The sequence below is a fragment of the uncultured Oscillibacter sp. genome, assembly GCF_910579365.1.
Lineage (GTDB): Bacteria > Bacillota > Clostridia > Oscillospirales > Oscillospiraceae > Oscillibacter.
Genome location: NZ_CAJTUX010000015.1, coordinates 1 through 46680 on the forward strand (window position 1 = coordinate 1; position 46680 = coordinate 46680).

At 54.3% G+C, this 46680-nt stretch carries 54 protein-coding genes and 1 pseudogene; 15 read left to right on the top strand and 40 right to left on the bottom strand.

The features are described 5' to 3' along the window. The 7 genes from QZ329_RS05840 to QZ329_RS05870 form a co-directional block, all read right to left on the bottom strand. Positions 1 to 329 (bottom strand): NUMOD4 domain-containing protein (locus QZ329_RS05840; protein WP_295749515.1); only part of this gene is annotated, 329 nt, incomplete at its 3' end. Continuing rightward, the gene (locus QZ329_RS05845; protein ID WP_295749518.1) at positions 329 to 898 is read right to left on the bottom strand and encodes a DUF2815 family protein; all 570 of its coding nucleotides are present in this window, start codon (positions 896 to 898) and stop codon (positions 329 to 331) included. The genes QZ329_RS05840 and QZ329_RS05845, both read right to left, overlap by 1 nt. A 21-nt stretch (positions 899 to 919) precedes the next feature. Further along, entirely contained in the window at positions 920 to 1450 is a 531-nt protein-coding gene (locus QZ329_RS05850) for a 3D domain-containing protein (protein WP_295749521.1), read from the bottom strand. 2 nt (positions 1451 to 1452) lie between these two features. Beyond that, positions 1453 to 2619, bottom strand: coding sequence for a DUF2800 domain-containing protein (locus QZ329_RS05855; RefSeq protein ID WP_295749523.1), 1167 nt, complete (start codon positions 2617 to 2619; stop codon positions 1453 to 1455). Then, on the bottom strand, positions 2612 to 3073 hold the full coding sequence (locus QZ329_RS05860; protein ID WP_295749526.1) for a hypothetical protein: 462 nt from the start codon (positions 3071 to 3073) through the stop codon (positions 2612 to 2614). Before QZ329_RS05860 ends, QZ329_RS05855 begins: the two co-directional genes overlap by 8 nt. Positions 3074 to 3089: 16 nt before the next feature. Then, complete coding sequence (locus QZ329_RS05865) at positions 3090 to 3449, bottom strand: hypothetical protein (protein WP_295749529.1); 360 nt, start codon at positions 3447 to 3449, stop codon at positions 3090 to 3092. A 160-nt stretch (positions 3450 to 3609) separates the two neighbouring features. Then, entirely contained in the window at positions 3610 to 3825 is a 216-nt protein-coding gene (locus QZ329_RS05870) for a helix-turn-helix transcriptional regulator (RefSeq protein ID WP_295749532.1), read from the bottom strand. Between the two features lie 195 nt (positions 3826 to 4020). On the opposite strand from QZ329_RS05870, the gene lexA reads away from it, so the two are divergent. From lexA to QZ329_RS05885, 3 genes are read left to right on the top strand one after another with little or no spacing between them, the layout of a single operon-like run. After that, a complete protein-coding gene (gene lexA / locus QZ329_RS05875; protein ID WP_295749534.1) occupies positions 4021 to 4644 on the top strand; it encodes a transcriptional repressor LexA in 624 nt (207 codons plus the stop codon). After that, positions 4644 to 5408 (top strand): HNH endonuclease, encoded by a 765-nt coding sequence (locus QZ329_RS05880; RefSeq protein WP_295749537.1) that lies wholly within the window; start codon positions 4644 to 4646, stop codon positions 5406 to 5408. Before lexA ends, QZ329_RS05880 begins: the two co-directional genes overlap by 1 nt. A gap of 4 nt (positions 5409 to 5412) precedes the next feature. After that, entirely contained in the window at positions 5413 to 7005 is a 1593-nt protein-coding gene (locus QZ329_RS05885; RefSeq protein ID WP_295749540.1) for a recombinase family protein, read from the top strand. An 85-nt stretch (positions 7006 to 7090) separates the two neighbouring features. Here QZ329_RS05885 and QZ329_RS05890 read toward each other — a convergent pair whose 3' ends face one another. The 11 genes from QZ329_RS05890 to QZ329_RS05940 all read right to left on the bottom strand — a co-directional run bounded on the left by QZ329_RS05890 (position 7091) and on the right by QZ329_RS05940 (position 12929). Continuing rightward, entirely contained in the window at positions 7091 to 7870 is a 780-nt protein-coding gene (locus QZ329_RS05890) for a hypothetical protein (RefSeq protein ID WP_295749543.1), read from the bottom strand. Between the two features lie 13 nt (positions 7871 to 7883). Beyond that, positions 7884 to 8288 (bottom strand): hypothetical protein, encoded by a 405-nt coding sequence (locus tag QZ329_RS05895; RefSeq protein ID WP_295749546.1) that lies wholly within the window; start codon positions 8286 to 8288, stop codon positions 7884 to 7886. Between the two features lie 77 nt (positions 8289 to 8365). Then, positions 8366 to 9205 carry a hypothetical protein gene (locus QZ329_RS05900; RefSeq protein ID WP_295749548.1) on the bottom strand — a complete coding sequence of 280 codons (840 nt, stop codon included), beginning with the start codon at positions 9203 to 9205 and terminating at the stop codon, positions 8366 to 8368. A gap of 139 nt (positions 9206 to 9344) precedes the next feature. Continuing rightward, positions 9345 to 9578 (bottom strand): hypothetical protein, encoded by a 234-nt coding sequence (locus tag QZ329_RS05905; RefSeq protein WP_295749550.1) that lies wholly within the window; start codon positions 9576 to 9578, stop codon positions 9345 to 9347. Beyond that, complete coding sequence (locus tag QZ329_RS05910; protein ID WP_295749554.1) at positions 9575 to 10060, bottom strand: hypothetical protein; 486 nt, start codon at positions 10058 to 10060, stop codon at positions 9575 to 9577. The genes QZ329_RS05905 and QZ329_RS05910 overlap by 4 nt, the downstream gene beginning before the upstream one ends. A gap of 128 nt (positions 10061 to 10188) precedes the next feature. Next, entirely contained in the window at positions 10189 to 10401 is a 213-nt protein-coding gene (locus QZ329_RS05915) for a hypothetical protein (protein ID WP_295749557.1), read from the bottom strand. A 25-nt stretch (positions 10402 to 10426) separates the two neighbouring features. Then, positions 10427 to 11059 (bottom strand): CHAP domain-containing protein, encoded by a 633-nt coding sequence (locus QZ329_RS05920; protein WP_295749559.1) that lies wholly within the window; start codon positions 11057 to 11059, stop codon positions 10427 to 10429. Continuing rightward, positions 11056 to 11412, bottom strand: a complete 357-nt coding sequence (locus QZ329_RS05925) for a phage holin, LLH family (protein ID WP_295749563.1) — start codon at positions 11410 to 11412, stop codon at positions 11056 to 11058. Before QZ329_RS05925 ends, QZ329_RS05920 begins: the two co-directional genes overlap by 4 nt. Positions 11413 to 11822: 410 nt before the next feature. Then, on the bottom strand, positions 11823 to 12065 hold the full coding sequence (locus tag QZ329_RS05930; protein WP_295749565.1) for a hypothetical protein: 243 nt from the start codon (positions 12063 to 12065) through the stop codon (positions 11823 to 11825). After that, positions 12062 to 12394 (bottom strand): hypothetical protein, encoded by a 333-nt coding sequence (locus QZ329_RS05935; RefSeq protein WP_295749568.1) that lies wholly within the window; start codon positions 12392 to 12394, stop codon positions 12062 to 12064. The genes QZ329_RS05930 and QZ329_RS05935 overlap by 4 nt, the downstream gene beginning before the upstream one ends. Before the next feature lie 322 nt (positions 12395 to 12716). Then, entirely contained in the window at positions 12717 to 12929 is a 213-nt protein-coding gene (locus QZ329_RS05940; protein WP_295749660.1) for a helix-turn-helix domain-containing protein, read from the bottom strand. 426 nt (positions 12930 to 13355) lie between these two features. Between QZ329_RS05940 and QZ329_RS05945 the strand changes: the two genes are divergently transcribed. From QZ329_RS05945 to QZ329_RS05985, 8 genes are all read left to right on the top strand, one after another. Then, entirely contained in the window at positions 13356 to 14372 is a 1017-nt protein-coding gene (locus tag QZ329_RS05945; protein ID WP_295749571.1) for a DUF6076 domain-containing protein, read from the top strand. 57 nt (positions 14373 to 14429) lie between these two features. After that, complete coding sequence (locus tag QZ329_RS05950) at positions 14430 to 14735, top strand: hypothetical protein (RefSeq protein WP_295749574.1); 306 nt, start codon at positions 14430 to 14432, stop codon at positions 14733 to 14735. Continuing rightward, complete coding sequence (locus QZ329_RS15600) at positions 14648 to 15160, top strand: hypothetical protein (protein WP_365351524.1); 513 nt, start codon at positions 14648 to 14650, stop codon at positions 15158 to 15160. Before QZ329_RS05950 ends, QZ329_RS15600 begins: the two co-directional genes overlap by 88 nt. 399 nt (positions 15161 to 15559) lie before the next feature. After that, the gene (locus QZ329_RS05965) at positions 15560 to 15703 is read left to right on the top strand and encodes a hypothetical protein (RefSeq protein WP_295749576.1); all 144 of its coding nucleotides are present in this window, start codon (positions 15560 to 15562) and stop codon (positions 15701 to 15703) included. A 128-nt stretch (positions 15704 to 15831) separates the two neighbouring features. Further along, positions 15832 to 16383 (top strand): hypothetical protein, encoded by a 552-nt coding sequence (locus QZ329_RS05970; RefSeq protein WP_295749579.1) that lies wholly within the window; start codon positions 15832 to 15834, stop codon positions 16381 to 16383. A 35-nt stretch (positions 16384 to 16418) separates the two neighbouring features. Then, on the top strand, positions 16419 to 18674 hold the full coding sequence (locus QZ329_RS05975) for a leucine-rich repeat domain-containing protein (protein ID WP_295749582.1): 2256 nt from the start codon (positions 16419 to 16421) through the stop codon (positions 18672 to 18674). Between the two features lie 187 nt (positions 18675 to 18861). Further along, entirely contained in the window at positions 18862 to 22443 is a 3582-nt protein-coding gene (locus tag QZ329_RS05980; RefSeq protein WP_295749585.1) for a helicase-related protein, read from the top strand. Between the two features lie 3 nt (positions 22444 to 22446). Further along, positions 22447 to 27162, top strand: coding sequence for a hypothetical protein (locus QZ329_RS05985; RefSeq protein WP_295749588.1), 4716 nt, complete (start codon positions 22447 to 22449; stop codon positions 27160 to 27162). Between the two features lie 177 nt (positions 27163 to 27339). On the opposite strand, the gene QZ329_RS05990 is transcribed toward QZ329_RS05985, so the two are convergent. The 6 genes from QZ329_RS05990 to QZ329_RS06015 are packed head-to-tail and all read right to left on the bottom strand — an operon-like array spanning position 27340 to position 33882. Next, positions 27340 to 28491 (bottom strand): hypothetical protein, encoded by a 1152-nt coding sequence (locus QZ329_RS05990; protein ID WP_295749591.1) that lies wholly within the window; start codon positions 28489 to 28491, stop codon positions 27340 to 27342. A gap of 2 nt (positions 28492 to 28493) precedes the next feature. Beyond that, the gene (locus QZ329_RS05995) at positions 28494 to 29015 is read right to left on the bottom strand and encodes a hypothetical protein (protein WP_295749594.1); all 522 of its coding nucleotides are present in this window, start codon (positions 29013 to 29015) and stop codon (positions 28494 to 28496) included. Next, positions 29012 to 29515 (bottom strand): hypothetical protein, encoded by a 504-nt coding sequence (locus QZ329_RS06000; protein WP_295749597.1) that lies wholly within the window; start codon positions 29513 to 29515, stop codon positions 29012 to 29014. Before QZ329_RS06000 ends, QZ329_RS05995 begins: the two co-directional genes overlap by 4 nt. Positions 29516 to 29530: 15 nt before the next feature. Continuing rightward, positions 29531 to 31609, bottom strand: coding sequence for a hypothetical protein (locus QZ329_RS06005; protein WP_295749601.1), 2079 nt, complete (start codon positions 31607 to 31609; stop codon positions 29531 to 29533). Between the two features lie 10 nt (positions 31610 to 31619). Continuing rightward, the gene (locus QZ329_RS06010; RefSeq protein ID WP_295749604.1) at positions 31620 to 32009 is read right to left on the bottom strand and encodes a hypothetical protein; all 390 of its coding nucleotides are present in this window, start codon (positions 32007 to 32009) and stop codon (positions 31620 to 31622) included. A 13-nt stretch (positions 32010 to 32022) separates the two neighbouring features. Then, positions 32023 to 33882: a hypothetical protein gene (locus tag QZ329_RS06015; protein WP_295749607.1), complete on the bottom strand. Its 1860-nt coding sequence runs from the start codon at positions 33880 to 33882 to the stop codon at positions 32023 to 32025. Positions 33883 to 33981: 99 nt separating this feature from the next. Between QZ329_RS06015 and QZ329_RS06020 the strand changes: the two genes are divergently transcribed. Further along, positions 33982 to 34125, top strand: a complete 144-nt coding sequence (locus QZ329_RS06020; RefSeq protein ID WP_295749610.1) for a hypothetical protein — start codon at positions 33982 to 33984, stop codon at positions 34123 to 34125. Between the two features lie 251 nt (positions 34126 to 34376). Here the strand turns inward: QZ329_RS06020 and QZ329_RS06025 are convergent, their stop codons facing one another. From QZ329_RS06025 to QZ329_RS06085, 13 genes are all read right to left on the bottom strand, one after another. Beyond that, the gene (locus tag QZ329_RS06025; RefSeq protein WP_295749613.1) at positions 34377 to 34976 is read right to left on the bottom strand and encodes a Gp15 family bacteriophage protein; all 600 of its coding nucleotides are present in this window, start codon (positions 34974 to 34976) and stop codon (positions 34377 to 34379) included. After that, positions 34973 to 35347, bottom strand: a complete 375-nt coding sequence (locus tag QZ329_RS06030; protein WP_295749616.1) for a hypothetical protein — start codon at positions 35345 to 35347, stop codon at positions 34973 to 34975. The genes QZ329_RS06025 and QZ329_RS06030 overlap by 4 nt, the downstream gene beginning before the upstream one ends. 12 nt (positions 35348 to 35359) lie before the next feature. Further along, entirely contained in the window at positions 35360 to 35872 is a 513-nt protein-coding gene (locus QZ329_RS06035) for a hypothetical protein (RefSeq protein WP_295749618.1), read from the bottom strand. 12 nt (positions 35873 to 35884) lie between these two features. Next, entirely contained in the window at positions 35885 to 36307 is a 423-nt protein-coding gene (locus tag QZ329_RS06040) for a hypothetical protein (RefSeq protein WP_295749621.1), read from the bottom strand. Next, positions 36308 to 36700, bottom strand: coding sequence for a minor capsid protein (locus tag QZ329_RS06045; RefSeq protein ID WP_295749624.1), 393 nt, complete (start codon positions 36698 to 36700; stop codon positions 36308 to 36310). It abuts the gene before it with no gap. Between the two features lies 1 nt (position 36701). Continuing rightward, positions 36702 to 37139 (bottom strand): hypothetical protein, encoded by a 438-nt coding sequence (locus QZ329_RS06050; protein ID WP_295749627.1) that lies wholly within the window; start codon positions 37137 to 37139, stop codon positions 36702 to 36704. Then, the gene (locus QZ329_RS06055; protein WP_295749629.1) at positions 37139 to 37483 is read right to left on the bottom strand and encodes a hypothetical protein; all 345 of its coding nucleotides are present in this window, start codon (positions 37481 to 37483) and stop codon (positions 37139 to 37141) included. Before QZ329_RS06055 ends, QZ329_RS06050 begins: the two co-directional genes overlap by 1 nt. Beyond that, a complete protein-coding gene (locus QZ329_RS06060; RefSeq protein ID WP_295749632.1) occupies positions 37480 to 38403 on the bottom strand; it encodes a hypothetical protein in 924 nt (307 codons plus the stop codon). Before QZ329_RS06060 ends, QZ329_RS06055 begins: the two co-directional genes overlap by 4 nt. Before the next feature lie 2 nt (positions 38404 to 38405). Further along, positions 38406 to 39026 carry a phage scaffolding protein gene (locus QZ329_RS06065; protein ID WP_295749635.1) on the bottom strand — a complete coding sequence of 207 codons (621 nt, stop codon included), beginning with the start codon at positions 39024 to 39026 and terminating at the stop codon, positions 38406 to 38408. 334 nt (positions 39027 to 39360) lie between these two features. After that, complete coding sequence (locus QZ329_RS06070; protein WP_295749638.1) at positions 39361 to 39531, bottom strand: hypothetical protein; 171 nt, start codon at positions 39529 to 39531, stop codon at positions 39361 to 39363. Next, positions 39503 to 41233: a phage minor capsid protein gene (locus QZ329_RS06075; protein ID WP_295749640.1), complete on the bottom strand. Its 1731-nt coding sequence runs from the start codon at positions 41231 to 41233 to the stop codon at positions 39503 to 39505. The genes QZ329_RS06070 and QZ329_RS06075 overlap by 29 nt, the downstream gene beginning before the upstream one ends. A 64-nt stretch (positions 41234 to 41297) precedes the next feature. Further along, positions 41298 to 42074, bottom strand: coding sequence for a phage antirepressor KilAC domain-containing protein (locus QZ329_RS06080; RefSeq protein WP_295749642.1), 777 nt, complete (start codon positions 42072 to 42074; stop codon positions 41298 to 41300). A 1-nt stretch (position 42075) separates the two neighbouring features. After that, complete coding sequence (locus tag QZ329_RS06085; RefSeq protein ID WP_295749646.1) at positions 42076 to 42282, bottom strand: hypothetical protein; 207 nt, start codon at positions 42280 to 42282, stop codon at positions 42076 to 42078. A 389-nt stretch (positions 42283 to 42671) separates the two neighbouring features. On the opposite strand from QZ329_RS06085, the gene QZ329_RS06090 reads away from it, so the two are divergent. Continuing rightward, positions 42672 to 42866 (top strand): hypothetical protein, encoded by a 195-nt coding sequence (locus QZ329_RS06090; protein ID WP_295749648.1) that lies wholly within the window; start codon positions 42672 to 42674, stop codon positions 42864 to 42866. A gap of 2 nt (positions 42867 to 42868) precedes the next feature. Further along, positions 42869 to 43018 (top strand): hypothetical protein, encoded by a 150-nt coding sequence (locus QZ329_RS06095; protein ID WP_295749651.1) that lies wholly within the window; start codon positions 42869 to 42871, stop codon positions 43016 to 43018. Between the two features lie 82 nt (positions 43019 to 43100). On the opposite strand, the gene QZ329_RS06100 is transcribed toward QZ329_RS06095, so the two are convergent. From QZ329_RS06100 to QZ329_RS06110, 3 genes and pseudogenes are all read right to left on the bottom strand, one after another. Further along, positions 43101 to 44492 carry a hypothetical protein gene (locus tag QZ329_RS06100; protein ID WP_295749654.1) on the bottom strand — a complete coding sequence of 464 codons (1392 nt, stop codon included), beginning with the start codon at positions 44490 to 44492 and terminating at the stop codon, positions 43101 to 43103. A gap of 4 nt (positions 44493 to 44496) precedes the next feature. Continuing rightward, entirely contained in the window at positions 44497 to 44847 is a 351-nt protein-coding gene (locus QZ329_RS06105) for a hypothetical protein (RefSeq protein ID WP_295749657.1), read from the bottom strand. A gap of 298 nt (positions 44848 to 45145) precedes the next feature. Next, a pseudogene (locus QZ329_RS06110) lies at positions 45146 to 45708 on the bottom strand (IS5 family transposase); the annotation flags it as partial. 782 nt (positions 45709 to 46490) lie between these two features. On the opposite strand from QZ329_RS06110, the gene QZ329_RS06115 reads away from it, so the two are divergent. Then, on the top strand, positions 46491 to 46680 hold a 190-nt coding region (locus tag QZ329_RS06115), incomplete at its 3' end, for a response regulator (protein WP_365351534.1).

The window sequence follows — 46680 nt, forward strand, 5'->3', positions numbered from 1 at the left end:
GGGGGGGGGGGGGGGGGGGGGAATAGCCCGAGGGCGTGCGCCCGGCGCGTGTTCTCCGCAATCGTACACCACTCGAGCTGGCTGGCGCGGTTATCATGCTTATCGCCCCGTTTATGGTCCACAACAGGATAGCCGTGCGGGTTCGGCACGAACATTTTGGCGACGAGTAAATGCACTTTCACATTGCGGCCATTCAAGCTGACTCGCAGATAACCGCGCCGATCGTCGAATGGCTTTAGCACACGCCCGGAGTCTTTACGCCGGATTTGCCCCAAGCGGTTGATCTCATACTCGGGAAACTCCGGGATCGTGTGCCAGACGATTTTCATCAGCCCAGGAGATCGTCGTCGCCGTCTTCGTCTTCCCAGTCGTCGTCCCAGTCGGAGTCGGTGACCACGCCACCGGCCAGAGGCTCGCCGTCCTCCAGCTTCATGATCCCATTGAGGCCCGCGGAGATACCCTTGTTGCCGTTGGTGTCGTAAACGTAGAAGTTGATGATCGCGCGGCCGTAGCAGCCGGAGTAGAGCTCGGAGGGCTCGGTGATCGGGGTCTTATCGGCGTAGACCAGGACGGGCTTGTTGTTGGAGCTGACGGTGATGACGTAGCAGCCCTTGCACTCGGGGCCGAACTCGCCGCCGTTGGGGCGCTCACCGTCGCCGTCGTGCAGCGTGCTCTTGAGGCTGGAAGGCAGCTTCTTCCCGGAGTGCTTCTGCATGTAGGCGGCCTTCGCGGCCTCCATAGCGGCCTTGATCTTCTTGACGGTGGCCTTGTCGGTCTTGGGGATCAGCAGCGTCGTGCTATACTTCTCCTGGGCGCCCTCCTGAGCGGCGCGCGGAGTGAAGAGGTTGTTGTAGCTGAAACGGACCTTTCCGGTAGTAATCTGAGTAGCAGCAGCCATTTTTACATTCTCCTTTTTCAGTTATTGATTGATGAATACCTCGGCGTACTGGACGCCGAACTCCAACGCCTCTTGGTGCGTATTGAAGTAAATATCAATGCGGTTTTCCTTGATCGCGCCGCCTACGTCTTCGGCGATATAGGTATGGCCGTTGATAACGACCTCGGACCCAATAGGGATAACGTCAGGATCGACCGCGATCGTGCGTCCGGCCGTTACCTGATAGCCATAGGCCGTAATCCCATAGTAAGGATCGCCTGGGGCTTTGTCGCAGCACTTTTCACAAGCGCAATATGCTGTCAGCTTGAACTCTCCCAGGGAGATAAGCGAGGGCGTCGGCTCGGGAGAAGCAGTCTCCGCTTGCGGCACAGGAACCGCCTGCTGGAGCGCCGGCGTCGGCGCAGGGGAAGCAATCTCTTTCGGAGCGAACGGGCGGAACATCAGGGAAACGGCCAGGGCAAGAAGCAGAACCAGGATCACGAACCACTGTATGCGAATCACTCTGGCCTGACGATTGTACCTCGCGCGGAAAACGCCGGCGACCTGCTCCATAACTACGCCCCCTCGTCAAACGCGGCGAGCACCTGCTCCTCAAACTGATAAGCCGGTCGCTTGTCTTTTTCAGGGGCAAGCGTAGGCGCGCCCTGGGGCTTAACGATCAGGTCTTTTAAGACCTCGGCGATTGCCTTCTTGCCAAAGTCCTTCTCCATCTTCGTGAGGGTAATGAGCTTGCGCTCATAGAGAAGAGCCTCGTCGTACCCTGCGGCCTTCATAGCCGCAACGACCTGATCCTCGTCGGTGAACCTGCGATTGCTGCGGCCCTCAACCATTTTCCAGCCGGTCACTTCCTCGCCGGCGGTCAGGGCTTTAGAAACGAGCTCCTTCAGGTCCTTCAGCCAGCCCTCAATATCGTCGGCCTTCGCCAGGATCGCGCCCGCTTCTTCGGCGGTGATGGTCAGCGGATCGGGACTTTCGTCGAAAAGCGCCAGGTTCTTATCGGTCCTTGCTTTACACTGCGCTCTGGCGCGGCAGAAGCGACAGGTCTCCTCGCTGGGCGCGAACTCGCCTTCGCCCTTATCCGCGAGCTTTGCCCGCGGCTTGACGGTCTTGGTCCCCCAGGACTTGAGCTCCTTAACCGAAAGCTCGGCAGAGTCGCAAACGCCGGAGAGGCGAGGCTGGAAGATCGTCATTCGGACCGTCTGAATGTCGTACAGCGGCTCGTACTCTGCGAGCGCCCCCAGGCCATAGAGCTTCATCTGCGGATTGCCTTCGGCCTCGACGCGGTGGCCCTTTCCATACTTATAGTCGATCACGTCCAGTACAGGCTCGGCGATAATCAGACAGTCGCCGGTGCCGAAGCCTTCGGGCACGTACTTGGAGAAGTCCAGCCGGCTTTCCAGGATTACCACGGGATCGGCGCAGACCTTCTTGGCCTCTGTCAGACGTTCCATGATAAACTTGGCGTAGGACTCAGCGTGCTCCAGCATTTCATCAGTGAAGTAAGAGCTCTTGCTGAGCTCAGCCAGCTTGTCCTCGTAGGTGTTCTCGTCGATCTCGCCGAGGTAGAAGCGCGTCGTCAGCTCGGCGACCGAGTGGGCCAGCGTACCCTCCTCAGCATAAGCGCTCGTGGACTTGGGAAATTGCAGCTCAAACCGGGCGCTCGGCGTACAGGCAAGCCAGCGATGGGCGCCGCTGGCAGACAGGATCGCATGGTCAGCCATTCGCAGCCATCAGCCTTTCCATCAGGGCTGGGTAGTCCTCCTCCTTGATGTCGGACAGCTTCTTGCCGCCGAACTCGGCGAAGATAGCGGACAGCTCCTCGCGCTTGCCGGCCTTAGAGAGGGCCGTCGCGACGGCCCGCACGTCGGTCTTGGAGACCTTCTTGGACTCAGGCCCAGGCTCAGAAGGGAACGCACCGGGCTTGCCATCCGCAGTCTCGCTCGCAGCCGTGCCCTCGTTCTTGGCAGGGGCAGAGGTCTCGCCGGTGCCGGCAAACGTAGGGCCCTCGGTCTCGGTCTTGCCCGGCGCCTTGCCCAGCCGGGCGAGGGCCTCCCGAGTGACCGCCTCGCCCAAAGCGTCGGGGTCGATTGCGGCCTTGGGAACGAGCGAGCTGACAACCTGCTCCAGGGTCTCGGTGCTGGGGTCATAGGTGATCTCGATTTTGATTTGCGCCATTGTTCTTTTCCTCCTTTTAATTTGTAACATCGCACATTTGCAGGATGTTCTCAATGTTCACGCCGCGCGCGCCAAGCTCTGCCAACATAGCTTGGAAAAGCGGCGTGCCTTTAACATAAGAAACCAGCTCCTCACTGGACAAACTGGTAACATTTTGTAAGGACTGCCGACGGTCACACTGGTTATACGCGGTCCACACAACTTCCGAAAAGGCCGTGCTCTCAATGTCCGAAATCAAGATGGACAATACTCGATCCGGTTTTTGAACCAACATTTTTGCGGTATTAAGCAAGTGCGTTGTTTCCATAGCGCGAATAGGGACCGCTATTCCGCAAGCTGGCAGCCAAGTGTCGGGATAATCAAATCTGGTTTTCATTACCAACTTCTTCCTCCTTAGATTTTTTCCAGGCCTGAAAGGCCTTAAGGTTGACGGGGTCCTGGTAGAAGGTTTTCGCGAAGTCGAGGATCAGGGAGCACGCCAGCTCCTCGCTCTGTTGAATCGTTGCCCCTTCCATTCCGGCGCTTGTTCGTTTCCTTTAGGAAACTTCCCGCGCAAAAAAAATCTTGTTGCGGGTGTCCATCGAAAGATTCAGTCTTTCCTCGCAGCTCATGACTTCGCCGAGAGTAAACTGAACCTTGCCACGCATACGCCGGTTGAGCGCGGACGGACTGATCTTGCAGACCTGAGCGAGCTCTTTCATCGAGCAGTCCGCGTCGATCATTGCGTGCCGAAGGGCTTTCGCGTTAAGCATAGGCGGCCTCCTTTCTCCTAAAATGTTTCCTTAAGGCTACTTAATCATAACACGTCTCATTTGATTTGTAAATAGCCTAAACGAAACTTTTTTATTTTTTCTGAAAAAAGCGTTTCCTTTTTGACCCACTCGCGTTATAATGACGTTAGGCTGTCTCATAAGACCTAAGCAGGTCACTAAAAGGAGGTAATTCGCATGACTATGGGCGATCGTATTCATATACTTCGTAAGGACAAAGGCTTGACCCTTGAAGATATAGGCCGCGCGGCGGGTGTTGCTAAGAGCACGGTGCGCAAATGGGAGAGCGGAAGTATTACCAGCATAAGGACTGATAAAGTCCAGAAGGTCGCTGCGGCCCTGGGCACTACTCTGGAATACCTTTTGAATGGGGTGGAGGACAGCGGAACTCTTTATAAAAATATGGAGCCTCTTCCGCAGACCAGACCTGTGCCCGTGATTGGAAATATCGCTTGCGGTACGCCGATTTTAGCCGAGGAAAATGTAGAGGACTATGCGGAGCTCGATATTAGGGTCAAGGCCGACTTCGCGCTTCGCTGTCACGGCGACAGCATGGTCAACGCCCATATCTTCGATGGTGATCTTGTGTTCATCCGCAAACAACCCGACGTGGAAAACGGAGAAATTGCTGCGGTGGTGATCGACGGAGAGGCTACCCTCAAGCGAGTCTACAAATATCCGAACCGTATCGAGCTACGCCCCGAAAATCCCTTGTTTCCCGTTATGCAGTACGAAGACGCCGAGCTTGAGACAATCAGGATCATCGGCAAGGCCGTTTCATTCCTCGGCCAGGTACGCTAATGGGGAAGGGCAAACCGTGGACCAGGGAGGACGTCATTATTGCATACGCGCTTTATTGCGTGATACCTTTCTCAAAGGTCAATAACAGCAATCAGACGATCAAGGACGCCGCAGCTATTATGGAACGGTCGCTCGCGTCGCTCAAAATGCGGATATGCAATCTTGCCGCGCTGGACCCTGACTTTTTAGCCACCGGCCGCGCTGGACTTACCAGCGTCGCGAACTTAGATCGAGAGGTTTACGCCGAATTTTCAAGCGACTGGCAGCGTTTGAGCTCGACCGCTGAGGAACTGCTTGGACTTCCCATCTTTGACATTGCCGAGCCAATCTATAATGGCCCGGATAAGCGCCGCAGAAAGACCTACGCAGAAATATCCGATAAACAGGCAAGGCGGTTTTTCCGCAAGTCTGTCATTGCCGCGTATGAAGGCCGGTGCTGCATATCCGGCATGGCTATCCCGCAAATGCTGATCGCCAGCCATATCAAACCTTACGCCGTCAGCGACATTCAAACCGAGCGAGCCAATCCCGCAAACGGTCTCCTGCTTAATGCTTTTTACGACCGAGCCTTTGACCAAGGTCTTATGACCGTCTTGCCAGACCTCACGATCCTTATTTCCGACCAAGTAAAAGAGGTCTATACAGACGAGCGAACTCAGGAATGGCTGTACTCGATCGAGGGCACAAAGATCAAACGCCCCGCGAGATTTGCGCCAAATAGGGACTTGCTTGCGTACCATAACGAATACGTCTTTTTGAGGTAGCGCCATGAAGAATGCGGTAATTTATGCCAGATATAGCGCAGGTCCGAACCAGACCGAGCAGTCGATCGAGGGCCAGTTGCGGGTTTGTACCGAGTACGCCGAAAAGAACGACCTGCGGATCGTGGGCACGTACATTGACCGGAAAATATCGGGCAAGACAGACAACCGCCGAGAATTTCAAAGAATGATCGACGACAGCGGCAAGAAAATCTTTGAGGTCGTCGTCATGTACCAGACCGACCGCTTTGCCCGTAATCGGTATGACAGCGCCGTTTATAAGCACGCCTTGCGGAAAAACGGCGTCGAGATTAAGTACGCAGTCACGAGCATTCCAGACGGCCCAGAGGGAATCATCCTTGAAAGTCTTATGGAGGGCCTTGCAGAATACTACTCGGCAGAACTGAGCCAGAAGATCAAACGAGGTATGCGAGAGAGTGCGCTCAAATGTCACAGCACCGGAGCCGGGCACTCGCTGGGGTATCGGACCGCGCCTGATAAGTCCATCGTGATCGAGCCAGACGGTGCGAAGGCCGTCCAAATTGTTTTCGACATGTATATTAAGGGCCGGAGTCAAGTGGAGATTTGCGACTATTTGAATGACCTCGGCTTTCGCACTGCACAGGGCAAGCCGTTCGGCAAGAACAGTGTCAACAAGATCATCAAGAACAAGCGTTATATTGGGGTCTACACCTATGACGATATTGTGATCGAGGACGGTATACCTGCCATTATCTCGAAGGACGTTTTTCAGCTTGCTCAGCAAGAAATGGAACGCCGGAGAACTCGCAAGCGGCCTAAATCGCCGAAAGCTGAATACCTGCTGAGCGGCAAAGCGTTTTGCGGACACTGCCAAAAGCCGTTGACTGGGGTGAGCGGAACCGGCAAAACCGGAAATAAATGGTACTACTACTATTGCCCCGACTCTCGATCCAAAAAGGGGTGTCACAAAAAGCCGGTGCGCCGGGAGTGGCTGGAGGAGCTGGTCGTCCAGAAGACCGCCACCGCAGTCTTGCAGCCGGACGTCATTCGGCATATTAGCGAGAAGTGCTTTGAAATGCAGCTGAAATACCGCGAGGACAATAGCGACATCCTCTTTTATGAGAACAAGCTGGCCGAGGTCAAGAAGGCCATCAAGAACACCCTCAAGGCGATCGAGTCCGGCGTCGTAACGAAAACGCTTCCCGCGCGCCTGCAAGAGCTTGAGCAAGAGCAGGAGTCCATCGAGGCGGAGCTGACGATCGCTAAGGCGACCGACGTCGTTATCACCCCCGAGCAGATTGAGTATTTACTCTGGCAATTTTCCAAACCGCAAGAGGGAGAATCCGCAGACGAGTACAGGCGCAGGATCATCAAATGCTTTGTCCATAAGGTTTTCCTGTTTGACGACAAGCTGCTGATCTACTACAATGTGAGCCGCGACGGTCGGACCCGCGAGCAATCCACAGTGGAGCTCCTGAAGGAGGCCCTTTCTGCGGGGTTCGACCAACGCTTCTCTGGGTCCACCAAACACGGAAGCCTTGCGTATCAAGGCTTCCGCTTTTTCATCTACTGCCGCAATGCTTCTGGGTTTTTAAATCGCCATAGCCGTAGCGGTTAATATTTAGTTCGTAGCACTTTCTCGATTAAAAATGCACACGGATTTACACACGAAAAAAAGGAAGGGCTTTCGCCCTTCCTCGTTCTCATTTCACCACGTACTCGTAATATCTGGCCAGCTTCTCCCCGCCCTGGTTCCGGGCGTCCTTGTCCTCCAGGAACGCCTTGGCCATGTAGACGTAGAAGTCCATGCTGTTGGCGTTGACCTTCTCCGCTACCTTGGCGTAGTCGGAGTAGATCATATTCATCGCCACCCAGAATTCCAGGGAATCGCAGTTAATCCCCCTTTGCGCCCGGGCCTCCTCGGTTTTCTCCATAGTCCAGTGCGGGCCGGTGGTGCCGTCTGCGTTTTTCATCCGCTGGACCCACTCTTGGGCCATCTCCCGATCAAAGGGCCGGCCGCCGCTGCCGGAGCCGTGGCCACTCATCCGCTCCCCGCCCCGGTAGGCCATCTCATCCATCCCCCGGTGTCCAGCGTCGGTCCGGTACTCCCGGCCAAACTCCGGGGGGAGCTGGTCCATATCGCCGGACATACGGAAGCCAATCCTGTTCATGGGGTGCTGCCCTCCTCTCTCGCCGCCGTAGTCCTGATATACAGGCGGGACATAGGGCGTGGTCATGGGATAGCGGCTTTCCGGACCTCGATACGCCTCCCGGTCGTCCCAGTAGCGACTTTCTACCCACGACCCGTCGTCATTTTGCGGCGCAAAGCGCCCGTTGTCGTAGTGCTCCCGGCCACGGCGGTCCCGGAAGCGGGAATCAGGGCCGTCACCGTATTCGGACCGGGGATAGTCCCGGCGTTCGTAGTCCTGGCGGCTTCTGTCCCGGCCGGAGGTCATGAGGATCATTCTTCCAATTCGGTTCATGATTTCCCTCCTCTCAGGTCGTGGGCGCGGGCGGTGCGGCAGGGGCCGTGCCGTCAATGCTGGCAAGGGAATTGTCCGGGCAGGGGCAAGTCTTGCCCAGCAGACGGAACGCGCCGCCCGTGGCACTGGTGGAGACCACGGCGGAATACCGGGTCCGGGTGCGGATGCCGCACGCCGTCACCTGGGCGCAGCAGCGGTTAGTCAAGGGGTACTGCTCCGTTCCGGTCCCAATGGTGACGACCACCGGGGCGTTAATGGTGGCCGCCGCGGGAATTGCCTGGGCAATCACAATGCAGTACTTGCACCCGTTGCGGTAGCTTCCGGCGGGCAGATTCACCACCACGTTCCCGCCGGCAAAAGTGACGGCCTGGGAAATCACCAGGCGGTCGCAGAGTTTACAGCTCGTTTTGCAAGCCATTTTAAAACCTCCTAAAAAGTCAGGGGCGGCAGGAATCCCCGCCGCCCCGAAATGGTCACGGCAAAAGCCGGAAAGAATCAGCAGCAGCGATTGCCGCCGCAGTCACAGCCGTTATTCCAGCCGCTGAACTGCCCGCAGCCGTTGGTGGGGAAGTTCACGGGGGTGGGAGGCTGGACAATATAGGCCGCAGAGGGGCAGTCATGTCCAGAACGCCGCAGAATTTCCGCAGTGTTCGCGTCCAGCATTGCGCTGAACGTGGCGTTCTGCCGGTAGGCCTGAATTTCCGCAGCCTGTTCCGCGATTTTCTGATCCTTGCGGGAAGATTCAATCGCGTCCAGCCTCGCCAGAACCCGATCAGTGTCATTGTGGGCGTTCTGGATGATGTTGGCAGCGTTGGTAGCTGCAGCGTAAGCGGCGTCGCAGGAGGTCCGCTCAATCAGCCGCTGAGTCTCGCAGCAGCACTGCTGATTCTGGAAGCTCTGATTGTACAGCTGCTGCATCAGCGCGGCCTGCTGCTGGCAGCGGGCCAGCTCCGCCTGAGAAGCGGTCTGCATGATGGTAGTCCCCAGGCCGTTGATAGCGTTGCTCTGGGCGTAGAAGCCGTCGCACAGGCCCTGGGTGTTGCCGTCCAGCTTGCTGATGATCGTCTGGGTATCAAGGGCCCTCTGGAGTACCGCCTCCGTGGGATAGCCGCCGTAGCAGCTGGGGGCGGGATAAGGAACGACTGTCACATTATCACCTCCGTTGCCGCCGCCGTTTCGGCTTCCGAAGCCGTTCCCGTTGTTGCCCCAGCCGAAGATAATCGCCAGGATGATGACGGCCCACAGGCCTTCATTGCCAAAGAAGCCGCCGCCGTTGTTTCCGCTGTTGTTGTCGGACTGGCCGGCAAGAAAGCCGGTCAAAAGCTCGTTGCCCATAAAAAAACTCCTTTTCAAATATTGCAAGCTGGGGCCGTACGCTCCCCGGACGATGCCGAATGGGAGCGGTTTTGGTCAAGACCGCAAACTGAAAAGAAGTGAAGATTTGACTTCTTATTTGATTTTCTGTCTCAGAAACTTAAAAGTGGATACCCAGGCCGGAGAGAATTTCATCCGGGGTGGTCCCAGCCTCCCGCGCCAGATTCCGTGCTGTCTGCTCCAGCTCTGCCGGGGACTTCCCTTGAATCATCCGACGGGCCTGGACAGCCTTTGGGTCCTGGCCATTCTGTTCGCCAAGGAACTGGGAAATCAGATTCATAGGGTTTCCGCCACCTGCGGCCATCTGAATGATGCTCTGAATCATATCGTTCATGATTTATTTCCTTTCCCGGCGGGCTTTTCAGCAACCGCCGCCTCTTTGACCGGAGGCCGGAGGGTATCCAGCTCCTGCCTCAGCTTTTCTACCTCGCACCGTAGGCACTCCACCGTCTCCAGGGGCGCATAGGTCCCCTCCGGTATGGGCACAGGGGCCGCCGTGGTCGCCTGGGGCGGCTCATAGCGGTAAGAGCGGAAGATGGGGCTGCCGTCGTCCCCCAGGGCCTTAGCGTAGATATAGCCGTGGGCCCAGTCCGGCATGATGGTCAGCGCGCCGGAAAAGTCCGTGGGCACCGCTTTAGCCTCATCCAGGGACGCCACCTGGCGGAAAATCACGCCGGGCTGTTCCTGCCGGGCAGGAGGCTGAGGCGGAGGTGTGGGCGGGGTCTGAGGGACGCCGCTGAGCCATGTGCGGCTGCTGGCAGGTCGCGCCTGGGGAAGCGGCTGGCCGGTGTAGGGGTCGAAACGATATTGTTCCATGTAATTCGCTCCTTCCGTTTTTTCGCTTTCCATCATACACCAAATTTCGGAGGAAAAACTATCAATTTCCTATCAAAAAACTATCAATTTCCTATCAAAAAACTATCACGGCAAAAAGGAGCCGGGGATTAACGCCCCGACTCCTTCACCTTATTCACCTTTTCATAGATGCCGCGAAGCCGTCGGTCTGTCGTGGCAATGGATATCGCCAGGGACGCGGCGATCTTGACCCGGGACATTCCCTTCACCCGCAAATCAAAAACCGCTCTCTCATCGTCCGTGAAGTTGCAGCCGTGACGGAAGTTTTCGCACTCTGCCTCCGTTAGATTGTGCAAGAGCATTGGTGCGAACTCGCAGCCTCCTTGTTTAGATTTTGCCGGTCTTCTTGGCGAAGCGGTACAGCATCGAGCAAAGCTGCTGCCGGGTCACAGGCTGGCTGAGCTTCAGGTCTCCAGAGCTGTCCCCGGTGAGGATGCTGTTTTTCTTGGCCCAATCAACGCCCTCTTTGTGGGCGGGGCTGGGGGTATTGTCCATACGCTTGTCCTCCTTTTGATAGTTCGGGCGCACAACGCCCACGATCTGACTGTAAGGCCGGGTCTTCCGGCAGACCATGCCGCCGTTGGACTGGCTGCCGGCCTCGCTGGTGTTGCCCTCGATCGCCACCACGCCGGTGAGCGTCACTTTCTCAATAATTCCCGTGTGGTCCGTAGCCGCGCCGCCGGGGAAATCGTAGATGACCACGTCGCCGGGGCGGTAATCCTTTGTCACCCAGCAGCCCGCCGCCTTCGCCGCCCGCATCAAATCGCCGCAGGAAGCCGTCCGCTTGGGCAGGAGCTTGAGGGCTACCACCTGGCTGAAGCACCACATGACGAACATCATACACCAGGCGTAACCATCCAGGCCGAACCACTTGCCGTACTTGGTCCGATTGCTGCCGGCGGGGCTCTCCGTATTGCCCAGTTCTCCCCGGGCGACGGCCAGCACCTTCTCCGCCGTCATTCCGCGCCCCCGGAGACAATCTCCCTGGTCTTCACCAGGGCTTTCCGGTTTTCCGTGTTGATCTCCCAGACGGCCCCCTCAATCATGTTAATGACGGCCTCAGTGACTACCACGCCCATGGCCCGCAGCTGCTCCTGGACAAACTGCTGCCGCTTCTCTCCGGAGGGGTCCTGGTCGTGGTACAGCTGCTCCGCCGCCCGGGCGAAGGACTGCACCAGCCGCCGGATGTTCTCCTGGGTGGCGGCGTCGGTATTGGCCTGGATCCATGCTCGGGCTTTGGGGACCAGATAGGCCAGAAGGCCCACGGCGAACGCCGCCAGAAGATTGCCGATGATTTCATACAAATTTTCCATTACGATTCCTTTCCGAGCGGCCCAAAGCCGCCCTGTCGCACTTGACAAAGCGGCTTTGTTTGGTATAATGAATATAGAAGGGCGCTGCCACACGGCGGTCAGCCCTTATCTGATCAGCTTAGAAAGTTGACCGTTCGGGTGCCTGCCGGACGGTCAACACGCTTTTATGGTAAGTATGTAAGCCCAAAAAGCTAAACACACCAGAAACCGGAGCACAAAGTACAACCGTCTTCTCCACATCCGCGTCACCTCCCTTCGATGCAATCTCCGGGAAATGAACCACCCCCTTTCGCAAGGGAATGGGCTGGCCGCCTATTATGTAACAGCGTCCTTCCGGGCTCATCATACCATGCCCCGTCACGCTTTGTCAATTCTCGCCGCCCTTCCGGGCGGCTTTCCTATGCCCTCAGCTAAGGAACTTCTTCATCGTCCTCGCCTCCTTTTCCGGCTCTCACCTTCGAAATCTTAATCCCCGCCAGCAGCAGGGCCTCCACGCCTCCCGCGCCCAGGGTGTACTGGATCAGCGTATCCGGAACCGCGCCCTTGACACAGAAAATGGCGGTCATGGCCACGATGAAGCTAAAGGCGAACAGACCCAGGGCCAGCAGGATGACGTTGGAGGTCTTTGGCCCCCTACTCCGTTTCCCGCTCACAGCCCCACCCTCCCAAGAAGGAAGGCGATTACGGCGGCGCACACGGCCCACAGAGACTTTTCCACCAACCCCTCCCACCGTTTCCCCGGCTTGGACTCCAGCTCCCGGAGCTTCCGGTTCAATTCGTCGTGGCTTTCTTTGAGATTGTCCAGCTTCTCCATAATGTTCTTGTATTGCTCCCCCTGGATTCCCTCCAGGCGCTCCAGTTCCCGAAGCCGGTCAAAGACCTCCCGATGCGTGCTTGCATGCTGTTCATTGGCCCGCTCCAGCGCCTCCACCCGGGGACCCAGCGGGCAGTCCCGCGGATTGTTCTGGCATTTTTCGTTCATGGGGATTCCTCCTAATCTGTGGTTTTGGTGTACTTTACGGTCAAATTCACCGGGGCATTCCGCCAGTCGGCATGCGTAAGAGTCATGAGTTTCTTAGCTATCAGACTGTCCAGATACTTTTTCACTGTGCTTGTCGTCATGTGGACACCTGTTGCGATTACTTCTGGTGTGAGTGTACCAGAAGGACGGTGATAGCAGAGGTAAGAAAAAATCACGAACTCAGCAGGTCTGAGGTGATAGTCCCACACCGCGTTGGGTATAGCGAATCGGTAGTGTCTTGGGTCACGGCGAGGCCAGCCGATGGGAGTGGATCGTCGTATCATCAGTTACCACCTCCGGTCGTGTTCTGCTCCACCCACTGAATAAACTTCTCCTTGGGTACGACCATCCTGTTTCCGATTTTCAGAACCGGGAAGCCCGGTTCGTGCATCAGTTCGTAGCCGCTGGAGGGCGACACGCCAAGTACCTTTGCTACCAACTCCGCATTGAGAAACAGCGGCAGCTCACTGTAGTCTTTGAATTGAGATACTTTCATCTTGTTTCCTTTCTTCTGCTTTTGATTTTGGCCACGCACCGTACACCTTCCTGCCCCTCGTCGTCGCAAGCTTCATATCCTTCGCTTCCGCCTTGCGGCGGAAGCTCACTCATTGCGCTGCTCCTCCTTTCCCCACAAAGCTACAGCTTTGTGGGGGTCCCTTTGAACTGCGGCGTTTTCACTCTGTTGGCACGCTCACTCCGTCTATGGAGGTTCTGGCGCTGCTTCTCCCAGGGAGTATGAACTCCGGTGGTAGGTATTCAGTTGTCGAGGTACAGCTCGCGAAAATTGATTTTGTTCTTCTATATTAAATTCTCTATTCTGCGTTTCCACCTTAACATCCCGCTTGACATTCGTCAATAGGTTTTGTATCATATAAGCAGATACACTATTTCGTGAGTTACATTATCGATTGGAGGCAGAGCCATGGGCGTTTTGGGAAAAGACCTGTTTGACATAGACCGACCACGCACACACGTGAAAGTACAGTTCGGACAGAATGCCTACTGGGTGGAGCATGACCCAACGCCCCATCCATACGGCGAGGTCTTGACTGAGCTGCTGAACTACGATGTCGCACCGTATGAGCACACGCTTTGTGTTTTGGAACAGGCCATAGAGGAGAAGGACGACCAGACAGCACCGCAGGCATTTATGGATGCGATAAAGGGGCTGTCTTCCCTTCCCTATTTTCGCCTGTTCCTGTCTGATCTGCGCCAGCTCAACGATGGTGGGGAAAAGGATGCTGCCTATATGCGGGAGCAGGTCAGCGCCATCTGCTTCATCCGGGAGAGGTACTCCTGGTTTTTAACGGAAGCATTCCAGCGGAGGGCCTTTGAAAAAAAGAAGGGCCAGAGGAAGGTTCCTCTGGCCCAGCAGATCTATGAAAACTGTTTGGACGCTTTTGTAAGCGGTGTGAGCTTGGGAAAGTCGCCGGATGTGGACGCGCCCCAGGTGAACATTCAGTACGCCGTGTTAGAGATCAACGAGGAGCACCATGAGCTGGTGGAGAAGTTGTACTTCGACCGGCTGGAAGATTTCGCCTATGTGGAGTTGATGCGAGGCCTGCAGCGAGGTTTTGTCCCCAAGCGATGTGCCAACTGCGGCAGGTGGTTTTTGCAAACGCCGGGGGCCAGCTACAACTACTGCGACCAGCCCGCACCCAACAGCGAGGAGGGCAAGACCTGCCGGGAGGTGGGCTCCAGCAAAAGCTTCCGGGCCAAGGTGCTCAACAATGAGATCTGGGCTATCCACCAGCGGGCATATAAAAAATACTTTGCCCGCACAAAAAAGGGCACCATGACCAAGCCGGACTTTTTGACATGGGAGATGGAGTCCGAGCGGCTCCGGGACGAGGCGCTGTCAGAGTATAACCGAGCAAAAACAGAGGACGAGAAGGCCGCTATTGCGGAACGGCTGCGTGAGGAACTGAACCGCCAATGAGCGCGGCCCTATCTTTGGAGACACTGGTGCAGCTTATTTGGACAAGGAGGAAGCGATATGTCTATTCTTGGCGCAGTGATCGTCCCTCACCCGCCGCTGATTATTCCCACAGTAGGACGCGGGCGGGAGCAGGAAGTCCAGTCTACCATCGATGCATACCGGACTGCCGCAAAGCAGGTGGCCGACTGGAAACCGGAAGTGCTGATCATTACCTCACCCCACCAGGTGATGTACGCCGATTACTTCCACATCTGTACTTTTTGCGATAGGCCGGAGTGGACTGCCCCATCCTCCGCATCGGCCTATCCGGGTTTTCTCCCCTGGACCACTACCAGCTGGGACAGTGCATCGCTCGGGCTGTGAAGAACCTGGGCCGTCGGGCAGTGTTCGTCGCCAGTGGCGACCTGCCCCACAAGCTGAGGGACGACGGCCCCTACGGCTTCGCCCCGGAGGGGCCGGAGTTCGACCGGCAGATCACCGAGGCTATGGCAGAGGGGGACTTCCGACACTTTTTGACCATGGACCCGGCCCTCTGTGACCGGGCGGCGGAGCAGTGTCATGTGGAGGTGACTACCCTCCTGATTCCCGGTGAGAATGACAGCGAGGAGGAGATCAGGAGCTTGACCCGTTGGCTGGCGTCGGTGGACCGGGATATCCCGCTGCACCTGTCCCGGTTCTTCCCTCGTTATCGGATGATGGACAGGCCTCCCACGTCAGTGGAGCGGGTGTACCGATTGGCCGATGTGGCAAGAGGGTGCTTGTCCTTTGTCTGTACAGGGAATTGCTGATGCAGAAATGTTTGGGGCTTGCCTCTTATTTGCAGGTTGTAAAGCAGCGCAAACTCAAAAATTTCCAAGGGACAAAGGCTGCGCTCGGAGCCCGTTTGAGGTCAGCGTAAAAAATACCCAGCGTGGTTTGTGTAATTTATCTGTTCATATGTGAGCTCCGAACCAAATGGGCAGTTGCATTTACGCAAAAAAATTTTTGTGATAAAATAAGTTTATTCTTATTGTGCCGGTAAGCAGGCAGCAAAACGACAGGAGGAAAAAAATTATGCAAGGTATGTTTGAAGGCGGTTCCCAGGGGGGAAACCGTCATCCGTGCCCCGGCGGACAGTTGTGCGGAGCGGTACGCCAGGGAGAACAACATCAAGTTTCAGCCGCTGTAAAGAAGAGAGGGGCCTGTGTATGAGCGAAGAAGAGCTGCGTGAGCTGCTGCTGGCTGAGGTGTACGCCGGGGCGTTCTCCGGGCTGGGCGCGATGCTTCTGGACGAGGACCGGATTCGGAACGCCGGGGCGGAGGAGCTGGAGGAGCTTGCACGGGATTTATAAAGGTGATATGCTGTATTATACTTACAATAAAATCCCTCATGCCAGCGGACGCATGAGGAAATCTGAATTGCAGCGAAAAAATTATTGATGAAAGATATAGGGAAAACCAGGAAAAGGAGAACTGCCATATGGACAACAGGAAAGAGACTGCGGCTGCCCCGATTTCGCAAATCGATTATAGCGATCTGGCCAAGGACATTGCCGGTGTACTGAGCGCCGCCCCCATGACTGCGGCTGAGATCAACGCCGCTCTGGGGACGGACTATACGCCTCTGCAGATCTCAAACGCAATACAGCGCATCTCCGGCGCGTCCGCCGGGCGGGAGGTTCGCATGACTGTGGGCGCGAACGGGCTGCGGCGGGAAAAGGAGTACGCAGTCTATACCCTATGCGGGACAGGGGCAGTGACCCGGCCTTCCACCGGGGCAAAGCGGGAGAAAAAACCGCTCCAGGCAGCGGAGAAGCAGGCGCGGGTCCAGGCCATCGCGAAGGTTCTGGGAACGGAACCCATGACAGTGCGGGAGATCAACGCCGCGCTGGGCACGGACTACGAGGCGCTGCAGGTGGCCAACGCGGTGAAGTACATCCCTGGGGCTGAATCATGCAAGGTTTGGCGTATGGTGGCCAACCGCAGGGGCGAGAAAGTGGAGCGGGAATATACCGCCTATTTTTTGAAGTAACCGCTTTGGGCTGAAAAAATTTTAAGGAGTGATTTATGGTGGAAAGCAAGCAGGATTTTGTCATTGCAAAGGGTGTTTTGACCAAGTACAACGGTCCCGGCGGGGATGTGATCATCCCGGCGGGCGTGAAGAAAATCGGGGACGGTGCGTTCAAAGGCTGCGCGGCCCTGACCGGCGTGACGATCCCAGATGGCGTAACGTCCATCGGCGAGAGGGCCTTTTACGGCTGTACGGAGCTTCAAAGCGCGGTCATTCCGGAGGGCGTGAAAGAAATTTCCGGCTTTCTGTTTCGCGGCTGCGCGAAATTGCAGAGCGTGACCATCCCGGAGAGCGTGCAGGCGATCGGCAAATACGCGTTTTGCGACTGCAGGAGCCTGCAAAGCGTGACCACCCCGAGGTCCGTGAAGAAAATCGAAAAAAAAGCTTTCAGCGGCTGCCATCGGCGCATGGCGCTGATTGCACCGTATTTTCCTATTTCGGACATTGAAAAGGATGACAAGCTCAAAGCCTGCTGCGGCTTTGCCAGGGCGTATCTGGAAAACGCGGCGCCGGACGGGGAAATCAACGCGGGCTATCTCCGCTACATCAAGAGCCAGAGAAAGAATCTTTACATTGACGCCATTGGGGATGGCGCGCTGCTCCACCTCCTTTTCGCGGCCAAACTGATTCAGCCGAAGGACATAGAGGACCTGATGGGGTATAAGGCGTACTTCCGCAAGGACACAGAGGCTTTGATCCAGGAGTACCGGGTCCGCTATCTGGGGCCGGCGGACCCCGTAAAGGAGGCGGAGCAAAAAAAGAAGGCCGCGGAGAAGTCCGCGAAGAGCATGAAGGAATTTGAGGCCACCGGCGTGATGACGCTGGCAGAGGCGGAAAAGCTGTATACCCTCAAACGGGAAAAAGGCAGTGTCATCATCACCAGGTATAAAGACTATACAAGCCCGGACGCCGATGTGGTGATCCCCCGGATCATCGGCAAGTCCCCGGTGACGGGGATCAACAAAGGCGCCTTCAGCGGCAATGAAAATATCCGAAGCGTGACCATCCCGGAGGGCGTAAAGACAATTGACCAGTACGCTTTTAGCGTGTGCTCCAATCTCCAGAGCGTGACGCTCCCGAAGAGCCTGCGGGAAATGGGCCTGTGCGCCTTTGCGGGCTGCGAGCGGCTGGAGAGCGTGACCATCCCGGGCAGCTTGAAATATATCCCGTCCCAATGCTTTTTCCGCTGTTCGAGCCTGACCAGCGTCACCATCGAAAAGGGCGTGAAGGCCATTGACGAGCTAGCCTTTTCTGAGTGTAATATTGAAAGTCTGACTATCCCGGAAGGCGTCACCGAGATTGGGCAGAATGCCTTTGGGGACTGCAGAATGCTGCGGGAGGTGACCATCCCGAAAAGCGTCACAGAGATCGGCCCCCAAGCCTTTCGAAACTGCGTAAACCTCCAAAGCGTGACCATTCCGAAGCGCGTCAAAGAAATCGGATGGCAGGTTTTTGAGTACTGTGAAAGCCTGCAAAGCGTGACCATACCGGAAAGCGTCACGGAAATTGGCGGCCGTGCCTTCCAGGGATGCGGCAAGCTTCAAAGCGTGACCATACCGGAAAGCGTCACAGAAATTGGCGGCGGTGCCTTCCGGGGATGCGGCAAGCTTCAAAGCGTGACCATACCGGAGAGCATCAAAAAAATCGGCAGCGACGCCTTTAAAGACACGCCGTGGCGCCAGAGTCTGGGTGCGCTGGTCGTGATCAATCACTGCCTGCTGAACTATCTGGGGGAGGAAAAGGACGTGATCCTTCCGGAGGGCCTGGAGGAGATCGGAGACAGCACCTTTCAGGACTGCGCCGGCATCCAAAGCGTAACGATTCCAGACAGCGTCGTCAAAATCGGGAGCTGTGCTTTTTCCAAATGCGAAAACCTTCGGTCCATTACCATTCCAGAGAATGTCACTCGGTTGGGTATGTCCGCTTTTTATGGCTGTAAAAGCTTGCAGAGCGTAACGATCCCGGGGGGTATTAAAGAAATCTACTATGGCGTCTTTGGCGGCTGCGAGAAGCTCCAAAACGTCGCCATCTCGGAGGGTGTCGCCAGTATCGGATATGAAGCTTTCCATGACTGCGTTAATCTGACCGATGTGACAATCCCGGCCAGCGTCAAGAAAATCGATCGAAGCGCTTTCACGCATGGTCCTCAGATTGATATGCTTATCATAGAGGGCCTCACCATCCACGCCCCCGCCGGGAGCTACGCGGAGCAGTACGCCAGGGAGAACGACATCAAATTTCAGCCGCTGTGAAGGTCCCGGCATCATCAAGGCAAGGTGTGTTTGCGGATGGTCTGGCCAACGTAGCTTCCTCCGCTTTGCGGCAGCTTTGCCGGAGGCGGCGGGAGATGCTGTTTTCGCGTTTAATGAGAGACAGGTATTGATATTATTTCGCAAATAGAATATAATATTGCCGAAATAGGCAGTAGGGAGATAGAGTATGGATCGTACAACTATTGTCAGCGATATCAATGCTTTGTTACATATCACAGCTGGCTATCTTGCGAATTGGCTGGACGAGATTTTACCCAGAGTGACGGATTCCTGGTGGGAGGATTGTGTTCTGTCCAGTCTCAGTTATTCGCAGCGGGAGGTTGCTGAAAATAGAAATTTCTCCAAGCTGTCAGATTTCGACCTGGCGGCCCTGCTTCGCATTGCAAATAAATCCTGGTACGATATGCGTACTGTTGCGTATTTACCAACGAGCGAACGGGAGTGCGTCCGCAATATGATAAGCGTCCGCAACAACTGGGCGCATTGCAGCGCGGAACTCCCCGATAAGGATACGATATTGCGCGATTTGAAAATCATCCTCAAATTTGCGCAGCAGGTCAACTGCGAGCATGTGGTATACTCAAAGATCAGCGAATTGACTGCCTTTATCGAGAAGCCAGGCAGCATTGCCTTTACGCCGCAAAGAGCGGAGGATTTATCAAAACCCACAGCGGCCTTACCCGCCGGGAGCAGCGCAATCACGCAGAACTCCATGGTCTGTCTTGTCAGCGATCCCCAGAAGCGCGGCTTTGTCGTTGGCATTGCCGAGCTTGGCGGAACAACAAAGTACAGTGTTTTTATTGATAACGCAATTCACACTTACTATACCGGACAGATCGCTCCCGTTGTAGAAACGGCGGATTATCAATGGATTGATGTGAACCGGTTCCGCAACTTGATGACCGCTTATCAAATCAACAATCCGTCGGGGCAAAATTTGTATTCCTTAAATTCTGCCCGCATTGACTTTGTTCCCTATCAATTCAGGCCCGCACTCAAAATCATTCATGCCGATGAGCCAAGGATTTTGATTGCAGACAGCGTAGGCGTCGGAAAAACGATTGAAGCCGGACTGATTATTAAAGAATTAGCCGCCCGGCAGGAGTTGGAGAAAATCCTGATTATCTGCCCTCGCCCCCTTGTGGCTGAACGCAAGTGGGAATTGGAAATGAAACGCTTTGATGAGGACTTTATTCCGCTGGACGGGGCAACCCTGCGGCAGGCAATCTCGGATACAGATCGTGACGGTGAATGGCCGCAGCGGTATCATAAAGCGATTATTCCGTACTCTATTTTGGATGGTCGTGCATACAGCGGTGAAAGTTCCAATAGAGCGAAAAATTTTGGCCTGTCAGACCTTGAACCAGCTCCACATTTTGATCTTGTTATCGTTGATGAGGCACATCATATTCGAAACGGCAGTGTGGACAAGGAAAAGGCGTTCGCCTATAAATGTACAAAATTTTTCTGCGATCATGCTGACGCGGTTGTTATGCTAACGGCGACCCCGCTTCAGACCGGCGATGATGATCTATTCACGCTGCTTAATATATTGCGCCCGGATATTGTCATAGACCAGAAAACATTCCATATGATGTCCAAGCCCAACGAATACATTTCAAAGTGCGTTCGCACAATCCGAAGTGCGGACGGGAGCTGGCAAACCAGGGCGGCGCAAGAGCTGCTTCAGGTCAGAAAAACGCAGTGGGGGGACAGCGTTATTGCAGGCAACCCGCTGTATGACGACATCCTGACGCGGCTTGAGCGAGAGGACATATCACGTGAGGATCGTGTTCGCTTAATTTCAGATGTCGAGTCATTGCACAGCTTCAGCACCATGATTAACCGAACCCGCAGACGTGATATTCAAGATTTTTGCGTCAGACGCAGCATAACGATTGAAACGGAATTTACGCCTGAGCAGAGGCAGCTTCATGATGAATTGCTGCGGTTTGAGGCCAGCTCACTGGCGGCGCTGCATGGCGCAAGGGCTGTTCCATTCATGATCAGTACGATTCGGCGGCAGGCGGCGAGTTGTATTTTTGGACTTGCTCCCCATATTCGCGATATGATTGAGCATCGCTTTCAGAGCATGAACGATGATCCGGAACTTGATTTTGAAGATTACGACTTGGATTCCGATAGTTCCGAGACGCTGGTTCGCTTGGCAAAGAATGTGCTTTCGCTGGCAGAAGCCCTGCCGGATCGCGATCCGAAGATTGAAAAAGTGTACGAGATCATTCAGCAGAAGCAAGCTGACGGCAACAACAAAATCATGCTGTTCAGCACATTCCGGCACACGTTGGCCTATCTCAAAAAGAAACTTCAATCCAAAGGGCAGCGCGTTGAGCAGGTGGATGGAAGCGTGAAGGATGAACAGCGCTACGAGCTGAAGCGCCGCTTTGAGCTGGAAAGAGAAAATCCGGACGCTATTGATATTCTTCTGTTTACAGAGGTCGGCTCAGAAGGCCTTGACTATCAATTCTGCGACACCATGATCAACTACGACCTGCCCTGGAATCCAATGCGTATCGAGCAGCGTATCGGCCGAATTGATCGCAGAGGCCAAAGAAGCGAAGCCGTAAGCATCTATAATGTCATTACCAAAGGAACGGTAGATGCTGATATTTATGAACGCTGTTTGATGCGTATCGGTGTTTTCGAGAACAGCATTGGCGAGTGCGAAGAAATCCTTGGAGGCATCGCCGCACAAATCGAAAGGATTGTCCTTGACTCCGGGCTTTCCGACAGTGAGCGCAAGAAAAAACTTGAACAGATGGCCGACAACGAGGTTCGTAAAATCATGGAAATGAACCGCCTGGAAGAGGAAGAAAAAGAACTGTTTGGGTTTGACCTTTCCGAATTTACAACCACACAGGAGATTCGCAGAGCGGAAAATCCGTGGCTGACGCAGCAAACGATTCAGCTGCTTGTTACGAACTACCTCAACGAGAAAATCGGCTCCGGAATGTATATTCTGGGCGATAGCGCAAATAAAACCTTGCGCCTATCCGCTGGCGCAAGGGCCGCCATTCTGGCAGACCTGCGGAATCTGCAAGGAGTTAGAAGTGCGGTAAGACGGACATGGGAAAACTATTTAAGCGGCAAAAAGGCGACAATTTCCATTACGTTTGACGCTGAATCCGCATCCAAAAATCGAGACAGTCTGTTCATTACCGCGCTGCATCCGTTCGCAAGGCAGGCGGCTAAGTACTTTACGGCTGAACATACTTCATATCTGAAGATTAAGCATCGGTCCGATACGCTTCCTGTCGGAGTCTATCCCTTCTCCATCTATGCGTGGAGATATACCGGCTCCAATCCTTATTCCCGCCTTGTGACCATATGCGAGAACGCCACGATTTCACGTGAGCTGCCCGACATCCTTGAGAGCAGCCCTGTGGAACTGACGGGTCAAGTGGAGCAAGACCCGTCTTGGGACGCCCTGGAATTGCTCCATGCGCAGGAGTGGAAGGCCGCAAAGGAGAAGTATCTTTCTGATGCGGCGAACACAGCCATGTTTCGGCTCGAAAGTCTTGAAAATACGCATCGAAACAGAGTCAGAGCGTTGGAGCAGCAAATTAGCGATGCTTTTGATGACCAGATAAAGCGAATGAAAATGGGCGAATTGGAGACAGTTCAAGCTGATTTTGACAAAAGAGCAGCAAGTATTCAAGCGGATCAAACACGTTCCGATATTCATACTGCCCTCTTGGCGAACGGCATCATTGTTGTAGAGGAGATGTAATATATGGCCCTACTGGATCGGCTTTTTCAGAAATTCGGAGCTATGCAGCGGGCAGATATCACATTACAGCAATTAGAGGAATTGCGGGACGGGTTAAAGTCGGTGGAAGCGGTGGAAATCGCTTCGCTGACGAATGCGCAGGATTTCTTGTCGTTGCTGAGGAAATTCCGTGAAGGTGTTGCGGAAGCGGACAAGCTCCACGGTGATAACTATCCTCAACTGCTCAATTCTTTGCTGTCGGTCGGGGAGGATGGCCTGTATTCGAATAACCTCCGCTTCATCTTTGAGTTAATTCAAAATGTAGATGACTGTGAATTTGCTAATACTGAGGACCATTCTCTGGACATTCATTTTGACTTTAACCACAACAAGATCGTGCTTCGCTACAACGAGGAAGGTTTTACTCCATTCAACGTATTTGCCATTACCGGCATCGCCGAGGCTGCGAAGAATGTATCTGCCGGGAAAAATGAGATCGGTGAAAAGGGCATTGGCTTTAAGTCTGTTTTTGGCGTTACGAATACCGTTTTGATTCGCAGCGGCTGGTTCTCCTTTGAATTACATAAAGAAAACTTTACAATACCGATTGCAAGCTGCCAAACGCACGAGTATTGTCCTGGAACGGAGATGACATTGTTTGTTCCAGGAGGGAAAGCCCGCAGTATTTATAGTGAAATAAAGGAGCAATATTGCAATAAGGATGCTTTATTTAGCAGAAATCCCCTTCTCTTTCTCAATAAGCTGACTTCTCTCAGGATGTACTATGATGAATTCCGAACAATGGAATTCCGAGTCAGCAGGCCGGGCAGCCTCGCCTCATCAAAATTCTATAAGGATGAGGACGTACATATTTCGGTCGATCTCCATGATTATGAACTGGGCTTAGAGAGAAATGTCGTAGAAGAAATTTACTGCACCCGTTATACATCTTCTGTCGTCTTTGGTGAAGCCGCCTGCAAATCACGATATGGTGCGAAAACAAAGGTGGGCAGTAACGGCGGCAAACCAATGACCTTACAGGTTGTATTTCCTTACCCGGAGTATTTGGACATGGTTGGAAATGGAGCGCTGTATTCTTTCCTGCCAACCCAGCTTCGTTTCAATGTACCTGTGGTCTGCCATGTTCCATTTAAGCTGGACGCATCCAGAGAATTTGTTGATCCTCAGGAGAATAACATTTGGTTCCGGGACGCCATCCGATACTTATCTGAACTGTTGGACTATGCGTATCAGGATTGGGCGAGAATCATTAAGAATGACATTATAGCATATTTGCCAAGCGTGAACCGAAGCTTGTTTGCAGATAACAACGGAAAAGAAAAGTGTCTTAGTTCCCAGAAATCATTCAAAGGAGGGCATTTTTCCAAACTGCCGATTTTCTTTACCAGCAGCGAACACTTTGTTGACATTGATAAAGTATTCTGCTTTGACAGCGCGGAGGAAATCTACGAGCCCGAGGAGGCATATTTTTTACTTCCTCTTTCAAAAGAACTTTTTACGTTTCCGAAACAGAAATCATTTGCCAACATTGGAATTCAGAGCGAGCGGAATATTTATCAGCGGTTGTTTTCGATCGCGCTCAAAGATCCGGCAAAGACAGGGCGGATCTTGCAATATCTGAATGCGGCTGAGTTTCATCCTATGGAGTCCAATATCCCGTCAGAGACATTTGAATTGACGCAGGAGCAGGTTGGCCTTTTCATGCGATATGAGGACATTGCAAAGCTTTTTGGCGAATATGCAAAAAAATGTCTGCAAGCGGGAAGGCGGCCCGTGTATCGGATCCTGTCCGCGATGCAAACGCCGATTCAAGACGCCTTGTATCAGGATTTTAAGCTAAGCGAAACTCCAAAAGCCGTTGAGAGATATTTGAGATGGTGTCAAGAAAAGTGTGTGCTGATCGATATTGGGGAAGATCAGTATTTTCCGTGCTATAACGCGCTTGTGCTGTCTGTAAGGAACCCGTTGACCTCCTTCTCCGCATTTTGCTATGCGGTGGATAGTAAAGATACTTTTTCCATCAGAATGAAGCACAAGGAAATATCCGATCGCTTGAATCGGCTCTCGGAGTCCGACGAAGGCAGTGCCGAAGATTATCTTCGTGAATTACGGAATAACCGCCAGCTTGGCAGAGATGCCATCGGAAAACAGCAATATCAAGATTATATTGACCTGATATTGCGCTCAGGCATCAGCCCTGTGCGCTTTATTCAAGAACTGCTCCAAAATGCTGATGATTGTGAATATGGAGAGGGCATCGTTCCGGAATTTTCCTTACACCAGGACCAATCGAGGATCGTCACAGAGTATAATGAGGTTGGTTTTACCCGGGGAAATATTCGGTCGATCACCGCAATTGGTGAATCTACAAAAACCCATCTCATGAATCAGGATGCCGCCAAAATTGGCGAAAAGGGTGTAGGTTTCAAAACAATTTTTTCGATCGCCTCTGAGGTGCGGATTCATAGCGGAATGTATCATTTTTCTTTGCTTGCAAAAGCGCCGACGATCCCGGAAAGCTTAAAGGATCAGCATGATAATACTCTCGGAACACGGATGGAGATTGTTTTGAAACAGGGGATCCGGTTGTCCAACTACAGCGAAAAGGACATGCTGGAGTTCTGCCTGTGTCTCAGAAAACTCCGTAAAATCAGGATCAACAATACCTTCATTACCATTGAGGATTCCGACAATATCCGGACGGTTACCATTAACAAACGGCAGCACACCTTCAGGCGTTTCATTCATCATTTTTCGATGAGTGATGAAGCCTTAAGGGAAAGAGAAAATGGATTGCGCAGTATTTCCAGCGGCCAAAGCATTGTCTGCTATATCCCGGATAAGGGCGCGGCGAAGGACTATCCTCTGTATTGCGGTCTGCCTACAAGGCACAGGATCAAGATTCCGCTTGTGGTTGACGCCCCGTTTATGCTGACCACCTCAAGAGAAGAAATCGAGCTTGGAAGCCGCCTGTGGAATGATCGTGTCAGGGCAGAGGTATACGCATCATTGCTTTCCATTATGGATGAAACAAAGCGCAATGACCGGCATAAGGTTTTGCGCTTGGTCAGATTTGTTCCTCGCCGCCAGGGGACACAAACGGTATATACGAATGATTTTTCTGACTGTGAGTATCTGAACCAATACGACTTTTTATCGGAAATCAGGGCAGCAAACCTGCTGCCGACTTTTGAAAGAAGCGTATTTGTTTCGGTCAAGAGCAGCGCTGCGTACCGTTTCCCCGAAGCAGCGAATTATTTGTTTGAGGCCGGCCGCTTTGGCGCGATCCCCGCCGCGAGAGCATTGGATATTCCAAAAGACGAATCCTTCGATTCCACGCTGAATGCAATGGGCTGTGCAGAGGCGCCATCCGCGCAGGTGATCCCTCTGTTGAAGAAATATGCAGGCAGCTATATTGAAAATGATATTTTCCGGGACAGTTTTTATGCCTATTTGCAAAGCGTTCCGGAAGAATATCTGCTATCCTTGAAGGAAACTCCCATCATTCCGGTATTCAGCATTCAGGGGGATCAGACGCAATACATTCCATGGAAAGACGATGTGATCTTTGTCAAGAAAAACTGCACAAAGTCAGAGCATAATTACTATGTTTTGAATGAGCGTATCCTGTCTAAATCGACCTGTGAGAAGATATTTGGCGTAAACATCAATGAGATGAACGCCGAATGGGAACGCAGCCGCTATAATGACGGGCTGCGAGATATCATCCGCGGAAACGATACTGCTGAAATCTATCAATACCTGATGGAAGAATTTTTTAAGGGTTCTTTTGTACGATATCGATCACAAGAGATCTTGATGGGTATGAGAGAATTTATTCCCCTCAGGAACCAGCTTGGAAACATTATCGATACAGGAGTATTTATCTGCAACCAACCGATGGGATATTTCCGGTCCAGCATTGTGCTGTCGATCGCCGTGCATGACGAGTGCAGGCAATTGGCGGAATACTTAAAATATCCTCTATTGTCGAAGATTCATTATCAGGATATATTGTATGTTGAGGATTTGACAGAAGATGATATTGAAGACTTTACCGATGATTACTTTGAAAACGGAGAAGAAATTCTTAGAAATTTTCACCGCAGCGGTCAACTGTCCGATGACCTGATTGATGAATATGGCCTTGAGTACATTACAATGCAATCCGGCCAAGATGACGATGATCTCGAATTCCCAGAGAATCCGGTGGCAAACATGGAAAGGCTGAGAAAGCACATTCAGACACTGCTGAAAAATCCAATCAAAATCGTGGCACGAAAAGTCGAGCGCACCGTCCTTAAGGTGAGAGACTCATCGGGCAGGGAGGTTGGACTTGATGACAGAGCTGTTCGCGAACAGACGCTGAAAAAATACACCCCTGACGGTGTCTATGGACGCTGCTTTTGTCAAATGTGCCGCAAGGTAAAGCCTTACGAGTTGATGGAAGTAAACAATATCATTGCCGCCCCTCGATACTTTTTCCCTCAAACAAGAGTTGCGTTGTGTCTTGAATGCAGCAAAAAGTTTGAAGCAATACGATTTGCCAATGCGCCAAAAGGTAAACGTGGTCGTGAAGATCCCTTTGCTGCGGCTCTCAAGGCGGCGAGGATTGTCGGCGGCTGCGTTGATGTAGCAATCGGGAAGGAAAGCATCCGCTTTACTGCTACGCACCTTGCGGAAATTCAAGAAATCTTGCGCTCTATGCCTGATAAATAATTTTTTTATCATGATAAGCAGGTAAATGGAACCCAAATTTCTAATTTAGTAAAGGTATTGGGATATGATAACTTAAATATGCTGACCTGCAGGAGCAATCTATACCGAAGTATTACTTTTTCACAGCTATTACCTACCGAACAAATTTGATGAATCGTGCAATACTTACGATCAAAGTCACTTCTCATTGTAGACGGAGGTGCAATTCATCGCTTGATACCTCCCCAGAGTTGACAGTCGGTTTAAGACAGCCTGATTCAAATTTGACCACTTTCTTGGCCTGGGACAATATTGCTTCAGGACTGGAACTCCAAGCGCCGCAAGGGTTTCTGACCACATAATCAGCCACAGACAGACGTGGAATATACGGAAACCCTGTTTGTAAAGAGTGTCGGAAAGCAAATGAAAAAGAGCAAAAATGGCTATAAACAAGCGGAAAATATGTAAAAAATATTGCCATGGCAGTTGGGCGTCATAGGTAGGCGGTGTATTCACTGTTACCTCAACTACATAGCTGTAACTGTCATCCACAAAACTGTATTGAACGATTACCTTCCATGTAATCTTCCCATCTTCAAACCAGTCTTCCTGTCCAGCTTGTGGAATCGCAACAACAGGTTCGATATTATCGCCCGAATTAGTACGATAAAGCACAGACGACTTGATTACCGTTCCAGCCTCCGTATTTTTCGGAATGAGAACCTTTTCAACTTTGATAGTTGCCCCTGCGGTCCTTCCATCCACATACTCCTTGGTGGCGGCGTCGTCCGGGATGGAGGGAGCGGCAAGGTTGCCAATCTTTGTTTTCGTTTTAACCGATGTGAAAACAAGGTCTGAATAGTTTGGTTGGCCAATAAGACTTATAACCCCATCATCGCCAAACGCAAACGAGCCAAGCTGGGTATAACTCGCGCCCGGATAGCTCCCCCCAGGCTGGATATACCTCGCGTCCGCCTCCGCCTGGGTCATGCCGCCGGAAGGCGCTTTCTGCGCCACGGCCTTGCCGCTTTCGTCAAACCCCACCACCTGCCCGGCGGCGCCCGTCAGCTTGTCCTGCTTGGCCGCCAGGGCCTCCGGGAGTCCGGCAATCTGTTCGGCGGAGTAGTCCCCCGCCTCCGGCGTGACGTCCCCCGCGCGGCCATTGAAGCTTGTCACCGAGCCTCCGCCCCCGTTCCCATCCGTGATGAGGTAGAGGACGTCCGCCGCTTTCTCCTCCTCGCTCAGGGCCTCGTATTCCGCCTGGGTCAGCGCCCGCTTGGTGGGGATGCCTACCAGGGCTTTTATCTTGGCCCAGAGCCGGGTCAGGCCCGCGTTATCCAGAAAGCCCATCCTCACGCCTCCCCGGTGATGGCGTCGATCTCCTCGTTTGTAATGGCCTGGATTTCAAAGGAGGCCCCCAGGGCGTCCCATTTCTCCCCGTCCCAGGCGTAGTTCATACCCGTGTCCTCCACGTTCCACACGTCGCCCACCTGGTTGCCGCTCTCTGGCAGAGCGGCGTAATTGACCTTACTGCCCTTGTACTTATAAAGCCCGGTGATGTCGCTTTTCAGCGCCAGGTCCGGTTTATTCTGGATGTTGGACCAATCCACACTGTCCGCCGTACCGCCGCCGGTGGCAGAGAGAAGCCCATCCACGACGTTCAGCCCGGCCCCCACCTTCACACCGCCCAGGGTCTCCGCCGTGGCGGCGGGCAGAGTATAGTTCTCCAGGCCCTCCAGTTTGGTTTTCTCCGCCGAGGTGAAGTCGTTGCTGGAAAGGCCCTTGCCCTCCACCTTGTCCACCTTGCCGGCCGCCAAGCTCTTGATCTTGGCCCACAGATACAGGACACCGTTGCTGTCTAACCATTTACTCATTTTAAAAGCTCCTCCAAATCTTCATTTGTCAGCGGCTCCACCGGGGCAGGGATGCGCCGGAGCTCTTCCGCCAAACCTTCAATCGCCTCCATAGGGTGCTGCCCCTCCGCGTCCCGGTGCGTCAGCTGCCGGTGGTCCGTTACGCCGCCCGGGGACGGGACGGGCTCCGGCGGCGCTTCTCCGCTCACAACGGAGTCGGAGACGAACAGAAACCCCATATCGGACTTCTTGACAACCCCGGCTTCCGCCCGGATATTCACCGTCACTTCCCCGGGAATGGACAGGTAGGCCCCCGGGAGCTCCGCCCAGAGCTTCCCCTCCTCCCAGGTCAGGGGGAGGGCAGCGAAGGTCCCGTCGCTGTACTCCATGTCGAGGTAGTAAAGCCACTCCGGCCCCGTGTCTGTCTCGATTTCCAGCCGGGAGGACAGGTTTTCCCCCTCGTAGCCCAGGGACCGCTCACAGGGTGGAATCTCCAGCCTCCAGTTTTTCAATGTAATCATAGGCATGTCCCTTTCTCATTCCACAACCGTCTTGACGCCGTAGTACAAGATGATACAGCCCGCGGCCCCGTTGCCGCCCTGGCTGCCCGCGCCTCCCGCGCCGGCGGCTCCGCCGTAAACCGTGATACGCCCTCCATTCATAGCGGCCGCGAGGGTTCCCCCTCCGCCGCCTCCGCCGCCTCCGCCGTTTCCGCCGTTTCCGCCGGACCCGGCCCGGGAGGGTGTCCCGGGCTTGGTGCCTGCCGCGCCCTTTCCGCCAGCGCCAGCACGGGTACCGGTGCCTGTCCCGCCAGCGCCGCCGGGGGCGCTGTAGGCCGCTCCGGCTCCGCCGCCGCCGCCAGTTCCTGTGGCGTATTGGCTCCCGGACCCGGTTGTGCTTCCTTTTCCTCCGGTTCCTCCATTATTGGGTCCGGCGGAAGAACCGTTTTCACCCGTCACACCCTCCGATGTCGTGGGGGCGCCGCCGGCGCCGCCGCCGGAACCGTCTTGTCCTTCCTCGCCTTGAGTTCCGTAGATGGTTCCCGCCACAAGGTCCTGATACCCAGACGCGCTGGGAGACCCCGAGGCGCTGGAGTATGTGGCCCCGTTGACCTTCAGTGTCGTGTCCCCTCCGGCGCTTCCCGCGCCGCCGTTGGACGCCCCGCCGGAACCGCCGGCCCCGATGGAGGCCGTAATGGTCTTGATGGAAGAGCCCGTGATGTCGAAGACGGCGATTTTCCCGCCGGAACCGCCGGAGCCCTTTTTGCCTCCGGCCCCGCCACGTCCAGGTGCGCCCTTGGTGATGGTTGGGTTATAGGAGCCGGATGAGCTGGAGGCGGATGTGTTGGAGCCCGCTCCTCCGTTCTCTCCGTTGGCGCCCCCGGTTCCTCCCGTCCCTCCGCCGATCAGGATTGCACGGACCTGGGTCACGCCGTCCGGCAAGGTGACGGTTCCAGAGGAGGTTATCAGCAGGTGCTTGTCCAGGAGAATGGTGTTTTGGGGCCGGGTATAGCCCACCAGGGCCTTCACGTCTCCCCGGAGGATGCCGGAGGCCGCTATGTCGATGCTCTCCACACACGCCTTGACAGTATTTTTGTTGTACGGGTGATAGATGTTCAGCATATTCCCGGCGGTCTGTGTTCCCAGGAAAACGCCGCACTGGATGGTCTCCAGGCAGCGGTAATACGCCGCCGCGCGGTCCGCCGCCGAACCGGAGTTCACCACGGAAACCAACGTGGCGTCGGAAATGGACTTCATGTTCTCCGCCGCCCCGGCGGCGACGGTCCGGGTGACCTGCCGGGTGTTGTGGATATACTTCCGCCCCGTCAGGACCCCGGTTCCGCCGGAGAGCTTCGCGTAATTGGCGTTGCTCTCCTGGATGGTGAAGCCTGTGGCTTTCAGGCCGTACACGGGTTCGGAGAAGGTGATGATATCCCCGGCGGAAGCCGTCCCTTCAAACAGTTTGGTTTCTTCCCCGCCCTGCATGTATTGGTGTTCCGTCACCACGACGGAGGACACGGGGGCCCCGTATTTGACGCTGGCCCCGCTGAAAATAGAGCCGCTTCCGATGCTGCCCGCCACGGTGTTGGAAAGAGGTTCTATAATGAGGCCCCCATTCGCGTTGCTCCGGACGGAGCAGCCCAGGGCAAAGAGCGCCTGGCAAAGGTTGTCCCGGGCGGACCGCTCCGGCGGCTTGGCGTAGGGAAGCCAGCCGTACAGGGGCACGGTCTTGAAGCTGGCTTTTAAGGTAAAGGAAATGTTTCCCACAATCTCCCGAATCACCGTCTCCGCCGTCTGCCCGGTGTAGATGCCGCCCTTGTGGAGCCGGTCCATCAAAAGCCCAATGGCGGAGGTCCCCGTCAGGCGGTATTTGTTCGGTCCCTCCCGTTCCACGGACTGGATATAGGCCAGGAACCGCTGCACGTCCCGGTGGTAGTACCGGAGCGGCGTGTTTTTCGTGAAACTGGTGATAGTCCGGTCCGTGGTCTTCACCACCGCCGTGAAGGTGTCGGCCTCCAGCAGATTAGAAAGCGGGCTCGACGCCGTATGTATGGAGATGGACGCAATAGCGTCGTGGTTAAAAGTCCACTTGGAGTATACAATTTTATTCCGCATTGCCGTCTCCTTACGGTGCCGCCCGCTGAGGCTTCTTGGCCCGGATGGTCAGGCTCAGGTTCCCCCACCACGTCCCGTCGTCCATGGGAATCAGTTCATCCTTTCCGGACTGGATCATAGCCGTGAAGCTGAGGGTCCCCGCGCCATAGGGCATTTCCACCGTGTGACTGTTCACCGGAGCGGAGAGGGTTTCAAAAAGGGCGTCGTATTCGTTTTCCAGGAGGTCGGAGACCGAAAGCACAAGGTCATAGTCGTAATAGGTGCCTATCAGGTCTCGTTCGTGGTCTCCGGACAGCATGTCATCCGCAAGGGGCCCGTCCGGTATCCGGAAAGACCGATGGAGCTCTTCTACTCCTACGCCGGAATACTCCTTGCCGTCGATTTTAAACAGGGAAGGCATGAAATCACTCCTTTCAAACGCCGTGGCCAAGCCTGTGTTCGTCGTCTTTGACAATGGGGTTCAGGACCCGGCCCAGCTGAGCTATATCTCCTTGAAATTGCATTGTCCAGTTAGGGCGAAGAATAATGGGCGCTTGCCGGTTTCCGGCATCGCCGCCTCCGCCGGAAACGGGAGGAGGAGCGGAGTATCCCGCAGCCGGGGCCATGGATGCGTTTGCCAGGGCGACCCGGCTTTCTACGTTGGGGATTGCGCTCTCCAGGGCCCGGATGGTTGCCGCGCGGGAGAAGGTTCCCGCGGTAATGCTGGCCCCTTCGCCGTTGTTTCCGTCGGTTTCGTTGTCTGTAAATGCTGCCATGCGGGCGCGGGGGCGGGGTGCGCCGCCGGAGGGGTTCCCACCAGATGGGATTTCAATATCTCCAACAGAAGAACTGACCCCAAACAGTTTCCCAAACCATTCTATAAGGGAACTTATTTTTTCAATTAGCCACTGGATTCCCTCGCCGATTGCGTCAAAAAGCGCTGACATTGCGTTTCTGAAATCTTCGCTTGCGAGAGTGAGGGAAACGATCGCCGCAATAACGGTAGCAATAACCGTGGCAATCAAGACAAACGGATTTGCGTTCATAACTGCGTTTAGAGCGGCCTGCGCAATCGTCTGCCCTTCGGTAGCCGCAGTAAGCATTTGGATAACCTTTGCCACCGCGCTTGCCGCCTGATAGGCCATTGTGGCAGTTTTTAGCGTAACAAACGCCACCGCAGCAGCAGTTACAACGGAATCAAGGTTTTCAAATAAGCCGGATAAGAATGGAATTTTTTCTGCAAGGGCTTGTCCTATGGAATCTATTGACTGATGTACTGCGTCCATAACGACATCCAGCAAATCCGGCAACGCAGTTGCAAGCCCCTGAATGAGAAGCCCTGCTGCTTGAATGAGGGGAGGGAGAAGTGCTTCCATCATCCCAGGCAACTTTTCGGCGATAACAGGCGCAAGTTTTGTAACCAGTTCCCCTATCCCTGACAATATGACTTCTAGTCTGGGAATCAGGTTGTTTAACGCAGTTTCGACGCTGCTGACAAAATTCTCTATCAGAACATCTGTGTTTGCGTTTTCGTCCCCCATACCAGTTATGAGGTTTTCCCAGGCGCTCTTCATGGCGTTTACGCTGCCCTGGATGGTCTCGCTTGCTTCCTGGGCGGTGGTGCCTGTGATACCAATCCGCTCCTGGACAACGTGGATAGCCTCGATAATCTTGTCAAAGGAGACTTGATTTACCGTTTGAGCGGTGACCTGCATGGTATCGCCCAGGACGCCGCTATCGTTGATGAGCCGGGCCATTTCCGCCTGGGTACCGCCGTAGCCAAGTTTGAGATTGTCAAGCGTCGTATAGTTTTGCTTGGCAAACCCTTGATAGGCATATTGGATGGACGCCATATCGGTGCCCATTTTGTTGGCGTTGTCCGCCATGTCGACGATGGCCTTGTCCGCGATTTGAGCCGCCGCCTCCGTGTCTCCGCCCAAGCCCTGCAAAAGGCTGGCAGAAAAGCTGGTGACGGTGTCCATGTACTCATTTGCAGACAGCCCAGCGGTTTTGTAGGCGTTGTTGGCGTACTCCATCACCGTGGCGCTGGAGGTTTTGAACAGCGTTTCAACGCCGCCCACCAGCTGCTCATAGTCGGAGTAAGCCGAAATGGCGGATTGCGCCAGCTTGCCTACCGCAACGGTTCCGGCAGTTGCCGCAGCGGTCGCCGCGCCAAAAGCCGCCGTTGCTCCGGTAAGCCCCGCTTTTGCAACGCTGCTCAGCTTAGAAAGCCCGGATTTAAACTCCTTTTCATCAATTTCCGCGCCGATCTTTACGGTGCCGTCATTTGCCACGCGCTCACCTCCTGCATCTGAAAATATCGAAAAAATCTCTTGACATAGTGCATTACCTATGCTATAATGAGTTTATCCTAAAGAAAGGGGGCCGACCACATGCCAAGCGAAACCGAGATTAAACGTATGGATTTGGCAATGCTCTATGAACTCCGGTTGATTTTTACAGAGGGTGAAAAAGAAAATTACACCAAAACCGAGATTGTGGAGCTGTTGGACCAAATCGCTATCAGCAAGAAGTAGCCGGGGAAGGGGCCGGGGATCCGGCCCCCTTTTCCAAAAGGAGGGAATCACTATAGCAGAGAAAAAGGAAACGCCGCAGGAACGTTATCATAAAGCGCACACGACAAGCGTTACTATTCGCTTTATGAATAACACGGAGGCCGATTTGCTGAAAAAGCTCGGAAGCGTCCCCAATAAAGCGGGTTATATCAAGGCTCTAATAAGAGCTGATATAGGGAAATGAGAATCTCGGATATCTCAATATGATGGTTTCAAGGTTTTTTCTCACGCGCCTCCGCCGCCTGGCGCTCCGCCTCAGCGAAACGCCGCTTGACATAATCGCGCATATCCTTCTCTGTCCGGTACACCGCCTTTTCTCCCAGGCTGTACCGGGCTTTCTGTTCCTGATAAAACCGTTTCTGACTTTTCGGCACGTCCTTCAAGTCAATGGTCCTATACCGCATGATCCGGCAAAACTCGCAATCCTCCGGCAGGGCCTTGAACAGCGCCTTGAAGGTCCACCAGTGGAGGCGGGCCGTGGTCAGGTCGATGTCATAGGCCCCCATGAAGGCGGCGAAAATGTATTCGCTGTCCTTCTCGAAGTCGAATGCGGCGGGCCGGTTCTTCTGCCCGGCCACGGCCTTCTCCGTGGAAGCCGCCGTGTAGAAGTTCAGCATAGCCTCCAGGGCTTCCTCCCCCGGCGGGAGGCCCATTTGCTCCATAAAGGCGCACAGGCGCTCCGCCTTTTCACCGTCCGTCCCCTTTTCCGTCATGGCGGCTTGAAACTGCACCCACGCCCGGAAATCCGTGTCAATGGGGTATTCCAGGCCGCCGACGGTCAGGGATTCCGGCGGGGCATGATAGAGGCTCACTTCTTATAGGCGGCAGAGAGGGCGGGAATTGCCGCGAACAGCTTTTGAACCTCGGGACGGTTCAAGACCTCCCGCAGTTCCACCATCTGCGCGTCGTTCTTGGCTTTTCGGGCCGGGGTGGCGTAGGCCGCGATGATGTCCGTACAGGCGGCAGTCAGCTCGTTGGTGTCGGCCTCCTCCAGGGAGGGGAACGCGCCGGGGGCAAAGTCCTCCACAAAGGCGTGCATACGCTCCACCACTTCGCGGCGGGTCATGCGTTTGGCCTTGTATTCTGCGTCCAGGCTTCCAACTTCCTCGATTTGTTCATCCACCGCCAGCGTCCGGGCGGGCAGGTCGTAGGACTTGCCCAGGATATTCACCTTGTAATTCATGGTCGCTCCTCCTTAAACTCCGGCGCTGCTGCCGTTGTAGGTGTATTCGGTGGGCTTGGTGCCCACGCTCCGCAGATCAATGGAAATGGCGGAGTTTTCCCCGGCGTTGCCGCCGCCGTCGCTGTTGACGATAATGGAGGCGGTGCCCTTTTCCCCCTTGCCGGTCAAAACGGAAAAATAGACGTAGGGGACGATCACTTTCTGACCAACGCCGAAAGCAATGCCCAAGCTAAAACAGTGGTCCTGGAACGCGTCGCCGATGTAACGGTCGCCGGAAATGGCAAACGTCCGCTGGGTGCCGGTCTTGGTGGTGCTGGTTCCGGTGCGGATGTACTGCTTGTCCTGGGTCACGGGGTTCATCTGCGGGTCAAGGCCCGCAATGCCCATTTGGACGACGGTGTAGTCCGCTTCCGTGGCCCCGTCTTCCAAGTTGATGCCCACGGCAAGAACCCAATCGTCGTTGGTGGCGAACCCCTCAAAGGTGTTAGAGGGCGTGTAGCCCGCCATAAGTTCAGAAACTTTCATCTTTTCACTCCTTTACTCGTAATACCTCACCCGGCATTGAAACATATATTTCGCCACGTTTCCGGCGGCGCTTACCCCCGCCAGGTTCGGCATGTTCTGTAGATTCTCAATGGAGAGGACCTTGCAGCCCTCGAAGTCCGGGAAGTTCCGGGCTTTCCGCTGCTGGTCAATCCACTCCATAAACTTCTGGGCCTCCTGCATCTGCTCCGCGTTGACGGAGCTGGTGCCGGGGTCCTGGGGGACCATGGAAACCACCGCGAAGTCATACCGCTTAATGCCGTGGCCCCCTATATAGCGCTTTTCCCACTCGCTGCTGTACACCGTCTGCACGCTGACGTTCCCCAGCTTATCCGTTACGGAGTTGAAGCGGAGGAACGCGTCCAGGCCGGGGTACTTGGCAAGATAGTCCAGCATAGCTTGGTGCTTGTTGTCCATTTACTTTTTCCTCAGATAGTCCGTGATGTCCTTGCACAGCTCATCGCTTTTTGCCGCCATCGCAGCCTGCTCCCAATGGGCAGTTGCGAGAGGGTGCTTGTCCTTGCTGTAATTTAGGTCTTTGCTGGTTGCGTGCTTGGATTCGCTCCGGCGGGCGTAGGTGCTGCCACGATCGTCCACAAAAACCTTTCCTTCCCATTGGAAATGGCTGTAAGGTGATTTGTAATGGTCGTACTCCGGCTTGATGTCCACCGTCTGGTCCATCATGCCGCTGTCCATAGGGACATATGGAGACATATAAGCGTGGAGCCGGGTATGGATATAGGTCATAGTCTCGTCGTCGAAAATCCGGTTTAAAATCTCTTTGGGAGCTTTGTTCCACTTGATTTCCATGCTATTTCCCCTCAAGCCGGTAATGGTCCAGATACCCGGACCCGGTGTTGTCCCGGAACAACCGGACCTCAAAGGCGTCGGGGCGGTGCTGGCTGACCACGCTCTGCACAGTCTCCGCCGTGACCTCCTCGGTGATTTCGCCTTTGATGATGTAATCCCCAGGAGAGAAGGTAAAGCCCTCCATATCCTCTTTCCAAGCGCTGTAGGGCCGGTATTCCTCAGAGGGCGGAACCCGGACAAGATATTCAGCCCCCTCGCTTATCTCCGTATCATCGCTGACCCGCCCGGACTGCGACCGGGTTTCCGTCTGCTTCCAGGCACATTTCTGGAGCACAGTTTTCTTCCAGGTGTCCAAGTGGTCAGGGCTGTCCAGCCCATCCCGTTTGTTTAGGACGGTGACGGTATGCTTGAAGGTAGGAAGCTGTTTCACATCGAACATCAGCGAATCACCACACTTACAAGTTCAATGGGGAGAATTTCCACAACCTGGTCATATACGGAGGACATAATTTCAGATTCCGTCCTCACCGGCTTGCTCAGGCTGACCGAAACGCCGTCGTTGCTGAAGCTGGAGGCAGTCCCAGCCTGATTCTCTTGAACTTCCGCCAGGGCATCCACAATCAGCGTCATGCAAAGTTGAACGTCGCAGTCGGCGTTTTGAATGCGGTTCTGAGTCCAGTAGTCCAGCTTCTTCCGCGCCAGACGTTCCAGCCGGGGGAAAGCGGAAATCTCCGCTTTTCCCCCATTGGCCTGATACTGATTGAACGTGAGGTACTGGATCATACCGACGCCTTACGGGCCGCGCGGGCGGTTTCAGCCCCGGATCCGCTGCCGAATTTCACAACAGCGATACCGTCAAGGTACTCCGCCCACAGCTTCATACCCATCAGCACATGCGTTTCGCCCATGACACGGCCATAGTTCGGCTCAGCGTGGACGCCGATCAGGTTGGTCTCTCCGTAGGTGGTGTACTGGAGGCCAAGCTGCTGGAAATCGCCGTCAGAGGGGTCAATGTAATACAGATCGATGTTATCGGTGGGCGTGGTAATGACGGTTCCCTGGGGGATCTCAGAGGAGAGAATCATGGAGGAAGCGCCCAGGAAATCCTTTAAGTACTGGATACCGTTTTGGTTCTGGACACTGATGGCGGCGGCGCCCAGGTAGTGGTACACGTCCAGGGTGTTGACGAAGGTCACAAGGCCCGTCATGCCCTTGCGCATTTCCTTGAATTTGTTGGTCACAAGACCCAGGCTCATGGCAACGGACATCTGGAAATCCGCCTCCGTGGAGGTCAGAGAGCCGGTCTGGAGGAAGGTGTAGAAGCGATCCATGACATTGCCCTGGAGCTCGTGAAGCAGGGCCTCGTCGGTCTTCTGGACCGCCAGCGCCGCGCCGAATTTCTCCACCGCCTCGGCGGTCACCGCCCGGCGGAACTTCTCCAGCGTCAGGTCCTCGTAGGCGACGGGGGTAAGGGTTGCCTTGGACAGCGGAACCTCTTCGCCCTCGGGGATGTTGCCGTCTTTGAGGTCGACAGTGGCCTTGACGGATACCAGCTTAGTGCCGGGGGTCTTGCGGATAGGCCGCATGATGCCCAGAATCTCCCGCAGCGCGTCCCAGGTATTATTGAAACGGGAAATGAAATCAATCTCCCGGGCCTGGAGCTTGATATCCGTGGTCATAGTGGTGTTTTCAATAACTGCCATAATCATTCATCCTTTCTGAATAGGTTGATATTGGCGGCAATAGCCTTTTGCCGTTCCACCGCGTCGGTGATTTTGAAAATGTCTTCCTTGCTCATAGGGGGTCCGGCGTGCTTGTCCACGCCAGGGAGCTTCAGCGGCTCCAGCTGGGGGTTGCGGAAAATGTTGTCCAGCTCCTTCGTCATTTCCTCAAAGAGCTTGGCAGCACGCTTTCCCTTGTTGGCGGGGTCTGCAATGGCCTTTTTCAGCTCCGCGACAAAATGATTCCGGGTGAACTCGTTGACGAATTCCTTGCCGTCCAGGGCCTGCTCCGCCGCCTCGGTGAGGATGCGGTCGGTTTCGGCCTCCTTTTCGGCCTTCTTCCGGTCAGCCTCTTCCTGCTTGTAGCGCTCCAGCTCCTTCCGAGTGGCCTCGGCGTCACCGCTGGCCTCTTCCAGCCTCTTGATGGTTTCGTCACGCTGGGAAAGGTCATTTTTCAGCCGCTCCATCTCGTCGGAGAGGTCTTTTGCCTTGCCCTTAGCCACGTACTCGCCGCCGGAGAGGTCCGCCAGCTTCATGCCTTTGGTTTTCTCGTTGAACTGCTCCAGAGTCAGGGATTCGCCGTTAAAAATGCTTTTGAAGTCCATGAGGTTCCTTTCTGCCCCGAGATGGTTTTGATTTGTAAAGCCGCTGCACCACAGCGCGGGGGCGGGCGCTCTTTAAGCCTCCGCGCCGGGAGGAAAGTTGTATAAAAACCGCCTGAGCGGGTTTTACCAAACAAAAAGAGCCAACCGCCGGGAGATACCCGTCAGCTGGCTCCTATTGCCCTTGCCCCGCGCCAATTCGCGGGGCGCTGTATTGGATTGTCTTTTTTACTTCCAGGACAATGATTCCGTCCCCTTTTCGCCGGACCTCTGCGTCGTGGCCCCGCTTTAATATGGCCTCTATGGCCTCTATGGCCGCAATACTTGCTTTGTCCATTTACCGAAGCCGCCCTTCCAGCGCCATTTTCGCAAGAGTTGCCATTGCGCGGCTGTGGTCGCGCTCTCCATCCAGAACGTCCCAAATTGGGTCGTCTTCCGGATATGGTTCTGCCTTTTTAAGGATTTCCTCAAAAAAAGCTTTATCTTCCGGAGATAAAACGTACGCCATAGTTGCCAACCCCTTCCAAAAAACGGTTTATTATTTCAGCGAATTCTTCTGGTGTTTTTGCCGAGTCTAATTTTCCCATTTCAGACAAAAACGCTTTGGACAACCCAACAGGGTTATACTCTTCGGTTTTTTGCAGTATGTACACGGTCCCATTGTGCCCAACCGCCGTCAAAATTTTCATATCAAAGCGTTTCCCGAAGCCCTCTATGTCTGCCGGTGAAAATGTAAGCCCATCCGGATGGTTATGTATCAAGATATGTTCCCCAGAATAGCGCGGCATGCGGATTTCTTGAACCCTTCCCATTCTCCGCTCCAGCAGCTTCATATCCAGTGAGTATATTGCCCCAGCCTCTATGCCAACCGGCTGACCCTCCACAAACCGGAGTAAATCCTTGTGAGCTTCCTGCAAAAGGACGGCTTTCCCGGCGCTCCAACCGGACGGCGTTATCAGAGGCACCCGGCTGATTGCTTCCTCCGTAACGGGAATCCCTTGCACCCCTGTGCTTTTTAGTATACCATTTCCACCCGGATTTGCAAGTCCTCCAGTGGTGGCCCCTTTCATGGACCGCGTCCTTTCCGGCCTGGGCGTCAGGCCCGTTTTTTCGCAGAAGGCTTTGTATTCCCGCCCAAGGGCGGCGGACTTCTTCCGGGCCTGGGCGGCTCCCAGCTTGTCCCCCGCCTCCGTCATAGCGTCCCGTTCATCCTTGGCATACCGGATGGCCGTTTCCAGCTGACGCTGCTTCTGACTCGCATCATAGCGGGTCATTTCCCAGCCCTTCCACTCCACCGTCTCACTGCTCCGGCGGTTGATCTCCGACAGCTCCTTTTTGCTGTACACCGGACGGGAGACGCCGTAGATAATCGGCGTTGCGTAGTGGTGGCAGTTTAAGGTCCCGATAGGCCGTTTGAGGCCGCTGTTGATGCGGTCCCACTCCGCCTTGCGGTACTGTCGCCCTTGGATGTCAATGTGGTCTGGGGCGCACAAGGCATGAGCGGAGATTTCCACGCCGTCGGCCCCGAAGCGACGCCCGGTCTCCTCCATCATCTCCCCATTCAGCCGCCGCACGCCCTCCAGGATATTCATTCGGGCTTGGCTGTCCAGGCGGCGGGAGTATCCGGAATCGAACGTCACCCGCCGGAGGCCGCTTTTCGCCATGTCCTTGACGGTGGAGCGGACGGCGGTGTGGTAGTCCACTGTTCCTATTTTCAAAAAGGTAATGGCCCGGTCAATGGCGGATATGTAGTACTCTCGGAGAGGAAGCACAGTCCGGCCCCGCTTGAAACCGATCATGTACGTGTTGCTGATGTTGGTGACGCCGTCCATGGCCTGAGCCTTTGCCGCCCGGACGAAGGATTCCAGCGCGGCCACCTGGGCATAGTTTTGGATAGGGTCCATATCCCTGGCAACAAAGTAGACGCTGGCAAAGTCCAGGTTTTCAGCCGCCACCTCCTCAAACAGAGCGTCGATGTCTTTGACGTTCTGTTTGGTGATCCGGGCAATCTCCGCCTCAATGGCTCGTAGGTCCCCGGCGGCGTACTCCACGGCGCTTTTCAGCCTGTGCGCGTCCGCCGCGCCGATATCGCCGATCTTGCGTAGCCGCTCACAGATTCGCAGCACCACATAGCGGTTCAGCGCCTCCAGGTTTTCCACAATGGGGTCCGGCAGGCCCTCTATCCAGGATTCATTTAACAGGCGGCTCACGGTGTGTCTCCTTCCGCATAAAGAATCCCCGCTACCTCATATCGAGATAGCGGGGGTGGGCCGGTCATGCGTCGTCGCCCAGGAACATGTTGACAAAATACTGCTGGCCTTTCCCGGTCACTTTCGGGGTCTTGTTGACGCTGGTGTGTCCGTCGGCGTGGTTGATGACGGTTTCCTTGATCTCGAACAGGCCCATTTCCATGGCTTTCTGAGTAGGCATATTATAGTCGTTCCCTTTGCGCCTGATGAGGAAGCCCTTTTCCCGCAGCGTCTCAAAGAGCCGGTTCTGCCCTGTCTCAATACCATTCTGTTTCAGCAGCTTCGCCATTTCGCCCACAAGGATGGAGCTCTTGGAGGCAGTAACAGAATCCGCAAACAGGACTTTGGGACGGTCGGCCTCCGCCTGGACTTCCAGGGCCTTGCGCTTCTCTTGTTCGTCCTTCAAGGCAGTCAACAGCTTAATGCCAAACTCGGGTGAGGTAATCATCCTGTCCAGCGTATCAGGGGTCATGTAGGCTCCGTGCCTGCGGATGGAGGGGATCACTTCATCCGCAATCTTGGCCTGAAATGCTTCCGCAACAGCGTTCTTTGCCTTCATGGCAAGGCGGTAGAAAATGTTTTCGGAGATGTAATCGGGGAGCTTATCACCGTCGCAACTTGTTGCGATGCCAAAATCTGACAGGTATTTTCGCACTGTACGCCAACGAACACATTCATTTCCGCTTGCGGCGGTTTCGGTAAACCCCAGCCCACGGGCACAAGTTTCGAGGTTCAGGTAGGCCACGCCGTCCTTCTCATAGCACTCGATACCCTTGATGTTCATAATTTCCAGTTCATTCATGCTAAATAGCCTCCTTTTTAATCGGCTGTGCGGCAAGCACCAGTTCAAAAACGCCCTCCTTCTCGGCGCGGACGTTATCAACAAGGTAACTGCCCCACACTTCCACTTCAATGCTGTTGCGGAAGTTGAAGTAAACAAGGTCTCCGTTCCAGCTGATATTGACCTCGTTTACTCCTCCAAGCATCGCAATCATTTCTTTTACGGTCATGGTGAAAATCCTCCTTGCATTTCATCCCACGCCCATGCTATACTGGTGGTGGGAGGCTTTCTATTTGGGAGGGGCCGGTTTCCCGGCCCCATGGCCTTACTTGGGCCAATTGGCTACTAGGGCTTCGTGGAGACTCTTATAAGTCTTGCCCTTATAGTACCACACGCCGTGGTAATGTCTCATGCCTTGCCTCCCTTCTTCTCTCCGGTCTCGTACACCGGAGAGATTTTATTTGTCTTGGGGTTTCCCCCCTTGACAATACCTATTATAGCATAATGACATCAATATGCAATCGACATTTTACATAAAGATATCAATATGCAATTGTTTGGTTTGCATATTGATATCACGGCGTGACAGGTATATAATAAGTATTGGGGGGTGAAAGGATGGGCGGGAAAAATAGCTATGAAAGCATCAAACGATACCAGGATAAAGCGTATGATGCAATCCCATTACGCGTCCATAAAGGGAAAAAGGATACCATCAAAGCCCACGCCGCCGCTCAGGGTGAATCCGTCAACGCTTTTATCAACCGAGCTATTGACCATGAAATGGAGCGGGACAAGGAAGGAGGTGACTAGGAATGACGGAGAAAGAACGTAAAGACACAAAGATGGCCACGATCTACGAATTGCGGTTACTTTTTACCAACGGGGAAAAGCAAACCTACACCGTCGAGGAAATTGCCGAGCTTCTGGACAAGATCGCAGCCGCGAAAGACCAGGAAACCTGATTTCAGAGAGCCGGGGAGTAATCCCCGGTTTTCTTTTCCGCTATCTCGATATGAGGCTGTCAAGGTGCAATGTTGATAAGTGTCAGTCGGAGGGCGAGCCAGCGGCTTCCTCCATGTACTCCGCTCCGCTCTCCTCGGCGATTTGTTTTACCCGTTCTTTTGCGGCCTCGTAGTCCTGGTCCATGGTGTAAGATCGAACTTCTGCTGTATCAACAGCGCCTAACCCGTGGGCAAGTACAAGCTGATTGAATCGTTCGTTCAGCTGCTCAATATAAGCCGTAGACCAATCATACTGAACGTTCCACGGGCCAATTGGGGAAAGGTTGTTCCGGTTTGCGATGGCCTCCACCGCGTCCAGCAGGTCATTGGTGCCCTTCTCCAACTGGCGGCGGAATTTTGTGATTACCGAAAAGGTGTTGCTCAGCGCCGCCCGCATTTCCGTGGCCGTGGCGTAGGAGGTCGTCGGCGGCGTCAGGATGCCCTGGGAGAGGCCCGCCAGCAGCTCCACCATGCGGTTGTTGACCTCGATGCCCTTCTCCAGGTCGGCGGAGCGGATGTCCGGAGTGTGTTCCTGGAGAAGGTCATCCTTATTCCCCACACCCTTCATCAGCATAAACATGTTTTTCTTTCCGTCGGGGTATATGGGATTTCCCTTCCCATCCTTGTCCACCAAGGTCTTGCTGATAAATGTCAACTTCTCACCGCTGGCATACTCCCGGTTAAATCGGTTGTATGCCTCCACAGCCTGGGACATAACGCCGTCCAGACCGTTTGTAATCTTCACGCCGCCCACTCCGTTGACATCGGCCCGGTTTACGGCTGGGCTCTTGTATCGGCCAAACAGAGGTTTCTGAACGCCTGGAATGATTTCTTCTGCCGGGATGTCCGCCCAGGCGGGAACCTCCGTCAGAGGGATTTCCTTTCCGTTTCGAAAAGCCATGTTGCGGATGATCAGAGCGTCCACGATCTTTCCATCGACGGTCTCTGACTGGCGCACCATCTGAAGTTGGAACCGCTCATACGCAGGGCCTTGGTTTTCCTTGATTTCCCCAAGCTTCATGATGCAGGACAGGATATCGTTGCCTATGGACTCGCAAACAACAAAGTCGCTGTTTTTGATGATGTCCACGCCCAGCCTTTTCCCGTCGGTGTAGGGTAAAATGATGCAGTCCCCGGTCCCGAGGGCTACCTCAGCGGCTATATCCATTTGGCTGCCAAGGTAGTAATCTAGGAACGATTGCATAAAGCGGGCGCGGGCGCTGACACCCTCTATCGCGATATCGCTGTCCTGCAAAGAAAGCGTCGCCAGCTTCCCGGCAATGACCGCCGTCAGGGATATGTTGGTCACATTGCCCCTTTTGTCAATCGCGTCCCCGGCGCGGAGGGTGTAATCGTCCAAAGACAGCGGCTTATCCTGGAGCTGGAGCCCAAACCGCTCCGCGATCTTTACGATGATGCTTTGGAACAGGTTCAAAGGCTCACCCCCAATTTAACCAGTCGAATTCATTTCGCAAAATCGTGTGGCAAAAGTAGCGTGTTTCGTCCATGGCGTGGTCGTTCTCCTTGACCACTTCTTCTTTTAAAACGTCGTCGTTATCGGCAGCCCAGGCATAGAGGCCGAATTCCGAAATGCAGTTTGTACAGGCGGACCCGATTTTGAGCCGCCCAGCCGACAGCAGGGAGGAAACCGTGGCGATTCCCGGCAGCACGTCGTTTACAGCCTTCGCCACCGCAAAAATCCCGTGCCGGTTGACTGTGGTGATGAAGCTGGAGGCGGAGGGGTCGACGACCATCAGTTCTATGGGCAGGTCCCCCGCCACCTCCACCATTAAAATCGCTGGTCGAACCCAAAGCTATGAGATCATTGTCTTGTGGCATGGGTTCTGGCTGGCCCTCGACTTGACCGCTCAGGTTTGACCTGGGCGGTCAAGCCGCGTTTTAGGGAGGTCAGGCCGTCGCGGGTGACCTCGGTCCCGATCATGCGGTAGCGGTAGGACTGACCGAGCTTGTCCCTTGCGGTGAATTCCGTTCCAGTGAAGAGCACGACCTGGCCGCCAGCCGCTTCGAGCTTCTCCTCGGCGCTAATGCGCGGAGGCAATTTTTCACGTAACTGCTTAGATAGTGCCATCAATCAATGAGGAGCCAAATAGCAATACAACGAATTTGGACAGCAGCGACGAAGGAGGCGACATTTTTAGCGCAGCGCGCAGCAATGCCGCGCCAACGTTTGAGAAGAAGAAAAGCGTTCTCAACGAGATGACGAAGTTTGTAAAGATATTTATCGAATTCACGTAATTCTTTGCGGTTTTTCTTTGGAGGGATGACTGGCGTCATCCCCTCGTCAGCAGCTTTGAGAAGGATTGCATCGGTATCATAGCCCCGATCAGCCAAAAGATATTCCGCTTGGAATCCCTCGATCAACTGCGCTGCAATTGTGCAATCCGCTGTGGTACCAGAAGTGACAAAGAATCGCACCGGCATACCATGCGCATCCACGGCCAGATGTATCTTGGTGTTGAGCCCCCTTTTGTACGGCCCATGGCTTGATTTCCACCTCGAGCGCCAGCAGCGTCAGGATGTACTTTGACATGACTGGCGTCGATCATCAGCTGTTCTGTCTGCTCCATATTTTTATCGGGTTCCGACAACAATTCCGCCAAATGATCAAGTTCATACAACTCACGTTCACGCAGCGCCTGTATGCCGCCGCGAAGATATAAGGTCTGATAAGAATAAAAAATTTCATTGTTCATCAAGGCATGAAAATCCATGAACAAATAATCGCATAAACCTTCCAAAGCGGTTGGTGTAAAAACGTCTAATTTTTTATTTAATGTGTTTTGTCTCATACCAATCCATGCTTCGGACGCGGTTACAAACTTCCGGCGCGGTAAATCAAATTGGCTGCAACCAAAACGGTTTTCATACTCATAATAACCATCAACATCTGCCAAAACCCATCTGTTTTCATTCAAATCCCAGTATTCGTTAACCCAATGCTCCATATAGCTGTCACCCTCATCACCATAATCCATAAATCCAGCTCTGGGGCGGCAGGGGGATTCAATGGGTGTGTAATTTGATCGCACACTAATCTCCCTATGGAAGGTATGCCGTCTGGTAGTGATCATATAAAATCCTTATATACCCCTACATAGGTATAAATGCTGGTTTCCAAATAACGCTGGCATATTTCTCTGTTCATGTAATTTTTTGACCTCCCGGTATTTTTAGAGGTAGATGTCCGCTCTGATAAAATGCTGTCAAAATAAAAAATTACGTCAATGAAAAAATGTTCGCCTGTTTACCGTTCCATTTCGCTCCAGGTACTCCGGAACCGGTTCGCGGTCTGCCCAAGAGCCATCTTCGCGCTTGTAGGATCGATACCGCAGTTTACAATTTATGCCTTGTATTGCCCTCTGGCTTTCCTATATAATTTGGATTAACGCTACCAAGCTCAGGAGACGCAAGTATGGATAAAATTCTATTGCTGGAAGACGATGTGAGTCTGATGGATGGACTGACCTATTCCCTGCGGCGGCAGGGTTACGAATTAGACGTTGTCCGGACGGTCGCTGAGGCGCTTGCGCTTCTGCCCAACCTCAGTCAGTATGTTCTGCTGCTTCTGGATGTCACTCTGCCGGACGGAACGGGGTTTGAAG

Coding starts and splice junctions, on each gene's coding strand:
- QZ329_RS05845 (WP_295749518.1), bottom strand. CDS start 898: ATGGCTGCTGCTACTCAGATTACTACCGGAAAGGTCCGTTTCAGCTAC.
- QZ329_RS05850 (WP_295749521.1), bottom strand. CDS start 1,450: ATGGAGCAGGTCGCCGGCGTTTTCCGCGCGAGGTACAATCGTCAGGCC.
- QZ329_RS05855 (WP_295749523.1), bottom strand. CDS start 2,619: ATGGCTGACCATGCGATCCTGTCTGCCAGCGGCGCCCATCGCTGGCTT.
- QZ329_RS05860 (WP_295749526.1), bottom strand. CDS start 3,073: ATGGCGCAAATCAAAATCGAGATCACCTATGACCCCAGCACCGAGACC.
- QZ329_RS05865 (WP_295749529.1), bottom strand. CDS start 3,449: ATGAAAACCAGATTTGATTATCCCGACACTTGGCTGCCAGCTTGCGGA.
- QZ329_RS05870 (WP_295749532.1), bottom strand. CDS start 3,825: ATGCTTAACGCGAAAGCCCTTCGGCACGCAATGATCGACGCGGACTGC.
- lexA (WP_295749534.1), top strand. CDS start 4,021: ATGACTATGGGCGATCGTATTCATATACTTCGTAAGGACAAAGGCTTG.
- QZ329_RS05880 (WP_295749537.1), top strand. CDS start 4,644: ATGGGGAAGGGCAAACCGTGGACCAGGGAGGACGTCATTATTGCATAC.
- QZ329_RS05885 (WP_295749540.1), top strand. CDS start 5,413: ATGAAGAATGCGGTAATTTATGCCAGATATAGCGCAGGTCCGAACCAG.
- QZ329_RS05890 (WP_295749543.1), bottom strand. CDS start 7,870: ATGAACCGAATTGGAAGAATGATCCTCATGACCTCCGGCCGGGACAGA.
- QZ329_RS05895 (WP_295749546.1), bottom strand. CDS start 8,288: ATGGCTTGCAAAACGAGCTGTAAACTCTGCGACCGCCTGGTGATTTCC.
- QZ329_RS05900 (WP_295749548.1), bottom strand. CDS start 9,205: ATGGGCAACGAGCTTTTGACCGGCTTTCTTGCCGGCCAGTCCGACAAC.
- QZ329_RS05905 (WP_295749550.1), bottom strand. CDS start 9,578: ATGAACGATATGATTCAGAGCATCATTCAGATGGCCGCAGGTGGCGGA.
- QZ329_RS05910 (WP_295749554.1), bottom strand. CDS start 10,060: ATGGAACAATATCGTTTCGACCCCTACACCGGCCAGCCGCTTCCCCAG.
- QZ329_RS05915 (WP_295749557.1), bottom strand. CDS start 10,401: ATGCTCTTGCACAATCTAACGGAGGCAGAGTGCGAAAACTTCCGTCAC.
- QZ329_RS05920 (WP_295749559.1), bottom strand. CDS start 11,059: ATGACGGCGGAGAAGGTGCTGGCCGTCGCCCGGGGAGAACTGGGCAAT.
- QZ329_RS05925 (WP_295749563.1), bottom strand. CDS start 11,412: ATGGAAAATTTGTATGAAATCATCGGCAATCTTCTGGCGGCGTTCGCC.
- QZ329_RS05935 (WP_295749568.1), bottom strand. CDS start 12,394: ATGAACGAAAAATGCCAGAACAATCCGCGGGACTGCCCGCTGGGTCCC.
- QZ329_RS05940 (WP_295749660.1), bottom strand. CDS start 12,929: ATGAAAGTATCTCAATTCAAAGACTACAGTGAGCTGCCGCTGTTTCTC.
- QZ329_RS05945 (WP_295749571.1), top strand. CDS start 13,356: ATGGGCGTTTTGGGAAAAGACCTGTTTGACATAGACCGACCACGCACA.
- QZ329_RS05950 (WP_295749574.1), top strand. CDS start 14,430: ATGTCTATTCTTGGCGCAGTGATCGTCCCTCACCCGCCGCTGATTATT.
- QZ329_RS05965 (WP_295749576.1), top strand. CDS start 15,560: ATGAGCGAAGAAGAGCTGCGTGAGCTGCTGCTGGCTGAGGTGTACGCC.
- QZ329_RS05970 (WP_295749579.1), top strand. CDS start 15,832: ATGGACAACAGGAAAGAGACTGCGGCTGCCCCGATTTCGCAAATCGAT.
- QZ329_RS05975 (WP_295749582.1), top strand. CDS start 16,419: ATGGTGGAAAGCAAGCAGGATTTTGTCATTGCAAAGGGTGTTTTGACC.
- QZ329_RS05980 (WP_295749585.1), top strand. CDS start 18,862: ATGGATCGTACAACTATTGTCAGCGATATCAATGCTTTGTTACATATC.
- QZ329_RS05985 (WP_295749588.1), top strand. CDS start 22,447: ATGGCCCTACTGGATCGGCTTTTTCAGAAATTCGGAGCTATGCAGCGG.
- QZ329_RS05990 (WP_295749591.1), bottom strand. CDS start 28,491: ATGGGCTTTCTGGATAACGCGGGCCTGACCCGGCTCTGGGCCAAGATA.
- QZ329_RS05995 (WP_295749594.1), bottom strand. CDS start 29,015: ATGAGTAAATGGTTAGACAGCAACGGTGTCCTGTATCTGTGGGCCAAG.
- QZ329_RS06000 (WP_295749597.1), bottom strand. CDS start 29,515: ATGATTACATTGAAAAACTGGAGGCTGGAGATTCCACCCTGTGAGCGG.
- QZ329_RS06005 (WP_295749601.1), bottom strand. CDS start 31,609: ATGCGGAATAAAATTGTATACTCCAAGTGGACTTTTAACCACGACGCT.
- QZ329_RS06010 (WP_295749604.1), bottom strand. CDS start 32,009: ATGCCTTCCCTGTTTAAAATCGACGGCAAGGAGTATTCCGGCGTAGGA.
- QZ329_RS06020 (WP_295749610.1), top strand. CDS start 33,982: ATGCCAAGCGAAACCGAGATTAAACGTATGGATTTGGCAATGCTCTAT.
- QZ329_RS06030 (WP_295749616.1), bottom strand. CDS start 35,347: ATGAATTACAAGGTGAATATCCTGGGCAAGTCCTACGACCTGCCCGCC.
- QZ329_RS06035 (WP_295749618.1), bottom strand. CDS start 35,872: ATGAAAGTTTCTGAACTTATGGCGGGCTACACGCCCTCTAACACCTTT.
- QZ329_RS06040 (WP_295749621.1), bottom strand. CDS start 36,307: ATGGACAACAAGCACCAAGCTATGCTGGACTATCTTGCCAAGTACCCC.
- QZ329_RS06045 (WP_295749624.1), bottom strand. CDS start 36,700: ATGGAAATCAAGTGGAACAAAGCTCCCAAAGAGATTTTAAACCGGATT.
- QZ329_RS06050 (WP_295749627.1), bottom strand. CDS start 37,139: ATGTTCGATGTGAAACAGCTTCCTACCTTCAAGCATACCGTCACCGTC.
- QZ329_RS06055 (WP_295749629.1), bottom strand. CDS start 37,483: ATGATCCAGTACCTCACGTTCAATCAGTATCAGGCCAATGGGGGAAAA.
- QZ329_RS06060 (WP_295749632.1), bottom strand. CDS start 38,403: ATGGCAGTTATTGAAAACACCACTATGACCACGGATATCAAGCTCCAG.
- QZ329_RS06065 (WP_295749635.1), bottom strand. CDS start 39,026: ATGGACTTCAAAAGCATTTTTAACGGCGAATCCCTGACTCTGGAGCAG.
- QZ329_RS06070 (WP_295749638.1), bottom strand. CDS start 39,531: ATGGCGTACGTTTTATCTCCGGAAGATAAAGCTTTTTTTGAGGAAATC.
- QZ329_RS06080 (WP_295749642.1), bottom strand. CDS start 42,074: ATGAATGAACTGGAAATTATGAACATCAAGGGTATCGAGTGCTATGAG.
- QZ329_RS06085 (WP_295749646.1), bottom strand. CDS start 42,282: ATGACCGTAAAAGAAATGATTGCGATGCTTGGAGGAGTAAACGAGGTC.
- QZ329_RS06090 (WP_295749648.1), top strand. CDS start 42,672: ATGGGCGGGAAAAATAGCTATGAAAGCATCAAACGATACCAGGATAAA.
- QZ329_RS06095 (WP_295749651.1), top strand. CDS start 42,869: ATGACGGAGAAAGAACGTAAAGACACAAAGATGGCCACGATCTACGAA.
- QZ329_RS06105 (WP_295749657.1), bottom strand. CDS start 44,847: ATGGTGGAGGTGGCGGGGGACCTGCCCATAGAACTGATGGTCGTCGAC.